Source organism: Bacillus sp. MN7755 (assembly GCF_054771475.1).
Genome location: NZ_BTRL01000032.1, coordinates 1 through 52,009, shown reverse-complemented (window position 1 = coordinate 52,009; position 52,009 = coordinate 1). Strand labels below are relative to the sequence as shown.

Sequence of the window (52,009 nt, the reverse complement as noted above, 5' to 3'; positions counted from 1 at the left end):
TCCCGTTGGTCCTGTTACCCCGGTTACTCCCGTTGCTCCTGTTGGAATATAAATTGGTGGAAGAACCGGAAAGGTAGGTCCAATATTTTCTGGGCCTATCATACCATTATTCAACAACAATTTGTCATTGCGGTTCAATTTAATACCCCTCATTCCACATTTTTGTTTACTAATTAAAAAAATAAAACATCTATCATTTTAGAAAAATTCCATGACTACTTTTTCATACTCAAATGTTTTTACATATATTAAACTTTTACCGTTGCTATAACTAGTAGTATTAATATAATAAAATGATAGTTCCATATCAAAATACTAAATCGGTTACGTTCTAATTAAAAATGAGGTGATTTATATTCAAGATAAGAATGAAAAAATGAAAAAAGAACTATTTTCCCTGGCTCTTGAAATTATTCTCCCTTACAGGCTTACAGGTCCTACTGGTCCTACAGGTAATACTGGGCCCACAGGTATTACTGGACCTTCTGGCATTACTGGACCTATTATTACTACAAACTCTATGTTTGCCAATAATACATTAGGTGGTCCCATGTCAGTCATATTAGGTGGAACTAATATTCCACTTTCTAATAACCAAAGTCTCGGTAATTTTACAGTGAACGCTTCAAATGATATATTTACAATTCCTGTTACTGGAAGATATTATTTAACCTATCAAGTTAATACAACAACTTCTTTACTTGCTGGTACAAGGCTACTATTAAACTCTTCAACTCCACTTCCCAGATCTATTTTTTCACCTGCAATATCAACTTCAAATTATAATAATAATTTAATAAGCAATTTAATTGCTGGTAATACAATTTCACTTCAACTATTCGGCGTATTATCCGTAGTTAATTTAGTTGGAGGCGGTTCTACAGATGCCTCTTTAACAATTATACGAATTGATTAAAAAATGATTCGTTCTTTTTTATAATAATCATTCTTAAATGCTAAAATAGTAACTATTACGTCATTCCTAAAGCTTATATTTCAATAACTTCACGACAGTGATTATGCAATAAGAAACACTTTGCACTATATTCATAGTACAAAGTATCTATACTAAATTTTCCGTATATACATTATCAATTTACACTCTACCTATGCCAATGTTACATTAAATAAGAAGACAGTTTCTCAAATGCGGACCATCTCAATACGTATTTGAGAAACATACTCCAATCCTATACGCGAGAGCAATACTATGGTTGACACTCAAATGAGTGTCTTTTTTTGTCGATTATAAAAAATAAAAACCATCTCTCATAGATGCTTTTATCATTACGCCTTTCTTTGTTTTTTAAGGCAGCTGTAAATTTATGAAGCTGAATAATAAATGGTCATACTTAACCGTGTTAGCGTTCTTCCAAAATTATGATAAGAATGCGGTCTATCCGCCTTAAAGCGAATTGCATCCCCACTATTTAATTTATATTGACAATCATTTATTTCAATTGTCAATTCCCCTTCAAACACTGTTATAAATTCTTCGGCCCCTTCTTTATGGCCTTCCGAACTTAGTTTTCCTTCTGCCTCAATTTCAACCGTATAGATTTCAAAGTTCCTATCATCTTGGAAAGGAAAAGAAGGATACACTTTATATCTCCCATTGTCTTCTGATAATACTTGAATATCATTTCGTAAAACAACTTTCGTATCCGGTTGCGGATTATTGATTAAAGAAGTAAAAGACACTTTCAAACCATTAGCAATTTTCCATATCGTTGTTAATGTTGGACTTGACTCTCCTCGTTCAATTTGTCCTATCATCGTTTTACTCACACCTGTTAATTGGGAAACCTTTTCTAAACTTAATTTTTCCTTCTCTCGTATTGTCTTTAAATTTTTCGCCAGAATAAATTGAATTTCTTCCATAAGAAACACTCCTACACTATATACAATATAACGACCGTTATGTATAATAAAGAGCACACGTTATATTGTTCTTTTCGGTCATTATAACACACGAAATAATTAGGGGGTTTTGAAATGCCTATCTTTTCTTTTTTGTTATTTGTTTTTATAAGTAGCTTCACACCCGGACCTAACAATTTTTTAGCTATGACATACGCCAATCAACATGGTTTAAAAAGGAGTATTCAATTTTGCTTCGGAGTAGCTTTCGGATTTTTCATCCTCACTTCCTTGTGTAGCTTCTTTAATATTGTACTAATTAATATTCTACCCATAATCGATTTCCCTTTAAAAATTTTAGGTGTAGCATACATGCTATATTTAGCTTTTAAAATACTAACTAGTAAAACTAGTACAGATCCCGATGAAAAATATAATAAAAATTTATTTACAGTGGGGATTTTTCTTCAGTTTGTTAACCCTAAAGGGATACTATTCGGACTAACTGTAGTATCAACTTTTATTCTTCCTTACTACACTTCATATTCAAGTTATCTACTTTTTTCATTATTTCTCGGTGTAGTCGGGTTAATGAGTACATTTAGTTGGAGCTTATTTGGTTCCATGTTCCAAAAACTTTTATTAAAACATACTAAATCATTTAACATCATTATGGCCGTTTTATTAGTTTTTAGTGCTATTTCAATTGTAGTCAATTAAATTCAAATTCTAAATTTTGTTCTTATTTAAAATACGTTTTACAAATATGGATGATATTTTCAATAAACATTCCACTTACATGCTTTACTTATTTAATTTTAGGTCGGAATAAAAATTTTAAAAAGAGGATTACTCAGTATAAGTAATCCTCTTTTTCGGACCGATTGGTTTGTAAATATTCTGTTCCACTAAACTCAAATCTTTACTTAACTTCATACCACCAGCCTTTACGATCAAGGTAATCCGTCATTCCTTTAAGTTGCGCATCTGAAGTTGGTTCAGATATAAAATATGTTAGACCATCAGATTGTAAGATGAAGTTAGCTGTCATTTTTAGGGACGTTAATGCCCCCATTACATCAGGTGTTTCATACGGTGAAAATGCTCCTGATTGAATGATATTTTTTGGGGATGGCGGAGTTGTCCCACCTGATTGCCCAGTTAATGCATAAACAATTGAATTTGCAATCTTATCTGGATTCCATTTTGCCATATCTGCTTCATTATCGATAAATCCAAGTTCAATTAAGATTGCAGGTGCTTTCGTATTCGCTAACACATAAAGGTCTTTACGTTCCTTTGCACCACGATTTGACCAGCCAATATCTTTTGAAAGTTGTGCTGCTATCTTTGCTGATAAAGCTTGTTGATCATAGTAAAGTACTTCAACACCATTTGCTTTCGTATCGTATGAGTTTAAGTGAAATGAAACTACTAAGTCTACATCATGTGAATTTGTTTTTGATACAATGTTATTTAAATTTTGTGCTTGTGTTGTCCCTACTTCATCCGTATCATCATAAACTGTATGTCCTAATGCTCTTAGTTTAGCAACAACTGCATCCTTAACTTGACGATCCATAATGTGTTCTTTCCGATTTCCATAATTCGCACCCTGTACAATACTATTGTGACCTGCATGTAAACTATATCTAGCCATTTTTCAACACCCCCTTTTTTATTAACATATTCAAAGCTCGTCTTATTGTCCGGTCAAATATCCAGTACAACACTTGCAAATATTAAATAGGGCGCTAATCTATTTTTTAAATGAAAAAACCAAAAATAATACTCTCAACTAATATATTAATTTGTGGCATCTACTTTTTTATCATTCATTTTAAAATCTTTTTATAATAATACAGAAAAATACGCTATAATATAAGTTATTGTTCTTTAGGAGGGGTTTAATGGCTGATAAGTATAAATTTTTAATTCTCGTTGTTACAGCATTTTTTTCTTTCTTTTCCTTAATAAAAGATTTCCGTAACACTTCAAAAAGTTTCTTTTGGGGAAGCTTTGCAATCCTAACAAGTTTTATATTATTATTAACACACGCTTTAGAGTTAACTCCAATACTTCTCCATTCAGCCCAGATGGCTCTTGAGATTATTACAATACCTCGTAAATTATTTTTTCCGTCCGGCACTGAAGTTGCTAGTATTTGCTAACAATTCGTGTATCTAAAAAAATTTCAACTCTATATTTCTAATTATCTTTATAAATATAAAAGTGCGGTTTCTCCTTTCTAGAGAAACCGCACTTTATTAAATTAAAAAAATGGCTAGTATACAAATCACCGTTTTATCCTTACATTTACGATTAGTTATTTCAGCATTATGTTCCTTATAAATTTCAAACGCCTAATCGCTTTCTACGCTTCTTCCCCTTACTTAACCATTATTTCAAGGTATAAACGTACTAGCTTATAAACACTCTCTTTTCGCCGATTTTTCTACTCTTCCTGTTCTTTCTCTTTCTTTTTCTCCTCTTTTCCTGTTCTTCTTGATTCTTCATCCGGACGCACAATGCTTTATAGTTTTTCAGCTCCTTCACCACAAGTCTACACATCTGCTTATCATGGATATCTCCAAAAAATGAAAATTGATTCATGTGATACGGCTCTCCTCCGTTCAATCTACTTACTTATAAATGAATTACTTTATTAATTTTCCATAAAACAGTAATTATTATATAATTAAACTATTAAAATATTAGGTGGTGATACAAATGACTGAAACAACCCGAATCGCTCTTTTCACTCTTGTAGGAATAAGTGCCATATTTTCTGTAATTAAAGAATTTCAAAAACCAGAAAAAAGAAAGTTTTGGATTACCTTCGAAACTTTAATTCTGATCGGGGCAGCCTGGATGTTAATTGGACTTCTCATGTAACCTACTTAATTAGTACCCTCACTTGAACAAAACTCAATATTGCGTCAATAATGTAAGTAACATTAGATTTTCTCCTTGGAAAACCGAGCAGCTAGCTTTTGCTAGCTGTTCTTTTGTTATACATCTAATTCAGTATTAGTGCCGTTTTTAAATTAATAAAGGAATTTCGAAAACCACTGAAAAAACAGTTTTTGATTTTAGTTGATTCTCTAATTTTGATAAGAGCTATATTTTTATGGCTAGTTTTTTTATCTACATTACTTAAAGAGAACTCTCAGTTACTAAAGCAGTTAGCAAAAGCCAACTGCTTTTTTATTAAAATAACGCCTTCATTTCAAAATTATATTGTTTTAAATTATCTATTCTACTTCTCTTCTCTTGTTCATATGCCAGGTACTTTATTCATAAACTAAAAATAATTGACATAACTGAATGGAGGCTACCAATGTCTTTTGCAAATATTATTAAATACAGGCGCGTTCCCCACTTCAATTCTAACTTCCCTTTAATTTTATTTTGGAGCCAGAAAAGTGGTTGTACTTCTCTTACACATTGGTTTTTTTATCAAATTAATTTATTTAAGCAAGCCATAAAATACGATTCTTTCATCCATAATTACGAAAATGAAATATACAAAAACTCCTCAGACTACTTTATTGAATTAGCTGCAGCTTTATATTCAAAAGAAAAAGATACCTATAAGTTAGTAAGAAACCCGTATACAAGAGCTGTAAGTTCATTCTTCTCATTAATCGCTCCTCCATACATAGAAAACCCAGCATGGGAGTCCGTTCGGAGTTTTTATTATGGTAACAGCATTTGTAGTAAGCCTATTTCATTTAAAATCTATCTCTATTACTTAAAATCACAAATGACAGATTTAGAACAAGTAGATCCACATTTGACACCACAGTATGTACCCGGTGAAGAAGCGTTTGTTACAAATTATATCTACCTTGAAAATTTCTCTACCGAAATTGTACGTCTAGAACAAACATATCAATTAAAAACTGCTCCTTTACACATACTAACCAAATCATGGCATCATCAGAAGGACAGGGCGATTTTTAGAGGTAATTTTGCAGATGCTGATATTACCGATCCTTTATTCCCACGCCTCCCAACATACGATAGTTTTTATGATCATGAAACTATCCAATTAGTACAAGATATTTTTAATAAAGATTTCAGCACGTACAAATACCCATTAACCCTTTAAAAAATAAGTGATTTTCTAATTGCAGTTTCATATATTATATGGAAACTTAAATTCGTCTATTTAAGTTTCCACATAAAACTCTCGTAGTAAGTTGAGACACTGGAAGCAGTGTCTTTTTCCGATAAAATCTGAATTTTAAAAATTTGTTTCCCTGATTTACGTCATACTCATGCAACACTACTTTTGAATCAAAGTGTATATCCAAATATTGCAAGTGAATAGTTGGGTCATAAAGACGTTTTCATAACATTAAATTGCTATTCGCATATTTTACCTGGGACCTGGGATGCAAGAAGACGCAGTTAAAACATTTAGTGAACAACTATTTGGATAGTAATGTTTGAAAATATAAAAATGCGGTTCCCCCTTCCTAGAGAAACCGCATCACATCAATGTTTTTATTAAATTTTAAACTGACTCGTATACAAATCAAAGTAAAATCCTCTATCTTTCATAAGAGATTCATGATTCCCTCTTTCCATAATACTTCCATCTTTTATAACAAGAATTTGATCTGCTTTTTCAATCGTTTTCAGTCGATGAGCGATTACAAAACTTGTTCGACCTCTCATTAAATTGTTTAGTCCTTCTTGAATTTGTAATTCTGTTCTCGTATCAATATTAGATGTCGCTTCGTCGAGAATTAATATATCTGCATCTGCTAAAATTGCCCTCGCAATCGCAAGAAGTTGTTTCTGTCCTTGACTTAAATTCGATCCTTCTGAAGCAATTTTTGTTTCATATTGATAAGGTAAATGCTTTATGAAAGAATGTGCAGATGCTGCCTTTGCTGCATTAATTACTTCTTCATCACTAGCATTTAATCGACCATAACGGATATTATCTATAATCGTCCCAGCAAATAAATACGTATCTTGTAAAACTACTCCTATTTTACTTCGCAACGAATTAATATCATAATCTTTAATATTTTTTCCATCGATATGAATTTGTCCTTGCTGAATATCGTAAAAGCGCGTCAGCAAATTAATGATTGTTGTTTTGCCCGATCCAGTTGGACCAACTAAAGCAATTGTCTCCCCTGGCTTCGCCTTAAGACTCACTTCTTTTAAAACCGCCTTATTTTCCTCATAACCAAATGAAACATTTTCGAGTGCAACATGCCCTTGTAAATTTTGTACAACGGATGCATCTTTTTTATTTTGAATCTCCGGTACTTCATCCATAATTTCAAAGACTCGTTCTCCACCAGCAACTGCCGCTTGAATCGTATTCATTAATGTTGCGAATTGACTGAGCGGTCTTGAGAATTGACGAGAATAATTAATAAAAGCCGCAATGACACCTACTGTAGTCATTCCATTTAAAACCATTACTGATCCAGTACCAATTACAAGTCCCATACCTAAGTTGTTTATAAAGTTCATACTCGGAAAAATAAAAGCTGAAAATGTATCCGCCTTCGTAGCTGAAACTCTTAGTTGTTCATTAATCTTATTGAAATTTTGTACAGTTTCTTTTTCTTTCCCGTATAACGTTGTAACATCCGCTCCTGTTATAGCTTCCTCAATAAAACCATTTAATTCTCCTAAATCTTTTTGACGCTTTGCAAAGTTTTTACCACTATAAGCAACTAGTTTTTTTGTAACAAAAAACATAATAGGTACTGTAATTAAAGTAACAATTGCTAAAATCCAATCTAATGCGAACATCGCAATCGTTACACCTATAAAGGTTAATGCTGATGAAATAATTTGTACAACACTTTGTGTCAACGCTTGATTCAAATTATCTATATCATTGGTCACACGACTCATTAAATCTCCTTGAGAACGTACATCAAAGAACCGTAAAGAAAGCGTTTGGATTTTCTCAAAAATATCTTGTCGTATTTTTTGTATGGTTTTTAATGCAACGTTAACCATGACAAATGTTTGTAACCAAGTTAAAAACACTGTAATACCATAAATTGCGATAAGTAACATGCACATTCTTGCTGTACCATTTAAATCTTTAGGTACAATATATTGATCTATGATTACTCCCATTAAGTAAGGACCTAATAACCCAAGTAATGTCGTAATAAATACTAAAAATATAACGAACGTAAGAGCAGCCTTTTGATACCCCATATAGTTCCATACTCGCATTACAGTTCCTTTCGTATTATTAGCTTTCCCCATCTTAGGCGCTTTACGTCCACCTTTATTAGCAAATTGCCCTTGAAAATTACGCATGTTCTTTCCCACCTTCTTTATGTAAATTGCCACCTTGGGAAAGATAAATTTCTTGATATACCTCACATTGTTCTAACAGTTCTTCATGTGTACCATCACCAACTAATTCACCGTTATCTAAAACGAGAATTTTATCAGCATCTATTATTGATGAGATTTTAGAGGCAATTAATAATGTTGTTGTTCCTTTATATTCTGTTCTTAATGATGATTGAATGTTAGTTTCTGATTTGGCATCAACTGCTGATGTAGAATCATCTAATACAAGAATAGATGGCTTTCTCACAAGCGCCCTTGCAATTGATACACGCTGTTTTTGTCCACCTGATAAATTTGTCGCACCTTGTGTTAAATGATATTGATAAGAATCTTCCAGCTTGTTAATAAACTCAGTCGCACAAGCTGATGAAGCCGCTACCTCCAGTTCGTCACTTGTTGCATCTTCTTTACCATAACGTAAGTTCTCTTCTATACTACCTGAAAACAACAATGCCTTTTGAGGTACAAAACCTATTGAACCACGCAGTTTTTGTAAATCGTATGCCTTAACATTTATTCCATCAATACATATTTCACCTTGATCAACATCGTATAAGCGCGGTAATAGTTTTGCTAAAGTAGATTTACCACTTCCAGTAGAACCGATAATCCCTACTTTTTCACCTTTACATATGCGAAATGAAATATCTTTTAAAACATATTCATTATTTTTCGTATAACTATAACTAACGTTTTTAAAGTCAATATGTCCCTCGATTTGCTTAGGTACAAGCGCATTTGTTTCGCTCATAATATCAACCTCAGTATTTAAAATTTGCTGTACACGATCCGCAGACGGAAATGCTCGCGCGATTTGCATAAATACCATACTTATAGACATAAGTGACATTAAAATAATATTCAAATAGTTTATAAACGCTAATATAGCTCCTACTTGAAGAGTACCGTTAAATACTTTTTCTCCACCAATCCATAATGTTGCGACAATCCCCCCGCTTACAACCAACATTATAATTGGCATCATTAAGGAAATAAGCTGAACCGCCCGAATATTTATCTTCGTTAAGTTTGTATTCACTTTTCCAAACTGAGTGATTTCATATTTTTGTCTTACATACGCTTTAATAACACGGACACCAGATAAATTTTCTTGTAACTTTGTATTCACTTTATCTAATGCTTCTTGCACTTTTTTGAATGTCCCGCTTGCTTTACTTGCAATAAATATAATCGCAAGTAATAAAATTGGAACAACTACAAGTAATATAGGAAATAACTCACGCGCTGTTACAAAAACAATTATGATACTTCCGATAAACAACAAAGGACCACGAACAAGAACACGTAATGTCATCGTCATCGCCGATTGAATAGAAGTAACATCATTTGTCACAATCGTTAATAATTTCCCAGTTCCAAATGAATCACGATTTTCACTAGAGAATGTTTCGATTTTCGCAAATACATCTTTTCGTATGTCTGTAGCGAAATTAACAGCTGCTTTTGTAGAATACATCATGCACCCAAGTCCTCCAACTAGACCGAGTGCTGCTGCTCCTATCATTAGAAGCCCCATTTTTATTACATAATTCATATCCCGATTTGCTATCCCAACATCAATAATATGTTGCATAATAGTCGGTTGAATTAAGTCCATCGCAACCTCAAGTACCATAAATAGCGGTCCAATAATAGCGAAGAACATGTATGGTTTTAAATACTGTAATAACTCACGAAATGATTTCATACATAATCTCCTTTTTCCTATGAAATTACCAATTAATAATTCTTACCCTCCTTACTTAAGCCATATAATTTATAATTTTTTTATTACTTCTATTATATTATGTAAATTAATATTTAACATTATTAAATGATAAGCATTAATGACTTTTCGGTCAATAAATGTGCTTTGTATTATATAAATACAAAAACCGCATTCTTAATGAAAAGAATACGGTTTTTTATCTATATTTTTTCAGTTGTAAAATCTAAAAACTCAGTCTCAAATCCATTGTTTTTAGAAGGACTACACATGTAAAAACCTATTTTAACAGGCTCATTTCCTATATCCTCCATCAAATGAGCGATTCTTATTTGTTCCCATTGATGGATCTTTTTCACATATATTGTATAATCACCACGTTTACGAACAATTCGAAAACGAAGTTGTTGGGTAGCTGATTCTGTTGGAAAATCTTGTGTTGACCAATCTGAATATCCATTATTTGTTACGACAGCTCCTAAATGAGATGGACCATCTGGAATATATTCTAATGAAGTTTTCAACCAACACTTTTCCGAAATCATAACAAAAAGACCAGCTTGATCGAATTTTGAATTTGGATTCATACGCAATTGAACTTCAGCTTGAAAGTCTGTCATCATCTCAGTATAAAACACATGACCATTCATTACTTCAAAACCATAATGTGTTTTAAGCCAAAAATCTGTTTCGGGTTTCGAGCGGACAATAAACACATGATTGTCATTAAGCTTATAATATTCAGGTACATTCATTATAGTAAGTTGCTCAATATGTTCTGGTATATGTGATATTTTCATAGTTCCTCCATAATAAAGCATCTATATGCACATTTAAAATTCTACTAATACTGGGAATTTATAACCTTTCAAATCCAACTCTCTATCACTTCGAACCATTAAATACTTACTAGACTGTAATTCTGTAAACTGTACATCCTCAATCCCTAATTGATCTGGAGAGAAGTAAAATTCGATTTCTGTAAATCTTTCAGCGATTTCCCCGCATATTTCATCTAAAACTGGAATTACTGGTGCAAACACTCCATATAATTTCAACTTTTCATTATCTACTTCATACACAATTAGAGCATCTAGTTTCTCTAAATAATACAATTTCTCATTCCATTCCGAATCATACATATTCAAATAAAACGAAGGATGGAAGTTTAATGTTGAAAAATTATTTGAAAGTCTTTGGCTACTTTCAATAGTTTCATGTATCAACTGTCTATCCTCTTCAATATAATAATCTAGCTTTCTAAGTAAAGAATTATTATTATTTTTATCGTATGGTATAGTCATCAAATATTCCTGTACAACTTTAAATCCAAATGATGTATATAGTTCAGGTTTTTCCGTAAACAATAATGAACATTCACATTGTTTATCAATTTCTTCAATCATTTCCCTCATTAATTCAGTCATTAGTCCTTGTCTACGAAAATTAGGATGTGTCATTACAGATTGAATGCCCGCTGCATTTATTCTTTCACCATTGATTATCAATGGTAGTGAAAATGCTGCAACATTTGCAATAGCTTTATCTTCCTGTAAAAATGATAAAGCTTTATATGTATCATCCCAATAGCCTCTCTCTGAAAAATCCTTCAATGTTTGAATTGTAATCCCAAACACTTCTTCAAATAAAGGAAATAACTGCTCTCTTTTCGGTTCTTCTAATAGAAGTTTTTCAAAATTTTCAACATTCCCCATGTTGTCCCTCCATATGTTAATTCCATCAAATTAGATGTAGTTATATAACCTGCTCTTAAAGTAATAGGTCTTACCAATCAATATACTATCACAAAATATAAAAAAAGAGTCTAATTAATTTTATGTTTCGACTATTCGAAAATAAGTCGAATAAAACAATATTAGGATTTTTGGATATTAATAAGTTTATTGTATGAAAATAGTGCTTTCTAATTCGTTTTTACTAATAGAAATGCACCATTTATAAATAATATTTTTTATTATTTTTTTCCTTCTAGCCTTTCCTTCGTATTAATTTCTTCTCCTCTCATTCTCTTTTCAAATGTATTTCTCCAACTATTAGAAAGCTCATTTACTTCTAAGATCCTTTTTAGCCCTTCCATATTTTGTTTTTCTTTATGCATGATACGATTAGCAAATGCTACTGTAACACCATGTGGATTAGACTTTAGTAGCTTTAAAGTATCAACAGGTGATACCCAACCTTCTTTTAATACGCGAAAATAAAACCCTGTATATCCTGTTTCTTGAAAATATATTGGTAACTTTGGAATATTGTATTTCTTAGCTAATTTAAAACAAGGTTGTCTTGGCTGCGTTACTTGTACAATTGCTTCTCCCATTTGAAATGTATCACCAATACAAACATCCTCTTCACACATACCGCTTATTGTTATATTTTCTCCGAATGCTCCATATATAAGTTCTTGATTCAACTCTTTTTCCCAGTATGGATAGTGGTCACCAGTATAAACACAAACTGCTTTATCTACTCCTCCATGATGGACTAAGTCCGCTTGCCCATCTCCATTAAATTTTACAAAGGATAAAAATACTGGTTCCTTTACTTCTTTTTTATTAATACCTGTATGAATTACCTTTCCACCGTACGTAACCTCTTTTGGTAATCCTATATTTAAAGATAATATTTGATATTCATTTGTCATTCTATTTCCTCCTTTAAAGGTGTTACATGAATTTACTCTCTCGATTTATTTTCACAACTATCTCTGTTATATAAAGATGATTATAAAACCTAAAAAATCATTGTTCAATCCAATTATTTATATAATAATGATAGGTAAAACCTATCATTATACTTGAGGTGATCCAAATCGAATTACGACAACTTGAATATTTTTTAGCTGTTTCAAAAGAATTGCATTTCACAAAAGCAGCTGAGAAATTAAATATTTCACAGCCTTCACTAAGTCAGCAAATACGTGCTTTAGAACATGACGTAGGAATGCCGCTTTTCGATCGTATTGGTAAAAAAATATCTTTAACTGACGCTGGAAGGATTTTATTATTACATAGTAAAACCATTTTTCATGAAGTCGAACAAGCTCGTTCTGCTATTCAAGATTTAAACGGATTACAGCAAGGTTCCTTAACAATTGGATCATTGTTAACCGTCGTGAATTACTTACTACCACCAGCTATTATAAATTTTAATAATTTATATCCCAATATAGAACTTTCTGTATTAGGGCTTCGCACAGGAGATATTCGTGAAAAATTATTACAAAACGAACTAGATATTGGCATTACATTTCTCCCGGTACAAGATAAAGAGATTATTTCTACCCCTCTATACAAAAGTGAACTTACATTAGTCGTACCAACCGGTCATCCATTAGCTGAACATGATCATGTATCTATTGCTGAATTACAGAACTACCCTTTAATTCTATTACCTATAAATTTCTTTTTAACCGAATTAATTACATCTCATTGTCAAAAATTCAACTTTAAACCAAAACCAATTTTAGAAATTAGTACAATGGAATCTTTAATCCAAATGATTTCAAAAGGAATGGGAATTACAGTGTTACCAAAACCATATATAGACTTTTTACAAAACAAAAACATTCAAACTGTAAAATTAAGAAATCCTACTCCGACTATAGAAATAGGGCTTATTTATAGAAAAGATAAATATATGTGTGCTGCAACTCGAGAATTCATTAAGCAATTGAAACTAACCGTACATTCTTTACAAAATTAAATAAAAAAAAGAGATTATCCTATGAAGTCGTTTCATAACGACCTAGTAGAATAATCTCTTTTCATAATGAAATAAATTATTACCTATAAATTTCAGTGTACCTTTTTGGAAATTGGAATATATTTTGTAAAATAAGCCCCAACTAACAATAATACAATTGAAAATAGCACTGTAAAAATACCATCTAAATGAAACCAATATGCAAACAAATTAAAGATTGCAAGTGCAAAGAAACAAATTGAAGTTAATGCACTTTTTAATCCTTTTATGTCCGCTTTTTTTCTTTTTTGATATGCAATATACATGGAAATGGCTAGAAAAATGATAAGAACAATCGTTAACAAAATTTTCAGCATCGGTAATCCCTCCAGTATACATACCCCCTTCAGCACTACCATATTATCCCATTTATCCCTTTGGAATCAATTCATTATTCTCTTCTCTCCAAAAATCAGTATAAGTTTTATTTTCAAAGTTCACATTCACCTCAGAAAAAGGAAGACTTCCTCCAACTTTCAATGAATACCAGTTATTTAAAATTGGAGATCCGAAACAAATATTCATTGTGCGATCATGTAAATCGGATAATACAGAATGTAAAGTTCCAAACCACTCTTCATAATTATGCACTGTCAGACCTGCAGGATATTCTAATTCTACTATTCCTTTTAAAGAACCCATGCTCAATTTTTCATTTTGATTTAAAAGTTCGTGTAAAGTGGAATATCTCTTTGTAGATTGTTCTAATCTCCTATTATTTAATTTTTTAATAGCTGAACTAACTGCATGGTTTGTTGATACGATAAAAGATTGACTGTCATCATCAATCGTTGTTATTGATTTATACCCGTCAAATATTTCAATACGTGCTGCATCTAAAGGATCCGCTACTATTAGATTAATATTACTAGCAATCGGCATTTCTTCTATTAGTGCCTTAGCCTCCTGCACATTTTTGCATTTCTCCAATAACACTCGAATTACTGCAAAACATTGTAAACCACTTACCGCTGGCTTTCTCAAACCCGCAATATTTCCTACCGGTTGGCCACATGCTGAAAATGTAACAGATAATCCATGCTCGTTAACTCCTTCCGTTCGACCAAAATATTGAGTGGAAAAGCCACTATGTGCATATGCACCTTCAACATGAGTCGAACAAAAGCGCATATCATCTATTACTGGTGACAAATCATAGTTTCTTAATACATAAGTATGCTTTAAATCTGTCTTTTTAGGTAAAACAGCACAATGGCTACAACCTGCTTTTAATAGTGTTTGATAATAATACATCATATTTTCAGATGGAATTTTTAACACTTCACAAAACCCTTCAATCTCTTCATTTATTCCTGGACAATATTTATGTAGTATATTCTTAGATTCTGTCCAATGGTGATGCGATATTAAGTTTTCTTTCTGTATAAATTGTGGAATGAGATAAGGATGTCGTTTCACAAATTCCCCTTGTTGCTTACCGATTTCATAATGACTTCCTTTTAACGATGAAAAATAACCCTTTACTTGATACACCTAATTACCCCCTCTTATTGAATTTATCCATATCGTACCAAATATACTTTATTCATTCTTGATGTTTTTTACTGTCTTTCAAATCAAATGTGGCTGGGATAAAGCAGAAAATTATAAAATAAAAACTAGGAAACTGTTAATGATTACAGTTTCCTAGTTTTTCCTTATACTAAATGATTCCCTCTGCCACCATCGTTTCTGCAATTTGAACTGAGTTCCACGCTGCACCTTTTAATAAGTTATCGGAAACGATCCAAAGATGAAATCCGTTTGGTGTATCAGGATCTTTTCTAATTCTACCGACAAATGTATCTATTTTTCCTTCTGCATATAATGGCATTGGATACAGCTGTTCACTGATGTTATCCTGCAGTATAACACCTGGTGCATCCAGCAACACTTCTCTTATTTCTGCAACAGTTGCTTCTTTGTCAAGTTCAATATAAACTGATTCTGAATGTCCTGATACGACTGGAACACGCACACAAGTAGCTGCCATTTTCAAATTGGGATCTTCTAAAATTTTCTTCGTTTCTTGCATCATTTTTACTTCTTCAAATGTGAAATCATTATCTGTAAATATATCTACTTGAGGTAGTACATTAAACGCAATTGGATAATGCTTTTTATCTTTCTTCACTGGTAATATAGTACTCTTAACCTCTTCACCTGCAAGTATTGACTTAGCCTGCTGTTTTAGTTCATGAATCGCATGAATTCCTGAACCTGACACAGCTTGATATGTGGAAACAATAATTCGTTCCAATCCGAATGCTTTTCGTATTGGCTGAAGTGCTGTTACCATCTGTAATGCTGAACAATTCGGAACTGCTATAATACCTTTATGCTCCTTTAAAGTGTGTGCATTTACTTCTGGAACGACGAGCGGTACATCATGTGCCATTCGGTATTCACTCGTGTTGTCAATTACGATGGCACCACTAGAGACTGCATGATTAACAAATTGCCTAGAAACTTCTCCTCCAGCGCTGAAAAAGGCAATATCTACACCTTCAAAGCTAGTTGTTTTTGCCTCTTGTATTATTATCTCTCGCCCTTTAAATTGTACTACCTTACCAGCGGATCGTTGTGATGAAAGCAATGTAATTTCAGCTATATTAAATTTAGTTTCTTTCTGTAACAGTTCAATAATTTTCTGCCCTACTGCACCTGTAGCCCCAACTACAGCTACATGATAGCCCTTTTTGATCATCTTTTCTCCTCCAATATCACTTGAATAAATATTTCTACAATTTTATTTTATAAAAAATTTAATCATTTGGAAAATTGAAATACGTGATATAATCATTCACAAATCATGATAATAAAAGAGGGATTGCTTATGGAAATGAGACATGTTAAAACATTTTGTGCGATTGTGAAGCACGGTAGTTTTTCTAAAGCTGCTCATGCATTAGGTTATGCGCAATCTACTATTACAGCGCATATGAAAGTATTAGAGAATGATTTACATATTCCTCTTTTCGATCGGTTAGGGAAAAAAGTACTTCTTACAAAAGCAGGTCATCAATTTCATCCTTATGCTTTAGAATTACTTGCTATTTATGAAAAAGCGCAAGAAATCCCTCAAAATACCGATCATTTAGAAGGTACATTGAGTATTACATCTAACGAATCATTAGCAGTATATCGTTTACCACAATTATTACGTACCTACAAACAGAAAAATCCGAAAGTAAATATCATACTTGAAACAAGCACAAATGAACAAGCATTTCAAAAATTACGTGAAGGAGAAACAGATGTTGTCTTCATAATTGGAGAAAGTATTGAACATAATGATTTTATTACGCGTACATTTAGTAATGAAACATTTGGATGGATTTTACCGCCCCATTATTCTACACAATCTAATCCGTTTTGTTTATTAAAGGATACTCAGTTTATTTTTACCGAACAAAGCTGCGGCTATAGACCAATGGTAGATCATTTTTTACGGCAAAGCGGGAATATTCCAGCTAAAACATTTGAAACTTCCAACGTTGAAGTCATTAAACAATCCGTTATGTGTGAGTTAGGAATTTCAATTCTTCCTTACATCGTTGTACAAGAAAGTTGTCAAAAAGAGCAACTCAGTTTTCAGCCTATCGAAACTCCAACAGTTATTCAAAGCCATGTAATCTATCATAAATCTAGATGGATTTCACCTGTAATACAGTCGTTTCTTTCACTATTAAAAGTGATGAAAGTATAAAATAATTTGAAAGAAAACATGAGTTGAAATCCTTTGAAGAATATCAACCCACATTTTCTTTAATACTACTTATATAAAGGCTGTTTTTATGAGGTTTTCGTATAAGTGTGATTTCATTAATTAAAACTACTTTCAAAGTCGACATATCAGCGATAATTTATGTCTATTTCGAATAGGTGTTAGCAAGTTCGTTTGCAAACTTGTTAGCACTTTTTTAGATTCCCTCCAATACATACGCTCTCACAAAAACATCATATTTAGCTGCTAACTCTTCCAGTTTCTTTTCTCTGTATTTGGTCAAGGAAGAGAAACTAAATTTGTTGAAGTGAAAAGACATACACAGGGGACTATTGGAAGACCTGCTATCCAGAAACTCCATAGTGCCATTGTTGATGCTGATGCTGTTTGAGAATATTTCGTTACACTGAGTAATTTCAATAAAAATGCAAGGAAATATGCAGCTAATAAGAACATCGAGTTAATTGATGAGGATGCTCTTATTAACATGATGAATTTAGATACAAACTAAACAAGCCGTCCAATAGGACGGCTTGTTTTTACTTCACATACACATAGGCTTCATTTGCATTTATATAGTATGTTTTTCCTTCGCTATTGTGAAATATACATCCAAAAAGCGTACCCAAAGATAAGATATTATTTAAAATGAGAATATTTTTCTTCAACTAGTATTTGTTAATCAATGCCGCAACTAGTAATTCTCTCCACTACCTCTTAAAAATTAGCATAGTTTGTATGAATTCTATATCTAGTAGAAAGCTCTCTATTATATAAAAATATAATAATAGGTTAATAAACAAGCATTCTTTTTACTAAAACATAGAATAATATGAACCCTAATGGAAGGGAGGTATAAAAGAATGTCCTGGAATAATGATTGCTGGAGTTCTAAGAAAAATCATTGTTGCGATGATTGGTGGAAATCTAAAGATAAGCATCATTGTGATGACGATTGGTGGAAATCTAAAGATAAGCACAATTGTGATGACGATTGGTGGAAATCTAAAGATAAGCACAATTGCGATGACAATTGGTGGAAATCTAAAGATAAGCACAATTGTGATGACGATTGGTGGAAATCTAAAGATAAACACCATTGTGATAATGATTGGAAGTTTAATCGAAATAAGTGTCGTTGTAAATGTTTCTTTATTTGTTGTCATTGTAAAAAGAAACATTGTTAAGTTTTTCAGTGCCAGCTTAAAGGCAAAGAATATATCTTAGGGACTAATAAATGCTGGATTATGGTAATTAAAAAGACTGTCTCTAAATGAAGTGCACCCCAATTGTTAGACACATAATTAACAATTGGAGGTGCATTTTTCATGGTTAAATTTTCTTCGAAAGACAAAATACAAGCAGTAAAACGATATCTAGAAGCTACGGAAGGCGGAAAAAATGCGACTGTGATTGTCATTGTGAACCTCGCTACCAAGCGTATACATCCGGCCCTTTATTCCGTAATGCTGACACTGATTTCATCCAAGTTTCTGCACTTAATCAAACAGACGAACCGCCAACTGTAACTATAGCGGTACAAAATTATCAAGATACTTGTGAGGGCAATGTATATCCTTCATATGGATATCTTTGTGGGGAGTTAATTAACGATGATAACGGCGGTTCAGATGATGAAGTACGCAATGGGGATGGTAACGGAGGATGTATCTATTGTGATCCTGAAGGCGTAAATCCGTTTATTGGACCGGTAACATTTACAATTCCACCTCGGCAGTTGTTTAGCGTAAGGGGATTTTTACCGCAAGACCCGTATCAACCGGTAGATCCACATTACGTAGTTCGGGTGACAATCTAAATACAAACCGTACTCAAAGTTCATAAACGTAATTTGATGGAAGAATTTCGCATTTACCCAAGCCATATCAGCTTCTTTTGTTATTTTTGGATCTACTCGTAAATGGATTCCCTTCTTCATGTTTGTAATTGTAATGTTGTTGCATTTTACGTTATCATTGTAAGACATTTGTTTTGTAGCTTCCATAAGAATTCCTGTACCTGTCCATCCACTTGTCGCATGTTTACCAAGTATATTAATATCTTTCAGCATGTGATCTTGTTCCGTCAGCTCTTCATCATCTAGCATCTTTTTTAACTTGGCTTTTGTCTCAGGATTTTTAACATTAGTAATGCTCCTTTTCGCAATAGTAACGTTACCTTTTAATTGTTCATCCCATTTATCTTGCGATTTCCACTTTCTAATTTGAGATGGCTTCAGGTTTAATTCCTTTGCAATCTCAACAAGTGCCTTCTCACCATTGCTTGCTTTGTATATTTCAAATGCTTTATCACGGTTTGGACTACGCTGTCTCGCCATCTACATTTCACCTGCCACCTCACGTTCGAATTTTATATTTCCATGAGTTCATTCCTTACGCTAATCACTAAATGAATCTTATTTTAAAAATATTTCTCGTTTATTTGTTACCAATTTCCTTTTGGTTTGTATATAGCAATGTAAAAACTAAATTTAAAGGAGAGAAATCATGAAACTAAAAATCAAAACACCAGACGGATTTAAATCAGATTTTTACATTTCACCAGAGTTTATTAGCGCTATCGGATTATCCACCTTATATCTCCATCTAGCAGGAATCATTTGATTCTTGCTTTTTCCATTCGTTGAGTTCTTTTGTTTGGTTTAAATGGGTTAGGTTAATCTATTAATTCTATTAAATCCATCAGTTCAACTATTACATATTAACGTTTCCTTCATATATTATAGTAGATTGTTAGAAAGGAGGCGTAACCATGGATAGTTGCGTTGTGTTTGTAAACGGACAACCTTTTTTAGTTCTTTCAGTAGCTGGTATCGAAATTGCTAGATTAGAGATTTCTCTTCAAGTAGCATTAGCTTTAAGAGTGCTTGGAATACCAATCTGCGATTAATTACCGTGCCACTAAAAAAAGAGAGCATTAGCTCTCTTTTTTATTTTCCCGTTATCTTTCCTTAACAACAAAAAAACCTAACCAAGTTCATGGCAGCGCCTACAATAATTACTATTTATTTAATCCCTTCTTCATATTATCTACTACATTTTTAGCGAGTTTTTCTGTTTCTTCTTTACTTAAATTAGGAGCATTAACAGTCACACTATAATTAGTTGTCTTTGTTTCTGTTTTTCTTGGTTTTAAAGTAGCGTAGATAATTGCTATCCCCGCACAAACACATGTTATTTTAATTACGTTGTCTAATACTAGTGATGACCACATTAAGAAATCAAACACATAAGAATTATACTTTTTTACTAGTATACAAGCCGTATCTTTTAAAAGAAGCACAACATAGAATAAAATACAGGACAAGACTTTCAAAAAAACTTGTCTGAGTTTATTCTCAAAAAGAGGTGAACATAAATGCCTATCGTTAAGCCTTTTATAGCTGGAAGACGATTTGTAAGTACAGCTGCTACAGGGACTGCTGCTGGAGCAGATTTAACTTTTGCTAACACAGACTTCACTGATGACACTGGTGCTGTAACAACATTCCCTGCTTCTTATGCTTTTTTAACGCTTTATATTAATGGCGTTATTCAAACAGGTGATACTATTACTGGTGTGACTACTACAGCTGCTACTATTGTAGGAGGAGCTGTCCTAGATGGAGGAACTCCTATCGCAATCGAATTTACAATAACATAAATTTAGTTATCTTTTTAGAGGTTTCATTAAAAGAAACCTCTAATTTTAAAAACTGTAATTAATTTTAGTAGCAACTACATAATGCAGTGCATATACTAGTATAGAATAATTGGTATTTATACTCACTCTCAAAAAGAGCACTTATATGGTGCTCTTTTCTCTTGTTACGAAATACAAATCTTTGTATAAAACTGTACCTCTCTAAAAACCATACATACAATATGATGTGAACCCTTTTTTCTAAATAAGTCTTGGTCATAAAGCGCCTTCCTCCAAAGGCGCTCTTTAATTTTCAAATAACATTTTCAAGTAATTACGAGAGCGGATTTTATTATGTTGTACAAGCACTACTTCGCTTTATTAAATAGACTATATAGACAACTAAAAGAAGGGAGCTTTAAATTCATATGGCTGATTACTTTTATAAAGATGGTAAAAAGTATTATAAAAACCAATCGCATTCGGACCATCAAAAAAATAACTGTTTTGTTGAGACTCATACAATTGGTGGTTCAGGAGAAAATTTAAATGGAAATATACCTACATCTATTGACCTCCTAAATACCACTCCACAAACAGTATTTGAAGATTTCACCAACAATCACAATAAAACATTAATTCAGTTATTTGTTGTCGGTATGAGTGCACCCGTTCAAGTAACTATTCTAACAAGAAGATCTAGCACACCAATTACTACTACATTACAACCCGTTCAAACAAAAATATTTCAAGTTGAAGATTTTCAAAGTCTTACTCTTACAAAGCAGGAAGGTCCTACTAGTGTAGTTAGTTTATTTATTCAAAAAACATTTTGTATCTGCTGTAACGATAATAACGATTCATGTGATGAATATTACCACGAGTGCAATTAATAGATTAAATCGCCAAAAGGACCCTTTATATAAAGTTTTTTCCTTTCACTCCCCTCATTCCCCCGTTTTTTTGTTGAAAATTCTAAAACATGTTAATACTATAGATACACCAAGGTTGAATACAAATGACCATTGTGTTCTTCTTATTTACGGAGCAGTTAGCTTTTGCTAGCTGCTCTTTTATTTCGTTCCAGTTCTTTCCTCTTAAAGAACTCTTTAACTGCGTTTTCCCAATAAGTACACATATCCTTTCCCCTTTTCTACAAAATGAATTTTTTATTTAAATGTGTTTTTACACACTTGTATGAACTAAACATATATTTATATAGACATGCATTATACATTTCCTTTTTGGGTTTTAATGCTCATATTATAAATAGAACAAAAATATTTTATCTACTTTTATAAGAAGGTGTTTTTATTAATACAACTGTAATTTCGCATTTTTTATAATGAAGAGTATCTACTCCCTTGGTGGTTAATGCACCACACAAAACTATTTAATCACGGTATCCTTATTAATCGAGGATCTACTGATTGTTCAGTAGAAATATGTAGATTATTTGCACCTCATTGGGAAATCCGAGATTCAAAAGTATTAGTGTTTGATGCCTTATTAGTTGATCAAGAAGTAATGGAAATAGAAAAAGAAATTTCGGGATGGAAAATGGTTTTAAACACCACTGAATTTCTTTGCTGTTTTGATAAGGAAGCCTTTTTCTCTTCTCTTGCTGCTTTTGGAAAAAACATGTATTCTATTAGGACTATTCTGATGGTGGATGAACCTTCTCACGGTTATACTAATCCGAGATACGGTATTCCGCTAGTCAAACAGCGTTATCATGGGATAATAATCCATCCTAATCCACCTGCCCCTTACTACGGTGGTAGATTCCTCCACAATATCTCTTATTTATTAGTCTGTCCCCCACCTGCAATTAATTGACTACCCGAATATGTACCTTTTTGCATAAACACTTGATTAATTAACTCTTTTTGTTCCGCTTCTGACATTACCCCTTTTCCTTCGCCTAAATTCCCGCTTTGTAATTTCCAAATCTTATTGTGATCCGAATCAATCTTTTCATATTTTCCTTGTTTCCATCTCTCTAAAATGTCTGCATATGTATTTCCTTGTACAAGATCATTGCTCTTTACAATATCAAGTAAACTTTCAATACGTTCTTGTGTAATAAAAATATAGCCCCACTTTTGATCAGCTTTCGTTTTTTGATGTGCCATTTCATGTAATGCTGTCTGTATGTTCTCATCTGTCCATTTAAAATTTTTATTAAATCCACTATTCGGTAATGAATGATTGCCATTTTCTAAAAGCTTTGCATCTTCAGCTTTTACATTACTATCAGCTAGTACTTCTACTGCCGGAGCAGCTGGTGATGCCTTTTTAGCAGCTGGTTTACTATTATTCAAATAATACAGCATACCATACGTTACACCTACGCCAATTACTGCCATACCAGCTAAAATACCTATTATTTTAAATAATGTTTTCATCTTGCTTGTTTCCTCCCATATATCCCATTCATAATATCTATTTATAAAAAACAGATGTAGCATCTCTTTATTGGCGCTTACTGCAATTTATTTTTCATACTAATTAACATAAACATAACTTTTACTTTCTAGAAATGCAGCAACTCCATCCTCATCGTTACTTTTAGCAATAAATTTAGCAACTGACTTTAATTCCTCAACTGCATTACTCATTGCTACACCAATCCCACACTTCTCTATCATTTCCATATCATTGTAGTCATCCCCAAAGGCAATTACTTCAGATACGTCTCGATTTAAGTGCTGTAGAACATATTGAATACTATTCCATTTTGAAACTTCTGCATGCATAATTTGACACAAAGTTCCGTCATCTGTAATGACTGCCTTGCATTCATCAGGCAATTCTTTAATGAATTCCTCGTTTATTGAGCCCTTAGTACAAATAATTACTTTTGAAGCTTCTTCAAAGTCTAAATCTCTTACATCCATAATTTCACATGGTACATTGCCAAAATAATCAGTAACATCAAAATTTGAATACAACTTATCACCTATTTCAAGACAAATCTGATGAAGATTGTACTTTTTTGCTATTTCTATAATTTCTAAAATGTTATTTTTAGAAATCTTCCTTTCATATAAAATATCATTACCTTTAAGAACGAGAGCCCCGTTATAACAAATAATAATTTCACTCTTTAACACGCTGGGAATATACTGTTTTATAGCTCTTGGAGGCCTTGCTGTAGCAAAAATCAGTTCGTATCCATTATTTTTACATTCCCTTAAAATATTAATAGATTTCTCTGAAATTGTTTTATCACTTCTTAATAAAGTCCCATCAAGATCTGAAATAATAATTTTTTTCATACTTACATTTATTCTCCTTTCACAAATAATAACTCTAAGTATTGATTAATTGTTAAATCAACTGAGTTTTTACAGGTAGTTACTCTATACCTACTTTCGTCTCAATTCAATTTCAGTCTCACTTTCATTTATTACATATTCTCAATTCCCTAAATCATATATATATTTCCTTATATTGTATTTCTTTTCTTTGCAAATTAAAAGATTATTCTGTTAAAATAATCATTTTTTCCAACTACTAATTCCACTCAAAGCATTTCATTTTAATTTTATAAAAATAAATGATAGCCTTATATTTAAAGGAGATGAATAAATATGAGTTTATTGTATAGTGGTTTAACTTTTTTAAACTTTGGTGATACGTATTTATTACAAAATAAACTACATTCTTATTCACATGAAGATATTGATTTTACCCTTTTAGAACACTCAAACCTATATTGCGAAAGCACTTCTTTAATGCATATAAAAAGGGCATTAAACCGTATAAAGAAAAAAGGAATTACTTTTATTGGTTCTGGGAATTATCATTATGTATCTTATTTATTACTAGAAGAAATAGACAAGCCTTTTACCCTTATACTATTTGATCATCATACTGATACGAACTTAAAGGAAGTGAATGAACAGTCTCTTATTTCCTGTGGATCATGGGTATCATTTTCTCTTCAAAATAATGATAAGTTAAAAAAAGTAATTATTATCGGACCTTCTTCTCTAACAATTCATTCTAATGATTGTTCATACATAGAAGTTTTTCCGATTCATATATCACATGAAGTATCCATACATACAATACTTTCACATATTCATACAGAAACAATATATGTAAGCATTGATAAAGATGTTTTAGATCCAAAAGTTACTATTACAAATTGGGATCAAGGGCATATGAAACTATCTAGAATTTTACAATTTATTCATTCTCTTATTATGAATAAATCTGTCTATGGTATTGATATTTGCGGTGAACTCCCAGTTTATCCTTCTCAACTCTTCTTACCTAAATATAAAAATGCTATTCAGAAAAATGAACAAGCAAACTTACAAATTTTAAAATCAATATATAATACATAAAAAAAACAACGAATGCCATATAAGGCACTTGTTGTTTTACGCACGATGTTCTTTTAACCACTTCGTAACCGCATCTAACCTCGAAACATCAAAACGTCTCTCTTCACACACATTTAGACTATTTAAATTATTTACAATTTCTAGTTCATTCGTTTTTACACTTTTCGCTTCAATCATTTTGCAGTACCCGTCTGTAACGGTATTTAAATTTTCATAATAACGTTGAAACGATTTTGATATATGTAAATGTTTTTCAAAGTTTCTTCTTCTTTTTGTCACATCAGATTCTTTCCGTTCTCTAAGTTCCTCATCATTCGTATATAAATAAAAATATTGATCAGGAAAACCAATTTCCTTATGTATCAGCTTTTCTTTATAAAAGTTTTCTATTAAAGATAATGGCTGATCAAATATTTCAAAATGGAAACACCAATTATAACTTAGTGGCTGATAAATGTCGCCATCAAGTATTACTAATTCATATTGCTCTGACTTCTGCACTGCTATTTTCCAGCGCTCTACTTGTTTTTCAAAATACCATGTTCTATGTTCATTTTTTGGTCTTTCAAATAAAAAATTCACTTCAGGTATAATATAAGCACCATAATTCTTTTCTAACTCACGACACGTTGTGCTCTTACCAACAGCACTTGCTCCCTCAAAAGCTATAATCCCCATAGTCTCTCCCTCTTTCATTAACTAAAATCTCGTTGTTTCGCTTTTCTCCCCCATAACTGTCTCCATAAAACAATTGAAGCGATAGAAAGCATTATTGTTGTAATGATACTTCCCTCAATTCCGAATGAGCCTCCATGAAAGAGTTCCGATCCGTTTGCTACAGGTCTAAAAATCGGTGTAGAATACATTTCCATTCCACTAACTGCAAAACCGAATACGTTATATTGTGCCCAATTCCAAATGGAATGCCACGCACATATCCCCCAAAGACTACTGTCTTTCAAAACGTAAAAAGCTGCAAACACACCAACTAATATTATATTCGATATTGAAAGAATTGTAATACCTGGATTTAGTAAATGAAGAAAACCAAATAAAAAAGAAGTTACAACAATCCCGATCCAAATACGGCTTCTAACAGAAAGAACTGGAAATAACCAACCCCGAACAACAATTTCTTCTGTTGCACCTTGTATTAAAAAAGCAATTAAAGATCCTACAATTCCAAGTATAGCGGTAGGTGTAATTCGCTGCATTTCTAGTTGTACATTTCCTGTTAATAAAAGTAGCATTACTGGTATCGAAATGAAAATAAACCCAATTAATGCACCTCTCAAATATTTTCTTATCCATTGATCTCTCCAAAAACCAATGGATGAAAATGATCTTTTCTCTACAAATCTAATCCATAAAAAAACAAAAAATATAGCTCCACCAAACGTTAATATCATCTCAATGTTGCTATAAATCGCTTTCATAATGATTGTTTCTGCTTTCGGCAAAAATAGCATAAATAACATGAACAATTCACCTAAAGTCAAAAATACAATTGCAAGTATAACAGCGAATACTGGATGAACTTTTCTTCTCCCCTTTTTTGCTGCTTCAATTATTTTAAATTGAGTAGACTGCAATATTCTCGCCTCCTTAACAAATATATCAACACTATTCTTATACTATATATCGTTTCCCTAATACAATTTTTCAATAAAGTGACACTTTAATCAGTGAAGGATTTGTTCATCCCCCACTGATTATTAGCCCTCACCAATCGGGATTTTACGGGTAGTTAATGCGTGATAAAAATGTTCTTAGTTTAGCATAAACCAAAATTAGGAATAATATATAAATAAAAGAGATGTCTTTGTGTCTTTTACCATTTTTCCCACCCTATTTCTCACTGGTATTACCAGCACTTGCTATTTCCCACCATTTGTTGTAAGATAGTAATTAAGGTCAATTTAACACTATATTTTCTTTGCATATTATCAAGTATCAATCAGGAACACTTTGTACTCCTTATGGGTTTTTGATAATATGTGAACTTTTATTTTTCATTCAAATAAGGCCGATCATATTGTAATCTTTTTAAATTTTAGGAGGCATTACCATGACATTAACAGGTAAAGTAAAATGGTTTAACAGCGAAAAAGGTTTCGGTTTCATCGAAGTTGCAGACGGTAACGACGTATTCGTTCACTTCTCAGCTATCACTGGCGACGGCTTCAAGTCTCTTGACGAAGGTCAAGAAGTTAGCTTCGAAGTTGAAGACGGTAACCGTGGACCTCAAGCTAAAAACGTTGTAAAGCTATAATTCAAACAATAAAAAGGTTGTTACCAGCTCGGTTAACAACCTTTTTAATATATAACTAAAAATTTTTACATAAAAGGAGTGGTTACATGTATCGCAATCGAAAGAACGATGTAGCAGAAGTACCACCAGAACAAACCCCTGTCTGGGAATGTGAAGCAGAGGATTGTTTAGGATGGATGAGAAAGAACTTTTCATTTGAAGAAGAGCCTAAATGCCCTTTATGTAAAAGTAGCATGAAAAGCGGAGAACGTTTATTACCTAAGTTAGGTTAATTTTTATTTAACCCCTCTTTTATAAGAGGGGTTTTTTATTATAAATTTATATCCTCTACATCCGTTCGAACTATAGAATACAATAATGCATCATGTTGTTTATTTCCTTGATGAATATATCCACGCAATAGGCCTTCCTTTTGAAAACCAATTTTAGATAACATTTTACAAGAAGTAACATTTTCAGGGTATGTAATAGCACCAATTCTAAATAAGCCTAAATCACGAAATCCATAATGAATAATTTCTTGAGCCGCTTCTGATGCATAACCATTCCCCCAATATCGAGGGTGTAAGTCATATCCAATTTCAGATCGTTTACTCCATAGTTGTAAATTATTTAATCCAATTGTACCTATTAAAGTATTTGTTTCTTTTAACACAATTCCCCATCGTATTGCTTTTTTCTCGAAGTAATTTTTCGAAAAAGATTCAATCATACGTGAAGCTTGTCCAAACTCCGTAAAAGAATTCATACCGTAATAACATGTTACCTCATCCAATGAAAAGATTTCATATATTTTTTGACAATAAGATTGTTCTATTTCAACTAAACGCAAACGTTCTGTTTCTAATATAGGAAATACCATAGGATCGCTCCTTTCTTTCTACTCATTCATTATAGCAGAAAAAATATTAATAATTAGGAAAGTCCTCAATGTCCCATTAATCAAATATTTCAAGAGAAGCTTATCCTCTTAATTCAATACGAACTAAGAGTAACCCTTCTTGCATTTGCATGATTAGAAAAAATAAAGAGATGATCAAAATACTATGATCATCTCTTTATTCTCTATTTTAAAAATTAATTGTATTATTTTCATTTCCAACACTCCACTCGTAATCTTATAATTTCAATTCCATGCTCACTTTTCCCTTCTAAAACAACACCCTGCTCCATACATTTATGGTAAAATATAGTTAATGTATTACTTTATTGTGGAGGTGTAAATTTCCTATGTATATATTCATCGGCTTATCCCTTTTACTCATATTACTCATATTTTTATTCGCAAAAAAGTTCGCCCCAAACTCATTTATGATGACTAGTTTTAAAGGCAATAGCTTTAAAATATTTTCAATCAGCATGTTAATCGCCGCCACCCTTTCACTTTCCTATGGAATCTATCACGCAACAACATATCAACCTAAACATTTAGAGATCACATTACAAAATCAAAACTTTACTGTTTTCGGTAATGTTGGAAAACTTGGATATTTCTCAGAAAAATTACTAAAAAAAAATACAACAGTTGAACTACATTTTGCCTCTTGGGAACCAATGCAATTAAATAATCCAGAAATAATAGTAGACTATCCTTCAGGTAAACAGGAAACATGGAAACCGAACATAACATTAATTCCTGCCAATAAATTAAAAGAGAAACACCGTATAAAAGAGCTTTATCAACTCTCATCATATTCATTTAAAGAGTCCGGGAATATAACATTAACGATTACTGAAAATAATACAACTAATAAAAAGGTCTCAATTCAAGTGAAATAAATAAAATGTCCCTCCAGCATAACCGAGGGACATTTTATTTATATATGTATGCTATTTTAATTTGACGGTTCATTTAATGTTGCAATTATTTCATTTGCAGTGTTCTTTCCATTTCCAATACACGCACCAATTCCGACACCGTAATAGGAAGCGCCAGCTAAGTATACATTAGGATAAAGATCAGTCATTTTTTCTTGTAATGTTTGAACCGCTTGATTATGTTCTAAATGATATTTCGGCATTAAATCTTTCCAATTTGTAACTTCAACTACTTCTGGTTCACCTTTAATTCCGAGACTCTTTTCAATATCATATAAAGCGACTCGTACTAATTCTTCTTCACTATAATTTTTAATCGTTTCATATACTGGATTGGTACTCTTATAAAACATTCTCACTAATAGCTTTTGTTTTCCAGATGTATGTTTCCACTTTCGGCTTGTCCATGTACAAGCGTCACAATGTAAATCACTGTTTTCCGTTACGATAAATCCTGTACCGTCCGCCGGTAATTGTTCATCTAGTATGTCAAATCCTAAGTAAATACTTATAAGAGATGAGTTTTTAAATGTATGAAACTGCTCGTTTAACTCATTAGACTGTAATAAAGTTTGGGCGATATCATGCGGAGTTGCTAAAACAACATAATCAGCTTGGATTGAATTGTGATTTGCAAAGGAAATTTCATAGCGATCACCTTGTTTACTTACAGCCGTCGTTACAGCACCTTTCTTAACAACCGTCTCAGGCAGTACTTCTTCTAAACGATTAATAATCGTAGATAGTCCATTTTTGAATGATACAAACTTTTTATTTCCTGCTGATTGAAATTGTTTTTTATTCTCTTCAAAACCTTTAATAATACTTCCATACTTATTTTTATACTCCAGTAAATACGGTAATGTAGATGCCATCGTAAGCTCATTCAATTTACCAGAATATACACCTGAAAGTACAGGTGCAATTTGTCTTTCCACTAACTCTTTCCCTAAGAAGCTTTCTAAAAATACAGCAAGTGATGTATCTTTCGTAAACTCTTTATTTTTCGTTATGTAATCTTTTAAAGCAACAATTTTTCCTTTCGTTGATACTAGCGTACTGCTAAACAACGATTCAACACTCATCGGTATCCCAAATATAGTGTCAGAAGGAATTGGATGTAAAGCATTATCAGAATATATGTAAGAAATACCCGTTTCGTTATATACCATTTCTTCTTCTAAATTTAATTCTTTTATTAGAGGCATAACATGCTCATTACGAGCAACGATAGAATCTGCTCCTGATTCCATAATAAAATCCTTTTCTTCTACACTATGGATTTTACCACCTAAGTACTTTTCTTTTTCTACAAGGATTAAATTTAAATCAATATTATTATCCTTTTTTAATTTTTCTAAATAAAACATAGTAGAAAGTCCCGTTATACCTCCACCAATAACAACAACTGTTTTCATATGTGCTGCGCTCCTAACCGATACAATTAATAATTCCTTTATTATTATACCCAAAAGTCCTTATATTCGACTAGCAGCTTGCGCATTCTGTAAGAAATTAGACAATATATTCGAATATATTCCCGGTTGATCATTATGCACTAAATGACCGGCAAAAGGAATAACAGCAATATGAATATTATCGTTTAATTGTTTGAACGTTGTAGCAGCTGTAACTTCGTCTTCTGAATCTCCCCCAGCAATACAAAGTGTAGGTACTTGAAGGCTAGCTACATCACCAGTTTCATCAAATGGGTACCAATCCTTAACTTGCCACGATTCAAGCAATGCTTTCCAATCACTTTTTTCATGAATTTGATTCATATAAGTTACAACTTCTTCATTTTCTATCAATTGCTGATGGCACTTCGCTTCATACTCCTGAGACTCCTCCCAATTTTCTCTCTTAAGCGGAAAGATACCTGAAAAAGTTAATGTTCTCACCTTATCTGGATATTTTTTTGCAAATAATAAAGCAACTAATCCTCCTAGTGAAACACCAGCTATATGACATCTATCAATTTGTAAATGTACTAACGTATCATGTAAATCCTTTACAGAACGTAGGAAATAATTCCCCAATGTTCCTCCTGATTTTCCATGCCCTCTTAAATCAGGGCGAATGACTTGATAATTTTGTTCTCGAAAATATGCTGTCTGCTCTTCATATTCTACTAAACCTGTCATACCACCAGAATGCAAAAGCACGATTGGTTCCCCTTTTCCTAAAATGTGCGTATGTAATATCATTTATCCCCCTCCTTTAAAATTGAATTTTCTATTAATTATTAGTATATAGAATTTACATCTAAATTTTCAAATAAAAAAAGAACTATAACATATTCACATCATGTCATAGTTCTTTCTATTTTAAAAACATAAAGTAATTAATCAATTTGTCTATTTCTTGGCTTAAAGCCAATACTTTTTCATGTTGAATTCCATAATCCGATACTAAATATAAAAGTTCTTCTTTCTTTATTTCAATTGCTTTTTCCAATTTCATTAATTCCATGTCGTTTTACTTCTCTCTCCAATACTAAAAATGTATGTATTTTAGTATAGCCTATTTACAGAATTAGTAAAAGTAAAATACGTATGTAAAATCTTACAAATATAAAAATAATATACTATCGACAAAGAATTTTTATATTTAGCCCTTTATACAGATCATTAGACTTCATTACGTATTCATAACAAAACGGAATTTCTCTAATGTTATATCTTTATATTTTGGAGCCCTCTTAATATGATCAAAATAACTATATGAGAATTTAAAGACATGTCCGAAATCCCAATCAAATGCACTATAGTCTTTTAGCCAAAATTGATTTTCTGTTGGTAATATATAAGCACGTTTAGATTCGATTAAAGGTAAACAATCTATCGGTGAATGCAAATTTATTTCACTATTCGATGTAAGACTTTGACTAGCACGTAACACGTATACTAGTTTTAATAGGGGACGTATCGCTCGATGGAATATATCTCTATGCCCTAAGTCATACATAATATTAATCGCATGTGAAAAAGTAAGTAAATGACCAATTAAATCATGATGCGATTCCGCTCTATAAATAATATTAAATTGCGAAAGCTCCTTTAAAATAAACTTTGATACTTGTTTCGGATTTCTCAGTTTACTTTCCATCTCATTTTTTATACTTAATTGTTTTACTTCCTTTGTCGTAAAACCAATCCACGATCTACCAGGAATTGTTTTTTGAAACGATAATATAAGATTAGCAATCCCTTCAATTGCTTGATTATCGCCCCATTTTTGTAACTCTTTCATAGCTAATAAACTTAATGCAGCATAAATGACATTATGCCCTACCCAATGAAGTTCATCAATTGTATGCTCCAATGATTTTATAATCATTTTTTCAGCACTTTGAAAATCAATTTCTTCTTTATTATCGATAATTTCACCTAAGTTTTGCTTGTTCAGCATCATTTTTGTTTGAGAATACATATTACGAGTTATTTCTTCTTCCATATTGTTATCTTTCATGAAAAAATAACTAGCAATTGCAGCTGCTCCGAAATGCGCATGCCAAATATCATTTGTTTCTTTTTTACATTGAGAAATAATTGAAAGGCCACCTTTTAAAACAGTTTTATTTTCCATCTTTTTATCCCCCATGATAAAAATCGCTTTATACTCATCCTAAAGATGGCGTCAATACGAATAAAATGTGATTCGCTTCATCACTTTTATTCAAAAAACGATGCTTCACATTTGGTGGGATACGTACAACATCCCCTTCTTCTAAGAAATATTCTTTTCCTTCTAACTCCACATATACTTCTCCTTTCATGACTACAGCTATTTCTTCTTTATTTTCATGTGAATAGTGACTTTCTATTGTATTTGCTTGTTTATTTAAGTCCATCATTAACATTTCAATACGTGCTTTCATAAAATCAGGTGTTAATACATCGTATACTATGTGATCGCTATTTTCTCGATATACTTTCTTTCTATCTTTCTTCTTAGAAATGAGTGAATCTGTATCAATCTCATTAATAAACAGTGTAAATAGTGGGACATTTAATGCTTTCGCTATTAATTCCAATACACTTAACGAAGGATTCGCATGTCCCCTTTCAATTTGGCTAATTAGTGACGTACTAATCCCTGCATAATCAGCAAATTCACGAATTGTCATCTTATTTTTCTTACGATAACTTAATACAGTTTGTCCAAGCCTATCATGTATCATAGTAAATCCTTCCTTCGTCCATCATAATATATGTTTCATCGCTTTTGTACTAACTTACTAAACAAAGGCAAATAATCCTTTTCTATCGTCTCCGAGACTTATATACTTACCATTGTACATTATATCGTATTTATTTTATTATAATAAACAATTCATCGGAGGGACAAACTTTGAAATCACCTATTCTTTCATATTGCATCTTATTTTTCGGTGTATTCGCCTTATCAACTTCAGCGATTTTTGTAAAATTGGCCGATGCTCCTGCGGCTATCATTGCTTTTTATCGATTATTTTTTGCTGCATTAATTCTGTTACCGTTATTACTATTTAATAAAAACAATCGATACGAACTAAAAACATTAACGAAAAAACAATGGAGATTCGGATTCATTTCTGGGCTATTTTTAGCTGCACATTATGTACTATGGTTTGAATCGTTACAATATACTTCTGTAGCAAGTTCCACAGTTATCGTAACATTACAACCTTTATTCTCAATGATTGGTGGTTATTTTTTATTCAAGGAGAAGTTTACAAAAGGAGCGGTTATTGGTTGCCTCATCGCTATTTCAGGAAGTATCGTCATTGGATGGCAAGACTTCCAAATTAGCGGAGAAGCTTTATACGGGGATATTTTAGCATTTATTGCGGCAGGAATTATTACCGGTTACTTTTTCATTAGTCAACATGTTCGTAAAGATTTATCACTTATACCGTATTCGGTAATTAGTTATGGAAGTAGTGCCTGTTTTCTTGGTATATTTGCTTACTTGCAACACGAATCTTTCATCCACTACTCTACACAAACTTGGATGTGCTTTATTGGATTAGCGTTTATTGCAACGATTTTAGGACAAACAATTTTTAATTGGTTATTAAAATGGATGAGTGCTACTGTAATCTCTATGAGCATTTTAGGAGAAACGATTGGAACTTGTATACTAGCGTACTTTATTTTAAGTGAGACCATTTCTTTGCAACAAGGACTAGGTATTACAGTTATTTTTATTGGTTTAGCATTATTTTTATTACAAGCAAATTCGAATAAAAAAGCATGACATTATACTGTCATGCTTTTTCACTATTCATTATGTACAATTAAACCATCAGGTCTAAAACGACTCATCATAATTTCATTAATAAACTTTCCGTGAGCCTTCAAATTCCCTATCTTTACTCCCTCTTCTACAAATCCGAATTTTTCATATAGAGCTTTCGCTTTAGGATTCGTTTCTAAAACACCAAGTTCCACTCGCTCTAACATTAACCAATTATCAGCCAAATCCAGCATTTTTGTAAGAAGTGCTTTCCCAATGCCTTTATTATGATATTCACTGTCTACCCCTATAAATAAATCACCCGAATGAGATCTACGCCCTGGACTTTGTGTTAAACCAACAAAACCTACAACTTCTCCATCAAATTCTGCAACAAATTCAAATTGATTTGGTGCTAAATTTCGAATTCTATTTTCCATTGCATCTACACGCATGCTAGGTAAGAAAACCATATAAGGTAAAACATCATCTTGTATGCATATACGATGAATTGCTCTAGCATCTTTTATTTCTACCGCTCTAACTTTGATCCCCATTTTGTTCCCTCCATATAAATACACAATACATTTCTCATTCTAGAATCCTTTATAAAACCCCTTCTCCTGTGTATTTCTTTATGTTATTTTTACACAATTATTTCAATATAACATTCAATTTAAGAACAGCTTTATCTACCTAACTACTAACTAAAACCAAGTTAACTTTTTACTTTATTATATAACTCAAGTAGCTTTTCAATTTGAATCCCATTTATTTTCATACCGGTTATATCACAATTTTCTATTTCAATATTTTTCAAATTACTATTATGTATTGTACTACCTTCTAAATCACAATTATCAAATAAAATAGGTTCCTTCTCATCGCCAAGACTTGTATTTTTGAATTGCACTCCACCTAATGTCACCAAATTAAATTTACTACCAGAAAGATTTAAATCTGCATATGAAGAATTTCTAAAATTTATATTTCTAAACTTTGATTGACTTACATTACAATTACTCATATTCATATGCATTATATTACTACCAACAAATGCACTATTTTTCAAATTCACTTGATAATATTCTGTATTAACCAAATTACAGTTTTCGTATTGCCCTGTTTTCATATCTTTATTTTTAATTAGGTTCTCTTCAACTGAACCTACATGTATTCTTTTTACATAACAATACTCATCTTCAGATTTAAAAATTATTTCATAGCCCATTTTTTTATAAAAATGATGATTATTAATTTGTCTACTAGATGTTTCGAGATCCCAAATCTTTATGCTTTGATATTCCTCTTCTATTAATTTAATAACATGTGATCCAATTCCTTTTCCTTGATAAACAGGATCTACAAAAATACGATCAATTCGACCGTATGACTTACCAGAAATCGTAACTATAATTCCCCCGATTATTTTTTGATCCATTATTACTTTGAAAGAATCCAATTCTTCAATTGAATATTTCATCATTTCAACTGAAGAATATCCTGGTGGTTGAATGTTATACTCAATTACATCATTTTGGCCGCCAAGCCATTTTTCCGCTTCTTCATCAAATGTTTTTTTCATTATTTCTGTTAACTTTTCAGCATCTAAAATTGTAGCTTTTTCTATAGATATTATTTTCATTTTATTTTCCCCTTCATCGTTACAAGATAATAATTTTTGCGAACGATATAGTTATAATATTAAGAAAGTTAAGATTAACAACTCTCTTTACTATTAAACTACAAATAAACCTATATTTTCCACTGTGACTTAGTATTCATGTATAAAAAAGAGACCATGTAATAAAAACATGTTCTCTTCTTTTATTCATTTTCAATTTTACATAATTAAAAATTAAATATTACTTAAGCCACTCGTTGCAACTATTACTTAACTCCTGTAAATCTTCTATAAATCGACTCGCATGATATCCATCACAAACCGAATGATGGAATTGTAATGAAACTGGTAGCATAAACTTATTTTCTTCATTAAAATATTTCCCACAAGTTATAATTGGTAATAGAAAATCAGCATCATTATTAATATTAAGATTAAATCCAGTAAAACTAGTCCAAGGTATGCTAGAAATCGGAAATACATTAGGCGGAACATTTTCTTTTGTGAAGAGACCATGAACACTAGCATAGCATCTCATATCTTCTTCATAATTTTTATAGAAAATGTGGAATTCACTAGAATAATCCGTCCATATACTTGAAAAAGACTTATCATCTTTATGAAAGATTGTATAACTCGGTATCATTTCCTCCCAATAGCCTAAAACTCCTTCATCGTTATAACATGTTCGAAATTCTTTATGATTATTTACTACTCGAGAAATTAAATATATAAAAACGGGATAAAATTTTATTCTCTTTTGATTTAATTTCTCTAATAACATCGTGATATCAACATTCACAGTCATACTAAATGTACATTTCAACTTTAAATAATGGTCAAAATACTGCTTTCTATTCCAATTTCCTCTATCAATTACATGAAACTTCATTTTAATAGCCTCCTAAAATTTTATTTTTATTTTAGAAGGCTAACTTTCTTGTTTTCACCATACTTGTTCACTCCTAACAGTTTACATTTCGCCCTAATTATTTATTTAATTATATAACATCTATAAGAATCAATTCACATATTTCTGGAAATCCATCCACATACTATAGATAAATCAAATGAAATTTGGAGGATTCATACATGAATAACAAAAATGTAAATAAAAAAGAAAATGTTATCGAAAACGCTACACCTATTCAAAATAATAATACTGCAAACCTTAATATCGAAGAACAAGCAATGAATGGCTTATATGGAATGCCCGAAACAACAATTGAAGATGCTGATCACGCTGTAACTGATGATTTGACTTCAAAAAATTAATTAACTACATTGAAAAAAGCCAAGGAAAATATCCTTGGCTTTCTCAACTATGCATCCACTTTTTGTACTTCTTCTCTCTTTCTCGAAAGTTTCCCTGGCCAAAAAGCAAAGCGACCTAAAACAACTGTAATTGCCGGTACTAGTAATGGCCTAACAATAAACGTATCAAGTAATACTCCAATTGCTGTTACAATACCAAATTGAACGAGCACTTGAATTGGAAGTGTTCCTAACACTGCAAAAGTTCCTGCTAAAATTAAACCTGCTGAAGTAATGACACTACCTGTTTGTATTACACCATTTCTTACTGCATCCAAATGATTTTGTGTCTTTCTGTTTTTCCATATTTCAGAAACCATAAAGATATTATAATCTTCACCTAAAGCAACTAAAAATACAAATGCATATAACGGTATTGCACCTTGAATGGCCGGCGCTCCCATACCATAATGAAGTAATAGCCACCCTGCTCCTAATGCAGAGTAGAATGATAAGACAACAGTTACAATTAAATAAATCATCGCAACAATTGATCGCAAGTAAACAAGTAATAGTAAAGCTATGATACTAATCATTACTGGAATAATAACAGCTTCATCACGTTCCGTAATTTGCTTTGTATCATATAATGATGCCGTTTCTCCACCAATCCATAATTGATCTTTAGCATTACTAATCCCAGCATCTTTTAATACTTTTTCTATACTACTTTTCAATTTAGGGATTTGATCTAATGCTTCAATTGAGTATGGATTTTCTGCTAAAGAAACCTCATACATTTGTATTTGCTTATTTTCTTTACCCTCTTTTGGCTCCTTCACTGTATTAACAAAAGAAAATTTCTCTAGTTCTTGTTTAATAGGAAGCTCTTTTCCTTTCGTATCAACAACAACTTTTACTGGCGCTAGTTCACCAGCTGAAAAATGATCACTAATTAACGTAAACCCTTCACGGGAAGGCATATCTTTTGGAAACGATTCTAATAGGTCATATGCGTATTGAATACGTGGTACAAATGAAGCCAATCCGCCTAATACAAACACAGTTAGCATAATTATTGTCCACGGTTTTCGGACTACAACATCACCAAGTTTTTTACTAAAGGCATCTTTTGATTTTTTAACCTTTACTACTTTCTTTTTCTTTCTTGCAAACTCCTCATTCATTGAAGTTGTTCTCGGTATAAACGGGAAGAACGCAACTCTGCCAAAGATTAATAAACACGCAGGAAGAATTGTTAAAGCAGCGATTCCCATTATGAATACTGCAACACTAAATGGTACTGCAAATCGATGAAAGGCACCATAATGAGCAAGTAGTAATGTTCCTAATCCAAGTACTACCGTTAATGCACTCATTATAATTGCCCCACCAGATGCTTTAATCGCAAGTTGTAGCGCCTTATATTTACTTTCTTCCTCTAGTAAGTACTCTCTATATCTCGAAATTAAAAATAAACAATAGTCCGTTCCAGCACCAAATAATAAAACTGTCATAATTGAAATCGCTTGGGCATCTACTTTAATCCATCCGTGATCAGCTAAAAATCCAAGTGTAGGACTAATAATACCGTATGCAAAACCTACAACAAGTAAAGGTAAAATTGCTAAAATTGGTGAACGATAAAGTAAAATTAATAAGACTAATACTAGTAGTACAGTAGCAACTAATAACTTCACATCAGCTTGACTAAATAAGCTAACTGCATCCGTTTGAATACCTACTGGTCCAGATAACCGAACATGTAAACCCGAGTCACTAATTTTTCGTTTGAATGGATCCTCATCGATCTTACTATTCACTATGTTTCTTAAATCTTCAAGATTTCCTTTTAATATATCTGTTCCAGCTGTCTTATTAAAGAATACTGGTGTAACAAATGATGTACCATCTTTTGATGCACTTTTTGATAATGCTTGTTCCGGGATTGTATCAAATGGCGGTAATGTTGATTGTTCTTTTAAAGGACTGGTTTTTAATTCTTTATAAACGTCTTGTATGAGTTTATAATCCTTTGACTGTAATCCACCATCTCTATGCCATACTACTAACAACGGATTTCCTGCATTATTCGGAAACTCTTTTTTCATAAGTGCTTCCGCTTGCTGTGACATAGCTGTTTCAGGTAAATTTTTCGGATTCGGTTCTTTCGTACTATTTACTGGTGGTAACGTAAATGAAAGTAATAATGTAATAAGAATCCAAACCGATAAAGTTATCCATTGCGTATTCTTCCCTGCTACAAGCTTCCCTAACATATGTAACGGGTGCTTTTTCATAAAAACCCACCTTCCTTTTTTCCTCCACTATTAATTATATATACTGGTCGGTTAATTAATCAAGAATGATTAAAAATTATGTTATAATTATTTCAAGAATACATGTCAGGAGCGAATAGATTTGGAACAAAAACAACGTCCTCTCGGAAGGCCTCGTCAAAATAAAAATACAAAATCTACAAAAGAAACCATTTTAGAAGTTGCAACACGATTATTTCTTACTCAAAATTATCAAGTCGTTTCCATGGATGAGGTCGCAAAAGTTTGTGGTGTTACGAAAGCAACCGTCTACTATTACTTTTCAACAAAAGCCGATTTATTTACCGCTACTATGATCCAGATGATGGTGCGTATACGTGAGAATATGTCACAAATACTCTCTACAAACAATACTTTAGAAGAGAGATTATTAAACTTTGCTAAAGTCTACTTACATGCCACAATGGATATCGATATGAAAAATTTTATGAAAGATGCAAAACTATCTTTATCTGAAGAACAATTGAAGGAATTAAAAAATGCTGAAGATAGCATGTATGAAGTGTTAGAAAAAGCACTCGATAAAGCGATGCAACTTGGAGAAATCCCTAAAGGAAACGCTAAATTTGCTGCTCATGCTTTCGTATCTTTATTATCAATTGGGAATTTTAAAGATGAAAATCACAATCCTATTCTTGCAAATATAGATGAATTAGCACAAGAAATCGTTACTTTCTATTGGAACGGGTTAGGTCATTCATATTAAATAGATTTCCTTTAATAAAAGAGTATGTTTGAATTTTTTTCAAACATACTCTTTTATAATTTATTTTTATACTAGTAATTAGATTATACTTCCACACAGTTAGCAATCTCCATAAATTTATTCTCCTTTCTAATACCGCTATCTTTTAATATGTTTTGTCATCCCAATCGAGAATGCTTCAAATCCGATAGTTTCATAGTAAGATTGCAATGTTTTTACACACATAAGTTGAGGAATGACCTTGTTTTGTTCACAGTGCTGGATTAATCGTTCTACTATTTCTTTTCCAATTCCAATGGACTGATACTCTGGTAATACACATACCCCGCAAATAACACCAGTTATTACACCATCTGATATAATACGCCCCATCCCTATTAATTGTTGCTCTTTAAAAGCATATATTGCATACCAACTTTGTTTACACATTTGTTCTAATTCGTTAACCGTTAATTGAAGAGAATTCCATCCTAAAGATTCATATACAGTTAATAATCCATTGAAATTTGTTGGGTGTTTAATTGTGTAATTTATACTATTATTCATGTAAATACTCCTTATTTTCTCGTTTGTTTTTATTTCATAAAATTATCTTTACTATGAAATTAATTTATACAAACTTCCATAAGAACAATATTATTCCTTCTCAACTTAAAATAAAAAGAAGTTAACCTATCCTCAGTTAACTTCTTTTATATAAATCCATCATTATATTATTAACCAAAAATCATACAGCTACAGACGATCAGGACAAACAAAACTAATAAACTATTTGAGAAATAACCCATAGAATACTACCCCTTTATTTCATTATGTTAAAGATTTTACCATAAAATTATTTACAACATAATAACTGAAAAAGACATTGTATTCATTAGTTAAATATACTAAGTAATATTTAATTTTAATCATACCCTACTTTATAGGCACTTCTCCTACTACGATAGTGCACATAACTTCAAAATAATAAGCGCTATATAAAAGATCACAATTTATCTATGGCTTCTTTACTTATTTTTCAACTATGCTAATTGTTAACTGACGATTTCCTCAAATAAATGTAACATCTTCACAAAAAGAGCATTCACTACTACTTCTCTAATCATTTACAACTCTCCCTGTAATTTATTTAAGCTCTATCCTTATTTATATTAATATCTTTCTTATTCGAAAATAGATTTTTAAAAATTCCTAACCCTACAATTAATAGAGTAATTCCAATTAATTTATTTATTTGCAAGGGAACCCTCTCTATTCCAAATAATCCGAATGTATCAATGCATAGAGCAACAACTAATTGAGTAATAAGGCTAATTAGCACCGTATACGCTGGACCTAAACTCTTTATTGCACCCATTATACAAATAATTAATCCGATGCCAAACAATCCACTTACATAAAACAAATAATTTGTAGTATACACTTTAATGCTAATACTGTTTTCTGTAATGATATAAAATAGAATAGAACTTATGAAACCTATTCCAAGAACACATGCAGTTGTTAACCACTGCCCTATGTTTTCATTTACTTTCGTATTAAAAACAGATTGTAAGCTAATTAATACTCCAGCTAATATAGCTAAACTAAATCCAATCATATTCCCTCTCCTCTTTTCATTGCTCATATATATTATTTTTAGCAACTTCCTTCATTCTAAATAAATCTTTAATTACAATAACTCCATTTTTCTTTTCAATTAATTTTTCTCTATAAAATTTTTGTAACACCCGAATGACGTGCCTATAACTTACTCCTATAAAGTCCGCAATACTTGATACCGAAGTTGCATCCAAATCTTCTCTATACATATTCCCGTTACTATCTGTTGAAATTGAAAGTAAATAACTAGCTACACGTACTTCTACTGGATAAAGTAAATTAAGAGCTGTAAAACGAGTCGATATTTTTAATGTGTTCGCAATGTTTTCAAGCAAGAAATTCATTAATTTAGGATTTTGTAATAACTTGTTTCTAATAATCGTATGAGAAATGGAGATTGCTACAACTTCTGAACAAGCTTCAACGGCATTATGCGCTTTGCTATTTTGTATGAATTCAATATCACCAACAACCGCCAATGGATTGATAAAACGAAGGATCAGTTTTTTTCCTTCTGGTGTAATCGTATAAACTTTTACTTTACCTTTAACAACAAAGTATAAACGATCCATTTCATCATCTATATTACAAATAAGCTCGCCTTTTTCAAAATGATTTAATTGAAAATAAGCTGTATCTATTTCTGAAAAAACCTCGAGCTTTTTATTGGTTTTCAAATAATGAATAATTAAATCTGATCTATTCTCCACTTTCATTTCCTCCTTTCATTTACATATTAAATACAACGATTCCTAACATCATTACTATTGTTCCCACAATATGATATCTCTCCATCTGTATCTTTTTTATTTGAAATAATCCTTTCATCTCAATAAAAGTTGCTGTTAACAATTGCGCAACCATAAGTGTTCCAGCTGTTAATGTAACTCCCATTGCATGTATCGCTATTGTTTCTGCACAAATAATTAACCCACCAAGTGCACCAGCTACTAAATATATTTTTTTCACATCCTTCAAATCAGCTATTTTCTCTTCTTTCTTTAACAAAAATATTGTTGTTGCAATAATGAATCCAATTAAATGCGTAATAATACTTGTCGACCATATACCAATATGTGAACTAAGTTTCGCATTAAATGTGCCTTGAAGTGTAATAAATACGCCAGCAAATACAGCAAATACAATGCCTTTCAAAAAATCATCTCCTAATCTTCTATTTCTGACTTAATTAAAAGCTATAATCCTATATAAGCAAAAGGACAAATGTCACATCAGTATGAAAATAACTACGAATGACCATCAAAAAACACACCTCAAAATATTTGAGATGTGTTTTTTATTAATATATATAATTTTAATAATTATAATTACGCTACATTAACAGATTTATTCTTCAAAACAAACTTTCCAAATAAGAAACGCACAAGCGGCCCCATAATAATTAATTGTAATGGATACGCCATAATGAAGTTTTTAATAAAAATCGAGAAATACATTGAAACAAAAGATTCACCATGTAATCCATTATGAAAATACATCATTGCCATTCCATAAAACGACATGAAGAAAACCATTCCAATAACCATAGCTGTCGCCATCGCAATAATAATATTTACTTTTTTCGATTTATCAAATGGTAACGTGAAGACAAGTTTTTTCGCACAAGGTCCAACGATACATATTTCAATTAATAATGCAATAATGAATCCGATTATTAGTTCTAATGCGATCTCCTTAATTTGAATTGGTCCCCCTGTTCCATTCAGTAATACATTATAAAACGTCATTACAATAACCATCCCTAGGCACATCATCATACCAAATTGGAGGTTTTCCTTTCTTGTTGTTGGCAATTTTAATCATCCTTTCTATTTAAGTCTTTGTCATTATATCGATTGTGGAAACCTCTTCATAAGTGAACATTTTGTGAACAATTTTAAACCGCTTTCATATATTTCTACTCTAATTCTCACTTTTACTTATAAAGGTTATATATATCGCGATGTTGAATTACTAAATTTAACATTGCATTACATTATTACTAGGAGGATAACCATGAATGAAGCAGAATTTTACGCATATCACATCGTAACAAGGAGAAAAATGAATATCGGACAAATCATTCATTTTAACAAAAATCAACATAATACTCTATATCACTTCTTTTTTGAAAAAGAACAATTAAATGCTAGTGGTGAAGATGGCATGAAAATTATAAATAATCACTATAAAAATGAAGAATTGCATATAAATAATGAAAATGCTCAAGTCGTTATGAATTATATAGATCAAACAATTAGAGCAGTTAGGGAAACGATTGTAGAAATGGTTAGGTTGCAAGAATATCCTAATTATCCTTCAAGACTATCTTGTTTATATGCTGCTAAAAGCTATGATGATGCGTTGAAATGGAAAGCATTGTTTGATTCTTACAATCGAGAAGTGTTGCAGATTGTTAAACTACGAGTAATTGGAAATCATTTCGAAGGTGACGGAAACCTTTTACCGAAAGAAGATGGCATTCCTTTTTCTCAAAAAATTGAACAAGCTAGAGAGTATTGGAAAGGAAATAGCAAAAGCGAATTACCTGAGCTATTGATTAATGGGAAAATTGAAGTAGTGGAAATTAACAATGATTTTTCTAAAGTTAAATATTAGAGAATGGAGATTACAATGATGAAAAAAGTGTACTTCAATCATGATGGCGGTGTAGATGATTTAGTTTCACTGTTTTTATTACTCCAGATGGATAATGTCGACCTTACAGGTGTTTCAGTTATCCCTGCAGATTGCTATTTAGAACCAGCAGTGTCGGCAAGTCGAAAAATTATTGATCGCTTCGGCAAAGGTAATATTGAAGTAGCAGCGTCTAATTCTCGTGGAAAAAATCCATTTCCAAAAGACTGGCGGATGCATGCATTTTATGTAGATGCTTTACCCATTTTAAATGAGTCTGGAAAAGTTGTAACACCCGTAGCAGCAAAACCTGCGCATCATCATTTAATTGAGACTCTTCTACAAACTGAAGAGAAAACAACTTTATTATTTACAGGTCCTCTTACCGATTTAGCCCGTGCACTATATGAAGCACCTATAATCGAAAATAAAATTAAACGTTTAGTTTGGATGGGTGGTACATTTCGTACTGCAGGCAATGTACATGAACCTGAACATGATGGAACAGCCGAATGGAATTCGTTTTGGGACCCTGAAGCAGTAGCTCGCGTATGGGAAGCAAATATAGAAATCGACTTAGTAACTCTAGAAAGTACAAACCAAGTTCCCCTAACTGTAGACATACGTGAACAGTGGGCAAAAGATCGAAAGTATATCGGTATTGATTTCCTTGGTCAATGTTATGCAATTGTTCCCCCTCTCGTTCACTTTCCAAAGAACTCTACCTACTATTTGTGGGATGTATTAACTGCTGCATTTGTTGGGAAAGCTGATCTAGCAAAAGTACAAACGATTAATAGTATTGTTTATACATACGGACCTAGCCAAGGACGTACAGTGGAAACTCATGATGGACGGCCGGTAAATGTCGTTTATGATGTAAACCACAATGGTTTTTTCGACTATATAACTGGGTTAGCAAAAAAAGCCTCTACTTAAAAGCCTATCTATACGAAAAATAAAAAAATGGTATAACTTCAAATGATGGGCCAGTAAAAAATTAGAAATTGGTTGGAACTTATTATTAAAAAAGAGCATTGAATTAACTTTCAATACTCTTTTTGTACAGTTTCATGCTATTTGATAAAAATTGTGTTTTACAGTTTACTCAGTTCATAACCATTTACAAAAAACGTTATTGTTTCTAACTCATCTTCATTTAATTCTCTATCTAGCTCTTGTTTATACGCTTCCTTTATCTTCTCTTCATCGCCTTTATGAGCTTCTGTATAAGCTCCTATTGTTTTTAGCAAATGAATTTCTTGTAAAAATTTAGCCCGATCTATTGCTTCCCCATGAGAAAGAATATAAGTTTCAGCATCGAATTTCTCTAATTCCTCTATTAATTTAAAAGTTCTTTTCGTCGTATAGTTCCACTTCGAAGAAAAAATATCTGCATATATACAGTCTCCTAAAAACAATATCTTTTCTTCTTTTATATACATAACAACTGAATCATGTGCATGATCTCCCCCCACATGTTTTAACACGCATGTCACTTCACCAAGATCTAATTCAATTTGATCCAGGAACGTTAAGGTCGGAGGAATAATTTTAATATTTCTCGCTTTCTTGCTAAACTCTTTTTTTATGCAATCCGCACAAAATTCAATTTCAGTACCTTCTTTTACGCGTGCGTCCAATGCTTCATCTGTCCATTCATAAGATACTAGTGACTGCATTTCTTTTTTCGTTTCAGTATGCGCAATAGTTAATGCATTCTGTAATACAGATAATCCAAAAATATGATCCCAGTGCCAATGCGTTAGTGCTACAAAATCAGGATTCGATACATTTTGTTCTTTTAACATTTCTAAAAACAATTGTGCATGTTCTTCTGAATTCCCTGCATCAATCATTAACGTTTTTTCTTGTCCAACGACCATTCCCAATATAGGTCTATCTGTTTCAGAAACTGGTGTCATATACCAAAACGAGTTTCCTATTTTTTTTATTTGCTGCATAATTAGTTCCTCCATTTACTGCTATTCTCTTCAATTTATACTACTTGTAAATTTCTAGCATCTAACATACTAACTATTTCACTTTATTCATATACTGTTCTTGTACACGCTGCATTAAATCTCTCATCTTCTTTTCAGAAGGGTGCTCTTGGTTCTCTGGTACCTCTCTACCATTAGCTGAAAATTCTTGAGAACATGATTTATGAGTTACCTCTAAGTTTACAAGTGGGTATTCCCAAGAATCTTCAGTTCTACTTCCAGTTGAAGCAAGGCGTATACAGCTAGAATCAAGTTTCGTACGCTTCCCTTCTTTATTTACTCTGTAATATAAATCATTTACTGTACCATATTTCATATCTTTTGTAGCTGTAATAGCAGTACCGTCAGCTGAGAAAATGACAACACTAAATCCATCTTCTTCCTGTAACGTCTCCGCACCAGGTACGTTATATAGTACAATTAAATCACCTTCGTATCAAAATAAAAATCCCAATCTTTTGAAGCTGGATCATGATATTCCGTATCACATATATTTTCGATTCCAAATGAAATTTTATCACCTATTTTTAACTCTAAACGATACGGATTATTGTTGAGTTTCCCTTCAAACTTCTTCTCATTTCTTTCAGTGATTTCTACCCACATTCTTTCACCATTAAACCCATCTTCTTTCTCATTTTTAGTTACAAAAATTAACTTTACCAAATCTCCAATCTTTAATTTCTCCAACACTTCTGAGCTAGGAAGGTAAAATGTATATGGTGCTCCTTTATTTAATTCATAAACATTATCTAAGTACCAAGACATATTTTTCTCTCCTCAAAAACTTTTTACACTCATATTTTTTAAATAACACTATTTTTTCTTCCGGCAAACTACTACCATTGAATAACAATCTTCCCCTAACTCATTTCCTTCCCAATCATTATATATATGTAATAATTCAAAACCATTCGCTACTAATAATCTTTCTAACTCCTGCGGATACGTATAGCGAAGATCTATCGTTGTTTTCAGTTCCTCTACTAGTACATCGTCCTCATAAAACCTTCTTGTTGTTATGTAGTGCTGTATTTGCTGAATTGAATCATATGTCATTTCAGTATATAGATTATATTTTCTTCCCTTTTCATCACTAACAGTTGTCCAATATTCTTCTGTAGATGGTTGTATTAATTCTTCTTTTGAAGGAAAACGTGTATCGAATATAAATATACCATTGTCAGCTAATACGTGATGAATAGATGTTAATAACTGATTTTGATCTATATTCGTGAGAAAATGCTGGAACCCGTGTCCTACCATAAATGCTAACGGAATCGTTTCTTCAATCTTCAATTGTAAGCAGTCTTGTTGTAGCCATTTGACCTTCTTACAATCCGTAGATTTTTTCTTTGCTTCAGCAAGCATGCCTTCATGTATATCTACACCAATCATTTGATATCCGTTTTCTATAAATGGAATTGTAACCCTTCCTGTCCCGCAGGCAATATCTAAAATCCATTCATTTTGTATACTTAGTTTTTTCGCCCATGATAGTAAGAACGGAAAATCTGACAAACTTTTATTTTCTACATCATATCGTTTTGGATTTTCATATTCAGATAGACTCCATTTTGTTTGCAAACTTATTCCCCATTTCATATTTTCACTTAAATTCAATATATAAATTATAACGAATCGTCAGTTTTTTCTCTATAATCAAACACAATTACTTGGACTAATCTAACTTTACTTTTCGTAAGCTAAAAATAAGTGGTAGAATCGGAGTGTGATACTATGGAACGATTATGGATTCCAATAATTGTTACGTTTTTTTCATTTGGCGGATTACTATTAGGCGGTGCGGTTGGCATTGCTACGCGCCAGTTAATTGAAGAAAAGATGCATCGTTTATACGCATTATGTGGGGGGATTTTACTTGGGCTTTTATCCCTTGAAATTATTCCTGAAACATTTTCAAGCTATGAAATAATTGGGCCTATACTTGGTATAGCTATCGGTATTTTAGTTATGAGCTTATTAGATAACTATTGTCATCATCCAATGATACATAAAAAAGATCAACAAGCTTGGCAAACTTTCCTTTTTCTCTCTTTCGCTATATTTATTCATAATTTGCCGAGTGGATTTGCTTTAGGTACTGCTTTTATTAATCATGCTGACTCTGCCATACCTTTTTTAATAGCAATCGTCGTTCACCATATTCCTGAAGGATTAGCATTAATTATCCCCTTTCTCTTTACAAAGCATAAATATATTTCCTTTTTATTAACAACTTTATTACTTTCCCTTATTCTCGGTACTGGGACGGTTTTTGGCATTTTGATGGAAGGAAAAGCTCTACATTTACAAGGGCTTATTATGGGAAGTGCTATCGGCTCACTTGGCTATGTAACAATTCATGAAATGCTTTGGAAAGCTAAGAAACAGCTCTCTTTCCTTACATTTCTAACTTGGGCAACTAGCGGTTTTTTTCTAATATTAGTGTTTACTCTATTAGCTGGACATCACTAAATTAAACAAAAAAGATAGCTGAAAACAATTTGTCTTCAGCTATCTTTCTTTATTTTTGTATCTCTCTATAGAAAGAAAAATCATTCACAGTAGATTGTACTCTTTTCTCTTCCTTCATTTCTGTATCCTTGCTCTTAGGTGTTCTTACATTGCCTAGTTTAATCGCATCTTGCATGCTATTACTGATTAGATTCCCTGACAAGATCGTCATACTATAGAAAGCGATTGGTATAAGTACTATCCATGTGTGTGTAGTTAAGTGACGAAAACTTAGCCCTTTACCCTTAGCAAACAAACTATAATCTTTCTCTAATTCTTCTTTAAACCGTAATAACAAAAGTTTAATAAACAATAATGTTGTTGGTATTGTAAGACATGTAATCGGTAACAAACATATCCTTTCTTCCCCTAATCCAGCCAGTTTGACTGGCATAAATCCTGTTTTTTGAAACATAATTACGACAAGAAGCTGTGACAATAAAACAAGTAATATATCCGGTATACTCTCAAGCGTGAGAAAAACCCCATTCCATATTCTTTGCTTCCTATGAGAACGCTGCAATACCCAAACGACAAGTACATACGCTATAAACAAAGATAGTAAAAAAGCTGACAAAAATACGATCATCGTTTCAATATAATGAATCCATATTTGCGGAAATAATTTTCTTGAGTCTCGTAACCCATATGTTATTTCCCCTGGTTGAAGTAACTTCTCTCCAAGAAATACAATTGTGTTCCAGAAACCGAGTAAATCAATTTACAATCCCTTAAATAATCGCGGTAGCGCACCTAAGCAGATTATACATAAGATTGCAGATAATAGTTGTAAACAAGTAATCCCACACCACTTAACAGTTCGCATCAACATAACTATTTCCCCTTACCATCAAATAGAATATTCTGAAATAAATAGATGTATTATATCTCTTCAGCTATACCCTGCACTTGCTTCTTCCCACTAGGTAAAATGGCTTGATATAAACACGTGACAAATAATAATAAGCCAAATAAAATAATAAACAATGTATCTGCACTAATCCATTTCGGGAACAACATTGCTATCGTACCGAGAGATAACAGTTGGAATCCTGTTGTTAATGGACTAAGTAAACTTTGTACACGTCCCATGAATGACTCTTCGACAATTTCATACATCCAGCCCATGATTGCAACATTAATAAATGGTAAAAAGAAAGTCGCAAAAGCGATACATACATAAAAAGACCATACGTGATTTACAAAGTAACACATACCAAAGAAGATCCCTGAGCCCGCCATTCCAAATACAATAATAGGTTTTGGTGCATATTTCTTACCTATACTTGTTGCTACTATACTTCCTATTAGTAATGAAATCCCTCCAACTACACCGCCTATCATTGCTAAACTTTCATACGTTACTGGAGCAAGTTTGTATTTTAATATGTAAGTAGTGGATACACTTAAAATGCCATTTAATAGCCCAAATACGATAAATCCTAGTAGTAATTTTTTTAAAGTTTCATTTTGGTATATATACTTAATCCCTTCTTGAAACTCTGTTATTAACATCTTCAAATTGACTTCTTTCCATTTTGTTCTACCATTTGGTAAACGAACTTTTTCTGGAATGGAGATTGTTTGAATCAAAATACCACTCATAATAAAAGTGAGCGTATTTACTAAAATGCTCCCGTAAATTCCAAAAATCCAGTACACCATCGTTGCAATTCCTACACCAAACAAAGCATACAAACTATTTACCATTTGATTCATACCCGCTGCTGCACCGTATTGGTCTGATTCAACTACTCCCTGTATCATCGACTGTTCTGATGGAGAGAAAAATTGTATACATGCATTTTCCAAAAGTCAACTACCCCAATTGAGATGAAACGTTTCAGTTGGGGATTGAGTTAGAACGCTAGGTCTTTTCGTCTATCGCTAGACAGTTGACGCTCTAGAATTCATGCCACCTTATGGTAACACCCCAAGTAAGTTTTTGGTTGGTACTTGAAACAAACAATCGTTTCCCCACTTGCACCACCCTTTCGAAAAAGAGCAGTTCTTCCTTCTGGAAGAAGCCACCACTCAGATGAATCCGGCGTGTACTACAAGCCCCGACAAGTCGAGTACACATGGATGGTTGACACACCCACTAAGCTATGCGCGAAGCAACAGCCTTACGTTTTTGCACTTCTAATAGAATCGGCGTTTTCACTTTGAGATTGTCATCACATTCTACAACTTTTGATTTTTGCAATATATTCAACGCACCATTAATATCAGCATGGATATATGTTCCTGCTTTACTTTGGTACAGACCACGCGTGAGTCGTTTTCCACTAAAGCAATAATGAGTTTTACCATCCTTAGACCAAACTGGAACCGGATCTTTATCAAGAAAACTAGCTTTTGAAGTATAGCTTTCTTCTTGTTTTAAAAATCGGATGCCTTCTTTTACACATTTATTCTCAATTGCTGCAATCAGTTTATGAAATGGGATTTGAACAAACTTTTGATTATTCTTTTTTTCCATATCAGGTTTTTGTTTCCAACCTGTGTTATACCCTACAACAATAGTATCTATATCGAATTCTTTCACTTTTTTAAACAACAGGCCTACCGTTTGTGAAATGTAACCGTTT

The 52,009-nt window shown here is 32.2% G+C and carries 56 protein-coding genes and 8 pseudogenes; 24 read left to right on the top strand and 40 right to left on the bottom strand.

Annotation, left to right across the window (positions count from 1 at the left end):
• Positions 1-138: exosporium leader peptide-containing protein (locus ACYVEC_RS29165; protein ID WP_460509460.1), on the bottom strand; the 138-nt coding region annotated here is incomplete at its 3' end.
• Positions 139-346: 208 nt separating this feature from the next.
• Here ACYVEC_RS29165 and ACYVEC_RS29160 point away from each other — a divergent pair.
• A complete protein-coding gene (locus ACYVEC_RS29160; protein WP_460509457.1) occupies positions 347-916 on the top strand; it encodes a BclA C-terminal domain-containing protein in 570 nt (189 codons plus the stop codon).
• Between the two features lie 407 nt (positions 917-1,323).
• On the opposite strand, the gene ACYVEC_RS29155 is transcribed toward ACYVEC_RS29160, so the two are convergent.
• A complete protein-coding gene (locus tag ACYVEC_RS29155; protein ID WP_153039400.1) occupies positions 1,324-1,938 on the bottom strand; it encodes a helix-turn-helix domain-containing protein in 615 nt (204 codons plus the stop codon).
• A gap of 57 nt (positions 1,939-1,995) precedes the next feature.
• On the opposite strand from ACYVEC_RS29155, the gene ACYVEC_RS29150 reads away from it, so the two are divergent.
• Positions 1,996-2,580, top strand: a complete 585-nt coding sequence (locus ACYVEC_RS29150; protein ID WP_063225051.1) for a LysE family transporter — start codon at positions 1,996-1,998, stop codon at positions 2,578-2,580.
• 202 nt (positions 2,581-2,782) lie between these two features.
• Here ACYVEC_RS29150 and ACYVEC_RS29145 read toward each other — a convergent pair whose 3' ends face one another.
• Entirely contained in the window at positions 2,783-3,520 is a 738-nt protein-coding gene (locus tag ACYVEC_RS29145) for an N-acetylmuramoyl-L-alanine amidase (protein WP_460509454.1), read from the bottom strand.
• Between the two features lie 250 nt (positions 3,521-3,770).
• Between ACYVEC_RS29145 and ACYVEC_RS29140 the strand changes: the two genes are divergently transcribed.
• Positions 3,771-4,031 carry a hypothetical protein gene (locus ACYVEC_RS29140; RefSeq protein WP_063225049.1) on the top strand — a complete coding sequence of 87 codons (261 nt, stop codon included), beginning with the start codon at positions 3,771-3,773 and terminating at the stop codon, positions 4,029-4,031.
• A gap of 250 nt (positions 4,032-4,281) precedes the next feature.
• Here ACYVEC_RS29140 and ACYVEC_RS29135 read toward each other — a convergent pair whose 3' ends face one another.
• Entirely contained in the window at positions 4,282-4,473 is a 192-nt protein-coding gene (locus ACYVEC_RS29135; RefSeq protein ID WP_063225048.1) for a hypothetical protein, read from the bottom strand.
• Positions 4,474-4,590: 117 nt separating this feature from the next.
• Between ACYVEC_RS29135 and ACYVEC_RS29130 the strand changes: the two genes are divergently transcribed.
• The 3 genes and pseudogenes from ACYVEC_RS29130 to ACYVEC_RS29120 form a co-directional block, all read left to right on the top strand.
• Positions 4,591-4,755: a hypothetical protein gene (locus tag ACYVEC_RS29130; RefSeq protein WP_080468759.1), complete on the top strand. Its 165-nt coding sequence runs from the start codon at positions 4,591-4,593 to the stop codon at positions 4,753-4,755.
• Positions 4,756-5,200: 445 nt separating this feature from the next.
• Positions 5,201-5,974: a sulfotransferase family 2 domain-containing protein gene (locus tag ACYVEC_RS29125; RefSeq protein ID WP_063225047.1), complete on the top strand. Its 774-nt coding sequence runs from the start codon at positions 5,201-5,203 to the stop codon at positions 5,972-5,974.
• A 132-nt stretch (positions 5,975-6,106) separates the two neighbouring features.
• A pseudogene (locus ACYVEC_RS29120) lies at positions 6,107-6,308 on the top strand (tyrosine-type recombinase/integrase); the annotation flags it as partial.
• A gap of 67 nt (positions 6,309-6,375) precedes the next feature.
• Here ACYVEC_RS29120 and ACYVEC_RS29115 read toward each other — a convergent pair.
• The 5 genes from ACYVEC_RS29115 to ACYVEC_RS29095 all read right to left on the bottom strand — a co-directional run bounded on the left by ACYVEC_RS29115 (position 6,376) and on the right by ACYVEC_RS29095 (position 12,599).
• Entirely contained in the window at positions 6,376-8,172 is a 1,797-nt protein-coding gene (locus ACYVEC_RS29115) for an ABC transporter ATP-binding protein (RefSeq protein ID WP_063225046.1), read from the bottom strand.
• Positions 8,165-9,919: an ABC transporter ATP-binding protein gene (locus tag ACYVEC_RS29110; RefSeq protein WP_063225045.1), complete on the bottom strand. Its 1,755-nt coding sequence runs from the start codon at positions 9,917-9,919 to the stop codon at positions 8,165-8,167. The genes ACYVEC_RS29115 and ACYVEC_RS29110 overlap by 8 nt, the downstream gene beginning before the upstream one ends.
• Positions 9,920-10,140: 221 nt before the next feature.
• The gene (locus ACYVEC_RS29105; protein WP_063225044.1) at positions 10,141-10,737 is read right to left on the bottom strand and encodes a DUF1349 domain-containing protein; all 597 of its coding nucleotides are present in this window, start codon (positions 10,735-10,737) and stop codon (positions 10,141-10,143) included.
• Positions 10,738-10,770: 33 nt separating this feature from the next.
• Positions 10,771-11,652 carry a GNAT family N-acetyltransferase gene (locus ACYVEC_RS29100; RefSeq protein WP_460509450.1) on the bottom strand — a complete coding sequence of 294 codons (882 nt, stop codon included), beginning with the start codon at positions 11,650-11,652 and terminating at the stop codon, positions 10,771-10,773.
• 260 nt (positions 11,653-11,912) lie between these two features.
• The gene (locus ACYVEC_RS29095) at positions 11,913-12,599 is read right to left on the bottom strand and encodes an MOSC domain-containing protein (RefSeq protein WP_063225042.1); all 687 of its coding nucleotides are present in this window, start codon (positions 12,597-12,599) and stop codon (positions 11,913-11,915) included.
• A 158-nt stretch (positions 12,600-12,757) separates the two neighbouring features.
• Here ACYVEC_RS29095 and ACYVEC_RS29090 point away from each other — a divergent pair, with 158 nt between their 5' ends.
• Positions 12,758-13,660: a LysR family transcriptional regulator gene (locus tag ACYVEC_RS29090; protein WP_063225041.1), complete on the top strand. Its 903-nt coding sequence runs from the start codon at positions 12,758-12,760 to the stop codon at positions 13,658-13,660.
• Between the two features lie 92 nt (positions 13,661-13,752).
• Here the strand turns inward: ACYVEC_RS29090 and ACYVEC_RS29085 are convergent, their stop codons facing one another.
• From ACYVEC_RS29085 to ACYVEC_RS29075, 3 genes are all read right to left on the bottom strand, one after another.
• Positions 13,753-14,016: a hypothetical protein gene (locus ACYVEC_RS29085; protein ID WP_063225040.1), complete on the bottom strand. Its 264-nt coding sequence runs from the start codon at positions 14,014-14,016 to the stop codon at positions 13,753-13,755.
• A 52-nt stretch (positions 14,017-14,068) separates the two neighbouring features.
• Positions 14,069-15,193, bottom strand: a complete 1,125-nt coding sequence (locus ACYVEC_RS29080) for a C45 family autoproteolytic acyltransferase/hydolase (RefSeq protein WP_063225039.1) — start codon at positions 15,191-15,193, stop codon at positions 14,069-14,071.
• Between the two features lie 169 nt (positions 15,194-15,362).
• A complete protein-coding gene (locus ACYVEC_RS29075; RefSeq protein WP_063225038.1) occupies positions 15,363-16,406 on the bottom strand; it encodes an aspartate-semialdehyde dehydrogenase in 1,044 nt (347 codons plus the stop codon).
• A gap of 129 nt (positions 16,407-16,535) precedes the next feature.
• Here ACYVEC_RS29075 and ACYVEC_RS29070 point away from each other — a divergent pair, with 129 nt between their 5' ends.
• Complete coding sequence (locus tag ACYVEC_RS29070; RefSeq protein WP_098555290.1) at positions 16,536-17,408, top strand: LysR family transcriptional regulator; 873 nt, start codon at positions 16,536-16,538, stop codon at positions 17,406-17,408.
• Positions 17,409-17,622: 214 nt separating this feature from the next.
• On the opposite strand, the pseudogene ACYVEC_RS29065 reads toward ACYVEC_RS29070, so the two are convergent.
• Positions 17,623-17,718 (bottom strand): annotated as a pseudogene (locus ACYVEC_RS29065) (replication-relaxation family protein); the annotation flags it as partial.
• Between ACYVEC_RS29065 and ACYVEC_RS29060 the strand changes: the two are divergent.
• Positions 17,716-17,937, top strand: a pseudogene (locus ACYVEC_RS29060) (restriction endonuclease); the annotation flags it as partial. The pseudogenes ACYVEC_RS29065 and ACYVEC_RS29060 sit on opposite strands and share 3 nt — an antisense overlap.
• Positions 17,938-18,302: 365 nt before the next feature.
• Positions 18,303-18,653, top strand: coding sequence for a hypothetical protein (locus tag ACYVEC_RS29055; protein WP_098555288.1), 351 nt, complete (start codon positions 18,303-18,305; stop codon positions 18,651-18,653).
• An 841-nt stretch (positions 18,654-19,494) separates the two neighbouring features.
• Here the strand turns inward: ACYVEC_RS29055 and ACYVEC_RS29050 are convergent.
• Positions 19,495-19,764 (bottom strand): annotated as a pseudogene (locus ACYVEC_RS29050) (phage terminase small subunit-related protein); the annotation flags it as partial.
• A gap of 434 nt (positions 19,765-20,198) precedes the next feature.
• Here ACYVEC_RS29050 and ACYVEC_RS29045 point away from each other — a divergent pair.
• The 4 genes and pseudogenes from ACYVEC_RS29045 to ACYVEC_RS29030 form a co-directional block, all read left to right on the top strand.
• Positions 20,199-20,336 carry a DUF3956 domain-containing protein gene (locus ACYVEC_RS29045; RefSeq protein ID WP_000376554.1) on the top strand — a complete coding sequence of 46 codons (138 nt, stop codon included), beginning with the start codon at positions 20,199-20,201 and terminating at the stop codon, positions 20,334-20,336.
• Between the two features lie 468 nt (positions 20,337-20,804).
• On the top strand, positions 20,805-21,089 hold the full coding sequence (locus ACYVEC_RS29040) for a DUF4183 domain-containing protein (RefSeq protein WP_001123247.1): 285 nt from the start codon (positions 20,805-20,807) through the stop codon (positions 21,087-21,089).
• A gap of 407 nt (positions 21,090-21,496) precedes the next feature.
• Positions 21,497-21,961 (top strand): exosporium protein D, encoded by a 465-nt coding sequence (locus ACYVEC_RS29035; protein WP_460509446.1) that lies wholly within the window; start codon positions 21,497-21,499, stop codon positions 21,959-21,961.
• Between the two features lie 420 nt (positions 21,962-22,381).
• Positions 22,382-22,874: pseudogene (locus tag ACYVEC_RS29030) on the top strand (glycosyltransferase family protein); the annotation flags it as partial.
• On the opposite strand, the gene ACYVEC_RS29025 reads toward ACYVEC_RS29030, so the two are convergent.
• Both ACYVEC_RS29025 and ACYVEC_RS29020 read right to left on the bottom strand, forming a co-directional pair.
• Entirely contained in the window at positions 22,871-23,476 is a 606-nt protein-coding gene (locus ACYVEC_RS29025; RefSeq protein WP_063225032.1) for a PRK06770 family protein, read from the bottom strand. The pseudogene ACYVEC_RS29030 and the gene ACYVEC_RS29025 overlap by 4 nt on opposite strands.
• 99 nt (positions 23,477-23,575) lie before the next feature.
• Positions 23,576-24,349, bottom strand: coding sequence for a Cof-type HAD-IIB family hydrolase (locus ACYVEC_RS29020; RefSeq protein WP_063225031.1), 774 nt, complete (start codon positions 24,347-24,349; stop codon positions 23,576-23,578).
• Between the two features lie 315 nt (positions 24,350-24,664).
• On the opposite strand from ACYVEC_RS29020, the gene ACYVEC_RS29015 reads away from it, so the two are divergent.
• Positions 24,665-25,426, top strand: a complete 762-nt coding sequence (locus ACYVEC_RS29015; protein WP_063225030.1) for an arginase family protein — start codon at positions 24,665-24,667, stop codon at positions 25,424-25,426.
• Between the two features lie 36 nt (positions 25,427-25,462).
• Here the strand turns inward: ACYVEC_RS29015 and ACYVEC_RS29010 are convergent, their stop codons facing one another.
• Positions 25,463-26,122, bottom strand: coding sequence for a nucleoside/nucleotide kinase family protein (locus ACYVEC_RS29010; RefSeq protein ID WP_142332693.1), 660 nt, complete (start codon positions 26,120-26,122; stop codon positions 25,463-25,465).
• Positions 26,122-27,018: a CPBP family intramembrane glutamic endopeptidase gene (locus tag ACYVEC_RS29005; protein WP_063225029.1), complete on the bottom strand. Its 897-nt coding sequence runs from the start codon at positions 27,016-27,018 to the stop codon at positions 26,122-26,124. Before ACYVEC_RS29005 ends, ACYVEC_RS29010 begins: the two co-directional genes overlap by 1 nt.
• A gap of 476 nt (positions 27,019-27,494) precedes the next feature.
• Here ACYVEC_RS29005 and cspD point away from each other — a divergent pair, with 476 nt between their 5' ends.
• Positions 27,495-27,698: a cold-shock protein CspD gene (gene cspD / locus ACYVEC_RS29000; RefSeq protein ID WP_000176365.1), complete on the top strand. Its 204-nt coding sequence runs from the start codon at positions 27,495-27,497 to the stop codon at positions 27,696-27,698.
• A gap of 86 nt (positions 27,699-27,784) precedes the next feature.
• On the top strand, positions 27,785-27,970 hold the full coding sequence (locus tag ACYVEC_RS28995) for a cold-shock protein (protein ID WP_000286198.1): 186 nt from the start codon (positions 27,785-27,787) through the stop codon (positions 27,968-27,970).
• Positions 27,971-28,008: 38 nt separating this feature from the next.
• On the opposite strand, the gene ACYVEC_RS28990 is transcribed toward ACYVEC_RS28995, so the two are convergent.
• Positions 28,009-28,560, bottom strand: a complete 552-nt coding sequence (locus tag ACYVEC_RS28990) for a GNAT family N-acetyltransferase (protein WP_063225028.1) — start codon at positions 28,558-28,560, stop codon at positions 28,009-28,011.
• A gap of 368 nt (positions 28,561-28,928) precedes the next feature.
• Here ACYVEC_RS28990 and ACYVEC_RS28985 point away from each other — a divergent pair, with 368 nt between their 5' ends.
• On the top strand, positions 28,929-29,477 hold the full coding sequence (locus ACYVEC_RS28985; RefSeq protein ID WP_063225027.1) for a hypothetical protein: 549 nt from the start codon (positions 28,929-28,931) through the stop codon (positions 29,475-29,477).
• 56 nt (positions 29,478-29,533) lie between these two features.
• Here the strand turns inward: ACYVEC_RS28985 and ACYVEC_RS28980 are convergent, their stop codons facing one another.
• The 5 genes from ACYVEC_RS28980 to ACYVEC_RS28960 all read right to left on the bottom strand — a co-directional run bounded on the left by ACYVEC_RS28980 (position 29,534) and on the right by ACYVEC_RS28960 (position 33,699).
• Positions 29,534-30,934 carry a protoporphyrinogen oxidase gene (locus ACYVEC_RS28980; protein WP_199678243.1) on the bottom strand — a complete coding sequence of 467 codons (1,401 nt, stop codon included), beginning with the start codon at positions 30,932-30,934 and terminating at the stop codon, positions 29,534-29,536.
• A 60-nt stretch (positions 30,935-30,994) separates the two neighbouring features.
• Complete coding sequence (locus tag ACYVEC_RS28975) at positions 30,995-31,723, bottom strand: alpha/beta fold hydrolase (RefSeq protein ID WP_098557452.1); 729 nt, start codon at positions 31,721-31,723, stop codon at positions 30,995-30,997.
• A 115-nt stretch (positions 31,724-31,838) separates the two neighbouring features.
• On the bottom strand, positions 31,839-31,988 hold the full coding sequence (locus ACYVEC_RS28970; protein WP_063225024.1) for an aspartyl-phosphate phosphatase Spo0E family protein: 150 nt from the start codon (positions 31,986-31,988) through the stop codon (positions 31,839-31,841).
• 168 nt (positions 31,989-32,156) lie between these two features.
• Positions 32,157-33,104 carry a hypothetical protein gene (locus ACYVEC_RS28965; protein WP_098556300.1) on the bottom strand — a complete coding sequence of 316 codons (948 nt, stop codon included), beginning with the start codon at positions 33,102-33,104 and terminating at the stop codon, positions 32,157-32,159.
• Positions 33,105-33,138: 34 nt separating this feature from the next.
• The gene (locus ACYVEC_RS28960) at positions 33,139-33,699 is read right to left on the bottom strand and encodes a helix-turn-helix domain-containing protein (protein ID WP_063225022.1); all 561 of its coding nucleotides are present in this window, start codon (positions 33,697-33,699) and stop codon (positions 33,139-33,141) included.
• Between the two features lie 170 nt (positions 33,700-33,869).
• Between ACYVEC_RS28960 and ACYVEC_RS28955 the strand changes: the two genes are divergently transcribed.
• Positions 33,870-34,757, top strand: a complete 888-nt coding sequence (locus ACYVEC_RS28955; RefSeq protein ID WP_063225021.1) for a DMT family transporter — start codon at positions 33,870-33,872, stop codon at positions 34,755-34,757.
• Positions 34,758-34,780: 23 nt separating this feature from the next.
• Here ACYVEC_RS28955 and ACYVEC_RS28950 read toward each other — a convergent pair whose 3' ends face one another.
• From ACYVEC_RS28950 to catA, 3 genes are all read right to left on the bottom strand, one after another.
• Positions 34,781-35,293 carry a GNAT family N-acetyltransferase gene (locus ACYVEC_RS28950; RefSeq protein WP_063225020.1) on the bottom strand — a complete coding sequence of 171 codons (513 nt, stop codon included), beginning with the start codon at positions 35,291-35,293 and terminating at the stop codon, positions 34,781-34,783.
• A 161-nt stretch (positions 35,294-35,454) separates the two neighbouring features.
• Entirely contained in the window at positions 35,455-36,381 is a 927-nt protein-coding gene (locus ACYVEC_RS28945) for a GNAT family N-acetyltransferase (protein ID WP_063225019.1), read from the bottom strand.
• A gap of 220 nt (positions 36,382-36,601) precedes the next feature.
• Positions 36,602-37,252 (bottom strand): type A chloramphenicol O-acetyltransferase, encoded by a 651-nt coding sequence (gene catA / locus ACYVEC_RS28940; protein WP_063225018.1) that lies wholly within the window; start codon positions 37,250-37,252, stop codon positions 36,602-36,604.
• A gap of 200 nt (positions 37,253-37,452) precedes the next feature.
• Between catA and ACYVEC_RS28935 the strand changes: the two genes are divergently transcribed.
• Complete coding sequence (locus tag ACYVEC_RS28935) at positions 37,453-37,635, top strand: DUF4021 domain-containing protein (protein WP_063225017.1); 183 nt, start codon at positions 37,453-37,455, stop codon at positions 37,633-37,635.
• A gap of 47 nt (positions 37,636-37,682) precedes the next feature.
• On the opposite strand, the gene ACYVEC_RS28930 is transcribed toward ACYVEC_RS28935, so the two are convergent.
• On the bottom strand, positions 37,683-39,914 hold the full coding sequence (locus tag ACYVEC_RS28930; RefSeq protein ID WP_460509438.1) for an MMPL family transporter: 2,232 nt from the start codon (positions 39,912-39,914) through the stop codon (positions 37,683-37,685).
• A gap of 121 nt (positions 39,915-40,035) precedes the next feature.
• Between ACYVEC_RS28930 and ACYVEC_RS28925 the strand changes: the two genes are divergently transcribed.
• On the top strand, positions 40,036-40,659 hold the full coding sequence (locus tag ACYVEC_RS28925) for a TetR/AcrR family transcriptional regulator (RefSeq protein ID WP_063225015.1): 624 nt from the start codon (positions 40,036-40,038) through the stop codon (positions 40,657-40,659).
• Between the two features lie 138 nt (positions 40,660-40,797).
• On the opposite strand, the gene ACYVEC_RS28920 is transcribed toward ACYVEC_RS28925, so the two are convergent.
• The 5 genes from ACYVEC_RS28920 to ACYVEC_RS28900 all read right to left on the bottom strand — a co-directional run bounded on the left by ACYVEC_RS28920 (position 40,798) and on the right by ACYVEC_RS28900 (position 44,075).
• Positions 40,798-41,205 (bottom strand): GNAT family N-acetyltransferase, encoded by a 408-nt coding sequence (locus tag ACYVEC_RS28920; RefSeq protein ID WP_098557311.1) that lies wholly within the window; start codon positions 41,203-41,205, stop codon positions 40,798-40,800.
• 583 nt (positions 41,206-41,788) lie between these two features.
• Positions 41,789-42,259: a DMT family transporter gene (locus ACYVEC_RS28915; RefSeq protein WP_098557310.1), complete on the bottom strand. Its 471-nt coding sequence runs from the start codon at positions 42,257-42,259 to the stop codon at positions 41,789-41,791.
• A gap of 16 nt (positions 42,260-42,275) precedes the next feature.
• Positions 42,276-42,971: a Crp/Fnr family transcriptional regulator gene (locus ACYVEC_RS28910; protein WP_142332897.1), complete on the bottom strand. Its 696-nt coding sequence runs from the start codon at positions 42,969-42,971 to the stop codon at positions 42,276-42,278.
• 19 nt (positions 42,972-42,990) lie between these two features.
• Positions 42,991-43,416: a DMT family transporter gene (locus ACYVEC_RS28905; RefSeq protein WP_098557307.1), complete on the bottom strand. Its 426-nt coding sequence runs from the start codon at positions 43,414-43,416 to the stop codon at positions 42,991-42,993.
• 173 nt (positions 43,417-43,589) lie between these two features.
• Positions 43,590-44,075 carry a DUF2798 domain-containing protein gene (locus tag ACYVEC_RS28900; protein WP_098557423.1) on the bottom strand — a complete coding sequence of 162 codons (486 nt, stop codon included), beginning with the start codon at positions 44,073-44,075 and terminating at the stop codon, positions 43,590-43,592.
• A gap of 202 nt (positions 44,076-44,277) precedes the next feature.
• Here ACYVEC_RS28900 and ACYVEC_RS28895 point away from each other — a divergent pair, with 202 nt between their 5' ends.
• Together ACYVEC_RS28895 and ACYVEC_RS28890 are read left to right on the top strand one after the other, a co-directional pair.
• The gene (locus ACYVEC_RS28895; protein WP_098557422.1) at positions 44,278-44,880 is read left to right on the top strand and encodes a DUF2441 domain-containing protein; all 603 of its coding nucleotides are present in this window, start codon (positions 44,278-44,280) and stop codon (positions 44,878-44,880) included.
• A gap of 15 nt (positions 44,881-44,895) precedes the next feature.
• Positions 44,896-45,837 (top strand): nucleoside hydrolase, encoded by a 942-nt coding sequence (locus ACYVEC_RS28890; protein ID WP_142332921.1) that lies wholly within the window; start codon positions 44,896-44,898, stop codon positions 45,835-45,837.
• Between the two features lie 158 nt (positions 45,838-45,995).
• Here ACYVEC_RS28890 and ACYVEC_RS28885 read toward each other — a convergent pair whose 3' ends face one another.
• The 4 genes and pseudogenes from ACYVEC_RS28885 to ACYVEC_RS28870 all read right to left on the bottom strand — a co-directional run bounded on the left by ACYVEC_RS28885 (position 45,996) and on the right by ACYVEC_RS28870 (position 48,506).
• Positions 45,996-46,862: an MBL fold metallo-hydrolase gene (locus tag ACYVEC_RS28885; RefSeq protein ID WP_098557420.1), complete on the bottom strand. Its 867-nt coding sequence runs from the start codon at positions 46,860-46,862 to the stop codon at positions 45,996-45,998.
• Between the two features lie 73 nt (positions 46,863-46,935).
• Positions 46,936-47,337: pseudogene (locus tag ACYVEC_RS28880) on the bottom strand (DUF6843 domain-containing protein); the annotation flags it as partial.
• Positions 47,325-47,669: pseudogene (locus tag ACYVEC_RS28875) on the bottom strand (DUF2314 domain-containing protein); the annotation flags it as partial. The pseudogenes ACYVEC_RS28875 and ACYVEC_RS28880, both read right to left, overlap by 13 nt.
• A 48-nt stretch (positions 47,670-47,717) precedes the next feature.
• Positions 47,718-48,506 (bottom strand): class I SAM-dependent methyltransferase, encoded by a 789-nt coding sequence (locus tag ACYVEC_RS28870; RefSeq protein ID WP_098557418.1) that lies wholly within the window; start codon positions 48,504-48,506, stop codon positions 47,718-47,720.
• A gap of 135 nt (positions 48,507-48,641) precedes the next feature.
• Here ACYVEC_RS28870 and ACYVEC_RS28865 point away from each other — a divergent pair, with 135 nt between their 5' ends.
• On the top strand, positions 48,642-49,379 hold the full coding sequence (locus ACYVEC_RS28865; RefSeq protein ID WP_098557417.1) for a ZIP family metal transporter: 738 nt from the start codon (positions 48,642-48,644) through the stop codon (positions 49,377-49,379).
• Between the two features lie 49 nt (positions 49,380-49,428).
• Here the strand turns inward: ACYVEC_RS28865 and ACYVEC_RS28860 are convergent, their stop codons facing one another.
• The 3 genes and pseudogenes from ACYVEC_RS28860 to ACYVEC_RS28850 all read right to left on the bottom strand — a co-directional run.
• On the bottom strand, positions 49,429-50,031 hold the full coding sequence (locus tag ACYVEC_RS28860) for a hypothetical protein (RefSeq protein WP_371830866.1): 603 nt from the start codon (positions 50,029-50,031) through the stop codon (positions 49,429-49,431).
• Positions 50,032-50,300: 269 nt separating this feature from the next.
• Positions 50,301-51,230, bottom strand: a pseudogene (locus tag ACYVEC_RS28855) (MFS transporter); the annotation flags it as partial.
• 289 nt (positions 51,231-51,519) lie between these two features.
• On the bottom strand, positions 51,520-52,009 hold a 490-nt coding region (locus ACYVEC_RS28850; RefSeq protein ID WP_460509431.1), incomplete at its 5' end, for an IS200/IS605 family accessory protein TnpB-related protein.

What these genes read in the sequence shown, in the direction of transcription:
- ACYVEC_RS29140 (WP_063225049.1), top strand. Translation starts at nt 3,771, where the DNA reads ATGGCTGATAAGTATAAATTTTTAATTCTCGTTGTTACAGCATTTTTT.
- ACYVEC_RS28885 (WP_098557420.1), bottom strand. Translation starts at nt 46,862, where the DNA reads ATGCAGCAAATAAAAAAAATAGGAAACTCGTTTTGGTATATGACACCA.
- ACYVEC_RS29130 (WP_080468759.1), top strand. Translation starts at nt 4,591, where the DNA reads ATGACTGAAACAACCCGAATCGCTCTTTTCACTCTTGTAGGAATAAGT.
- ACYVEC_RS28920 (WP_098557311.1), bottom strand. Translation starts at nt 41,205, where the DNA reads ATGAATAATAGTATAAATTACACAATTAAACACCCAACAAATTTCAAT.
- ACYVEC_RS29125 (WP_063225047.1), top strand. Translation starts at nt 5,201, where the DNA reads ATGTCTTTTGCAAATATTATTAAATACAGGCGCGTTCCCCACTTCAAT.
- ACYVEC_RS28870 (WP_098557418.1), bottom strand. Translation starts at nt 48,506, where the DNA reads ATGAAATGGGGAATAAGTTTGCAAACAAAATGGAGTCTATCTGAATAT.
- ACYVEC_RS28865 (WP_098557417.1), top strand. Translation starts at nt 48,642, where the DNA reads ATGGAACGATTATGGATTCCAATAATTGTTACGTTTTTTTCATTTGGC.
- ACYVEC_RS29145 (WP_460509454.1), bottom strand. Translation starts at nt 3,520, where the DNA reads ATGGCTAGATATAGTTTACATGCAGGTCACAATAGTATTGTACAGGGT.
- catA (WP_063225018.1), bottom strand. Translation starts at nt 37,252, where the DNA reads ATGAAGTTTCATGTAATTGATAGAGGAAATTGGAATAGAAAGCAGTAT.
- ACYVEC_RS28995 (WP_000286198.1), top strand. Translation starts at nt 27,785, where the DNA reads ATGTATCGCAATCGAAAGAACGATGTAGCAGAAGTACCACCAGAACAA.
- ACYVEC_RS29085 (WP_063225040.1), bottom strand. Translation starts at nt 14,016, where the DNA reads ATGCTGAAAATTTTGTTAACGATTGTTCTTATCATTTTTCTAGCCATT.
- ACYVEC_RS29015 (WP_063225030.1), top strand. Translation starts at nt 24,665, where the DNA reads ATGAGTTTATTGTATAGTGGTTTAACTTTTTTAAACTTTGGTGATACG.
- ACYVEC_RS29115 (WP_063225046.1), bottom strand. Translation starts at nt 8,172, where the DNA reads ATGCGTAATTTTCAAGGGCAATTTGCTAATAAAGGTGGACGTAAAGCG.
- ACYVEC_RS28890 (WP_142332921.1), top strand. Translation starts at nt 44,896, where the DNA reads ATGATGAAAAAAGTGTACTTCAATCATGATGGCGGTGTAGATGATTTA.
- ACYVEC_RS29010 (WP_142332693.1), bottom strand. Translation starts at nt 26,122, where the DNA reads ATGAAAGAGGGAGAGACTATGGGGATTATAGCTTTTGAGGGAGCAAGT.
- ACYVEC_RS28985 (WP_063225027.1), top strand. Translation starts at nt 28,929, where the DNA reads ATGTATATATTCATCGGCTTATCCCTTTTACTCATATTACTCATATTT.
- ACYVEC_RS29045 (WP_000376554.1), top strand. Translation starts at nt 20,199, where the DNA reads ATGGATAGTTGCGTTGTGTTTGTAAACGGACAACCTTTTTTAGTTCTT.
- ACYVEC_RS28980 (WP_199678243.1), bottom strand. Translation starts at nt 30,934, where the DNA reads ATGAAAACAGTTGTTGTTATTGGTGGAGGTATAACGGGACTTTCTACT.
- ACYVEC_RS29135 (WP_063225048.1), bottom strand. Translation starts at nt 4,473, where the DNA reads ATGAATCAATTTTCATTTTTTGGAGATATCCATGATAAGCAGATGTGT.
- ACYVEC_RS29110 (WP_063225045.1), bottom strand. Translation starts at nt 9,919, where the DNA reads ATGAAATCATTTCGTGAGTTATTACAGTATTTAAAACCATACATGTTC.
- ACYVEC_RS29075 (WP_063225038.1), bottom strand. Translation starts at nt 16,406, where the DNA reads ATGATCAAAAAGGGCTATCATGTAGCTGTAGTTGGGGCTACAGGTGCA.
- ACYVEC_RS29100 (WP_460509450.1), bottom strand. Translation starts at nt 11,652, where the DNA reads ATGGGGAATGTTGAAAATTTTGAAAAACTTCTATTAGAAGAACCGAAA.
- ACYVEC_RS29070 (WP_098555290.1), top strand. Translation starts at nt 16,536, where the DNA reads ATGGAAATGAGACATGTTAAAACATTTTGTGCGATTGTGAAGCACGGT.
- ACYVEC_RS28915 (WP_098557310.1), bottom strand. Translation starts at nt 42,259, where the DNA reads ATGATTGGATTTAGTTTAGCTATATTAGCTGGAGTATTAATTAGCTTA.
- ACYVEC_RS29020 (WP_063225031.1), bottom strand. Translation starts at nt 24,349, where the DNA reads ATGAAAAAAATTATTATTTCAGATCTTGATGGGACTTTATTAAGAAGT.
- ACYVEC_RS28935 (WP_063225017.1), top strand. Translation starts at nt 37,453, where the DNA reads ATGAATAACAAAAATGTAAATAAAAAAGAAAATGTTATCGAAAACGCT.
- ACYVEC_RS28990 (WP_063225028.1), bottom strand. Translation starts at nt 28,560, where the DNA reads ATGGTATTTCCTATATTAGAAACAGAACGTTTGCGTTTAGTTGAAATA.
- ACYVEC_RS28930 (WP_460509438.1), bottom strand. Translation starts at nt 39,914, where the DNA reads ATGAAAAAGCACCCGTTACATATGTTAGGGAAGCTTGTAGCAGGGAAG.
- ACYVEC_RS28970 (WP_063225024.1), bottom strand. Translation starts at nt 31,988, where the DNA reads ATGGAATTAATGAAATTGGAAAAAGCAATTGAAATAAAGAAAGAAGAA.
- ACYVEC_RS29040 (WP_001123247.1), top strand. Translation starts at nt 20,805, where the DNA reads ATGCCTATCGTTAAGCCTTTTATAGCTGGAAGACGATTTGTAAGTACA.
- ACYVEC_RS29025 (WP_063225032.1), bottom strand. Translation starts at nt 23,476, where the DNA reads ATGAAAACATTATTTAAAATAATAGGTATTTTAGCTGGTATGGCAGTA.
- ACYVEC_RS29105 (WP_063225044.1), bottom strand. Translation starts at nt 10,737, where the DNA reads ATGAAAATATCACATATACCAGAACATATTGAGCAACTTACTATAATG.
- ACYVEC_RS28965 (WP_098556300.1), bottom strand. Translation starts at nt 33,104, where the DNA reads ATGGAAAATAAAACTGTTTTAAAAGGTGGCCTTTCAATTATTTCTCAA.
- ACYVEC_RS29055 (WP_098555288.1), top strand. Translation starts at nt 18,303, where the DNA reads ATGATTGCTGGAGTTCTAAGAAAAATCATTGTTGCGATGATTGGTGGA.
- ACYVEC_RS29095 (WP_063225042.1), bottom strand. Translation starts at nt 12,599, where the DNA reads ATGACAAATGAATATCAAATATTATCTTTAAATATAGGATTACCAAAA.
- ACYVEC_RS28975 (WP_098557452.1), bottom strand. Translation starts at nt 31,723, where the DNA reads ATGATATTACATACGCACATTTTAGGAAAAGGGGAACCAATCGTGCTT.
- ACYVEC_RS29035 (WP_460509446.1), top strand. Translation starts at nt 21,497, where the DNA reads ATGGCTGATTACTTTTATAAAGATGGTAAAAAGTATTATAAAAACCAA.
- ACYVEC_RS29150 (WP_063225051.1), top strand. Translation starts at nt 1,996, where the DNA reads ATGCCTATCTTTTCTTTTTTGTTATTTGTTTTTATAAGTAGCTTCACA.
- ACYVEC_RS28895 (WP_098557422.1), top strand. Translation starts at nt 44,278, where the DNA reads ATGAATGAAGCAGAATTTTACGCATATCACATCGTAACAAGGAGAAAA.
- ACYVEC_RS28950 (WP_063225020.1), bottom strand. Translation starts at nt 35,293, where the DNA reads ATGGGGATCAAAGTTAGAGCGGTAGAAATAAAAGATGCTAGAGCAATT.
- ACYVEC_RS28945 (WP_063225019.1), bottom strand. Translation starts at nt 36,381, where the DNA reads ATGAAAATAATATCTATAGAAAAAGCTACAATTTTAGATGCTGAAAAG.
- cspD (WP_000176365.1), top strand. Translation starts at nt 27,495, where the DNA reads ATGACATTAACAGGTAAAGTAAAATGGTTTAACAGCGAAAAAGGTTTC.
- ACYVEC_RS28960 (WP_063225022.1), bottom strand. Translation starts at nt 33,699, where the DNA reads ATGATACATGATAGGCTTGGACAAACTGTATTAAGTTATCGTAAGAAA.